Origin of the sequence: Lacrimispora sp. (genome assembly GCF_046972725.1) — a bacterium.
Taxonomy (GTDB): domain Bacteria; phylum Bacillota; class Clostridia; order Lachnospirales; family Lachnospiraceae; genus Lacrimispora.
This window is the reverse complement of record NZ_JBKVXF010000001.1, coordinates 173014-230684: the sequence shown is the minus strand read 5'-3', so window position 1 is coordinate 230684 and position 57671 is coordinate 173014. Positions and strand designations below refer to the sequence as shown.

Here is a 57671-nt window from a genome sequence, read left to right as displayed (position 1 = left end):
CGTCCGAGAAAAGACACAAGCACCTCTCCAAGAACAACATCTTTGGGGAGTTTTAAGGCAAAAGCCGCTTTTTCCTTTGATTCCTCCAACATATCTTCTCTGCCTTTCTCTTTTTATTACTTTATACTATATGCAAAGAGGATATGGAAAATTCTACAGCACTGCAAAACCAGAAAAAACCCCTGGTTATGCCTAGGCCAAACCAGAGGTTTATCTTTTAACAATTAGTTATATTTACGTTTTCTTGCAGCTTCAGACTTTTTCTTACGTCTTACGCTTGGCTTTTCGTAATGCTCTCTCTTACGAATTTCCTGCTGGATACCTGCTTTCGCACAGTTTCTTTTGAATCTGCGTAAAGCGCTATCTAAGCTCTCGTTGTCTTTAACGATTACATTTGACATAGCTCACACCTAACCTCCCTCCAGTTGTGTACTTGTGCATAATACAACTGTTTGGGTATTTTATAGCACTGATATGATTATAGCATAATTCTGCCATTCGTCAAGAAAAACTTTCATAATTTTTCGTATTTCAACAACAATTATTTCACCTGTTCCGCAACCACTTCTGCAACTTTTAAAAGGCATGCATCAACACCAGCCGGATTCTTGCCGCCTGCCTGAGCCATGTTCGGTCGTCCACCGCCGCCGCCGCCCACAAGGGCCGCAATGGCTTTGAGCAGGTTGCCTGCATGAGCCCCTTTTTTCTGAGCTTCATCGGTTACAGCAGCCATAAGATTGACTTTCTCCCCCTGAATGGATGCAATCACAATGACACCTTCTCCAATTTTATCCTTCAGCTGGTCGCCAAGATTGCGAAGCCCGTTCATATCCACATCCATTACCTTTGTTGCGAGAACCTTTACTCCGTTAACCTCCTGAATCTGGTCCGTAACGTTGCCAAGGGAATCTTTTGCAAGCTTACTTTTTAATTTCTCATTCTCAGAATGAAGCGTTTTGATTTCTTCTAACAGAGACTCAATCTTTGCGGTAAGGGAAGAAGGCGTCGTCTTTGCTGCTTTGGCAGCTTCATGGAATTCTCTTTCCATCTCTTCATAATAACGCTTGAGTCCGTCACCGGTTAACGCTTCAATTCTGCGGACTCCGGCAGCTATTCCTGTCTCGGAAAGAATTTTAAAGGATCCGATTACGCCGGTATTTGAAATATGGGTTCCGCCGCAAAGCTCTGTAGAAAAATCTCCCATCTTCACAACACGTACCGTATCTCCGTATTTTTCGCCAAATAATGCCATAGCGCCGGATTTCTTTGCCTCTTCTAAAGACATGACTTCCGTATTAACAGGAAGGGACTCTTTGATTTTATCATTCACAAGAGTTTCTACCTGACGGATCTCTTCCGGTGTAAGAGCTGAAAAATGAGTAAAGTCAAAACGCAGCCGGTCTCCGTCAACAAGAGATCCTGCCTGTTCTACATGATTGCCTAAAACAGTCCTTAACGCTTTTTGGAGAAGATGAGTGGCACTGTGGTTCTTTCCGGTATTCTGGCGGTTGTTCTCACAAACTTTTAAAGTAACTGTATCGCCGGTCTGAAGCATCCCCTTTACCATCTTTCCCACATGACCGATCTTGCCGCCCTGCAGATGAATGGTATCCTCTACCTTAAACTCACCATTCTCACTGACAATTGTGCCGATATCTCCCTGCTGTCCGCCCATCGTGCCGTAAAATACAGTCTTCTTGGTGATAACAGTGCCGATCTCACCATCAGTAAGAGCCTCCACGATCTCAGTATCCGTGGTAAGCACTGTAATTTCAGAATCACAGATTAATTTATCATAACCAATGAATTCTGTAGAAACAGCCGGATCTATGGACTGGTAGACCGTAACATCCGCACCCATATAATTGGTTGTCTTTCTGGCATTCCTTGCAGTTTCCCGCTGCACCTGCATGGCAGTCTTAAAGCCCTCTTCATCAACCTTGAAGTTCTTTTCAGCAAGAATTTCCAGGGTCAGATCAAGTGGGAATCCATAGGTGTCATATAACTTAAAAGCTTCCTCTCCGGAGAGAACGGTCTCGTTCTTCTTTCTCATATCTTCTTCTAACTCAGTCAGGATAGCAAGTCCCTGGTCAATCGTCTTATTGAACTTATCTTCCTCCTGGGTGAGAACCTTTAAGATCATGGCTTTCTTTTCTTCCAGTTCCGGATATCCATCTTTTGACAGTTCAATTACCGTCTGGGACAGTTCCGCAAGAAACTTACCTTCTACTCCCAAGAGTCTGCCATGGCGGGCGGCTCTGCGGAGCAGGCGGCGGAGGACGTAGCCTCTTCCTTCGTTTGAGGGCATAATGCCGTCAGAAATCATGAATGTACAGGAACGGACGTGGTCTGTGATCAGGCGAAGGGATACATCCACATCAGAATCCTTTTTATATTGGGTGTGTGCCAGCTCTGCCACACGGTTTAACAGTGCCTTTATGGTATCAACATCAAAGATGGAATCAACTTCCTGAACAACTACTGCCAGACGTTCCAGTCCCATACCGGTATCGATGTTTTTCTGTGTCAGTTCTTCATAGTTGCCATGGCCGTCATTTTCAAACTGAGTAAATACGTTGTTCCATACCTCCATATAACGGTCACAGTCACAGCCTACCGTGCAATCAGGCTTCCCGCAGCCATATTTTTCACCGCGGTCATAATAAATCTCGGAACAAGGCCCGCATGGACCTGCACCGTGTTCCCAAAAGTTATCTTCCTTGCCCATACGGAAAATACGTTCCGGTGCAATTCCGATTTTTTTATTCCAGATATCAAATGCTTCATCATCTTCCAAATAGACTGATGGATACAGCCTGTCCGCTTCCAGTCCAATCACTTCCGTTAAAAATTCCCAGGACCAGCGGATTGCTTCGTCTTTAAAATAATCCCCAAAGGAAAAATTACCGAGCATCTCAAAGAATGTGCCGTGGCGTGCTGTTTTGCCGACGTTCTCAATATCTCCTGTCCGGATGCACTTTTGACAGGTAGTCACCCTTTTTCTGGGTGGAATCTCCTGTCCGGTAAAATACGGCTTTAGGGGAGCCATTCCTGAGTTGATCAACAACAAGCTATTATCATTATGAGGAACCAGGGAGAAGCTTTTCATAGCCAGATGTCCCTTACTCTCAAAAAATTCAAGGAACATTCTCCTCAGTTCATTCACACCATAGTTCTTCACGTTACTGTCCTCCGTTTGTTTATTGTCTATTCTGACAAAGTGCCGGCACTGGCGGCATTCTTGCAATTTATCTTACTATCCTATCATATGGAATTTTATTTATCAAGATGTTCCAATGGAAATTTTTGCATCTCAATAAAGAAGTACGGCAAAAGCCGTACTTTATGGGTTACTTTCCTCAGAGAGAACATCTGCATATTCCTTTACCAGATCATAGGCTCTTGCTCTTGTGGACTCTGCAAGAGAAGCCGTATATTCCAGACCTTCCAGAGTCCCTCCGCTGTATTTTTTAGCCGCTTCCTCTGCTTTGGCATCCCTGCTTTTCATCCAGTCCTGCTGGGAGGCTTCCAGAGACTTTTTACCGTCATCGGAAAGCTTCTGGGCTATGGTTTCATAAATGGTGTTCTGCTCCAGATTCCATAGCTTTAATTCTTTATCTGCGAGGGCTTTCATGGAGTAGGTATTGGAATCTGCTGACTCTTCCCGGATTTTCCTGATTTGTTCATCCAGGTTTTCCAAGTGTTTTTGATAATAGGCCGCCCCTTTTGAAGGTGCTGGTGCATTGGATAACTTATATTTTTTTTCAGGTGCCTTGGGAGACATTACGGTTTCCTGCGCAGACTCTTCTACCGGGATTTCTGAAGCCGCCTGAGCAACCTGGGGGGCCCCATCTGCTGGTTCTGGGCTGTCAGCACTCTTCACCTGCATCTGCGCATCTGCTGCAGAGACTGTCTGCTCTGTGTTGCTGCTTCCTGCTTCCGTCACACTCCCTGCCGCTTTTTTTGGCATTGCCTTTTCTTCAGGAAGTTTGGTCTGTCCGCCTGTTGCTCTACTTTCTGCCGAAAACAATTTCTGTTCTTTGCTGTGATACTGCCCCTCCTCTGAGTCAGAAGGCAGTTCAGAGCTGGAAAGTATCTGATCATTATAAGAATCAGAAGTACTTTCTCTGCTGCTTATAAAACTGGTGGTCGCTAAAGTCATAAGCACTCCAATCACCAGTATCATTCCTATGACAATCCATATTCCTCTGCTTCTATTCATGAACGATCATCCTAATCTGATTTGATGAAGCTACCATATCACAAATAAAAAAGAAAGAAAATAGGAATTCGCATTTAGTAAGACATCGTAAGAGATATGTAAGTATTTGACATCCCATACGTTTGATGTTACAGGCCCTCATCGACTAAAAGATTCTCTCCATCAGCAGCACTTGTTGCCAGCAGATCGCACCGCTCATTCTGAGGGTGACCGGCATGTCCTTTTACCCAATGAAATGTCACCTGATGGGGTTCCTTGGCCTTTAATAACCTCTTCCACAGATCGATATTCTTTACCGGACCGCTTTTCCCCCTTTTCCAGTTGTTTTTGATCCAGTTATCAATCCAGTGCTGGTTAAATGCATCAATCACATATTTGGAATCAGAATAGAGTTCCACCTGGCATGGTCTTGTCAATGCCTCCAGACCTGCTATGGCTGCCATTAACTCCATTCGGTTATTGGTCGTCTTTACATACCCTGCTGAAATGGTTTTTTCATGGAGCTGCCCTTTGGAATCCGTAAATTGTAAAACCGCACCGTAGCCACCCGGTCCATCGGGGTTTCCTCTTGCAGCTCCGTCAGTAAATAATAGTACCTTTGTCACGTTCTCTTGTTCTCCTTATCTATCCCATTTATCACATAATGAATTAATTTGATCTGCAAATTTGGCAAGATCCTTGTTGGCACCGCCCTCATTATGGCGTATCACCTGCAAAAGCCTTTCTCCGGCGGAAAAAAGTCTTCCATAAACACCTGCCGGCTTCTTTTGAGGTTCCAATGCTCTGGCAGCTTCGATTCCTTCTGTTTTTTCAAGCCATCTTCCCCTTGAAAGGTCATACAGGGATCCTGAAAATGGAGCAGTTACCTGAAATCCATATTCATTTTCAAGAAGCTGTTCAAAAGAATCGCAAACCCGATTGTCACCGTGAACCAGAAATACTTCCCGTGGTTTTTCTTCAAATGCATTCAACCAGCCAATCAATCCTTCCATATCTGCATGGGAACTCATCCCGTCCATTCGTTCAATGCAGGCCTCAACCTGAATGGTCTCACCAAATAACCTGACTTCACCTGCACCGTCAATCAGACTTCTTCCAAACGTTCCAATGGACTGGTAGCCTGTAAAGACAACGGTGCACTCAGGCCTCCATAAATTATGTTTCAAATGATGCCGGATACGGCCAGCATCGCACATTCCCGCCGCTGATATAATTACCTTTGGCTTTGGATTAGAATTAATATATTTGGACTCTTCGCTGGTAACAGAAAGCTTAAGCCCCGGAAAAGAGATAGGGTTAATGCCTCTTAACACCAGCTCTTTTGTCTCGTTATCATAGCAGTCCACCAGATTATCTTTAAATACCTGGGTAGCCTCTACTGCAAGAGGACTGTCAACGTAAACTTCAAATCCGTCATGTCCTGTGACCCGCCCCTCCTCCTTCATACGGCGGAAAATATAAAGCAGCTCCTGGGTTCTCCCTACTGCAAACGCAGGAATTACCACATTGCCGCCTCTGTCCAGAGTTCTCTGGACAATTTGGGAAAGCACCGAAACATGATCGGGGATTGCCCCGTGCAACCGGTCCCCATACGTACATTCCATCACCACATAATCGGCCTCTTTAATATACTGAGGGTCGCGGATAAGAGGCTTGTTCCGATTGCCGATGTCACCAGAAAATACAATTTTTACAGAGCGCCCATCTTCGTTGATCCAGATTTCAATAGAAGCGGAACCAAGGAGGTGACCTACATCAATAAAACGAATGCTTAAACCATCGTCTAACTCTGCTTTTTCGTCATAAGCATAGGAACGAAACAGCTTAAGCACTCCTGTCACATCATTGATTCCATATAAGGGCTCTTCCTCGGGAAGCCCTGCCCTCCTTGCCTTGCGGTTTTTCCACTCCGTTTCAGCCTCCTGGATATGTGCACTGTCTTTTAGCATGATGCCGCACAAATCTGCGGTCGCCACAGTGGAGATCACCTGTCCCCGGAAGCCTCTGGCATAGATAAAGGGGAGCATACCTGCATGGTCAATATGCGCATGGGTTAAAAGAACATAATCAACCTCCGCATAGCTTACTGGCAGATCCGCATTCTGAAACCGATCAATTCCCTGCTCCATACCGCAGTCCACAAGGATTTTTAAACCTGCCGCTTCCAGATAATGACAGCTTCCGGTAACCTCATGGGCTGCGCCAATGAACATCAATTTCATATGAGCCCTCCATCTGTATCTTTTTTTTGTATTATACCATTAATTTAGATAATAATGCAAATCATACCGCCATTACTATCATTAATAATTTTTTGGAGGGTATCCTGAAGCTTTAACTGACAGTCTTCCGTAAGCTGAGACACTTTTGCCTGTATGCCGTCTTCTACAATCTGCTCGATGGATTTTCCGAAGATATTGGTATTCCAGATTCCTTCTTCACTGTCCCTTGCATTTTCTTTAATATAAGCGATCAAATCCTCTGCCTGCTGTTCACTTCCTACGATCGGAGCAATTTCCGTCTGGATGTGGGCTTTGATCAGATTAATGGACGGAGCTTCCGCACGCATTTTTACTCCGTATTTGTTCCCATGTTTAATTACTTCCGGTTCGTCTAACATGATTTCAGACCGTTCCGGCGTCACTACGCCATACCCTTTTAATCTTACCTGGCTCATGGCCTGGTTCACCTTTTCATACTCGGCTTTCATCTTGGCAAGCTCACTCAATGTCTGCATGAGCTGATATTCTCCCTCGATGGGAAGGCCAACGTAGTCGCTTAAAATCTGATAATAATAACTGTCATCTACATCCATGCCTACTGCCACACTGCCGTCTGCCATATTCATATTCTGTACTTTGATGGAACGAATGCTTTCGGCAGCGCCGTCGTATAAGTCAGAAGCAACATCCTTCATATGGGTTACTTTCTTCACCATATTCTTGGCAGCATCAATCACCTGAGCTTTCAGCCAGTGAGTTGCAGGAAGAATTTCGAGCCATTTGGGAATGAAGAAATCCATTTCAGTCACAGGAAATTCTTTTAATACCCGTTCCATAATGTTATTGACATCCTCTTTCTTTAATTGCTCACAGTTTACCGGCAGAACGGTTACGCCGTATTTCTGGTTCATTTCCTTTGAAAGTGCTGTGGTCTCATCGGAGTATGGTTTTGCAGAATTAAGAAGAATGATAAACGGTTTCCCCAGATTTTTCAACTCCTGGACGGTGCGTTCCTCAGCTGCTATGTAATTGGCACGTTTCAGTTCACCGATGGAACCATCTGTAGAAATGACGACTCCAATGGTAGAATGGTCGTTGATAACTTTTCTGGTTCCGATTTCCGCAGCTTTGGTAAATGGAATCTCATAATCAAACCAGGGCGTTTTTACAAGGCGTTCCTCGTCATTTTCAATATGTCCGGCGGCTCCGTCTACCATAAAGCCAACGCAGTCAATCAAACGGACCTTTGCTTCAATTTCTTCTCCCAGACGAATGGTAGCTGCTTCCTTGGGAATGAATTTAGGCTCTGTAGTCATAATGGTTTTACCTGCCGCACTTTGGGGCAGTTCGTCCCTTGTCTGATTTTTCTGGTGTTCATCTTCCATGCCCGGCAAAACCATTAATTCCATGAAACGCTTAATAAAAGTTGATTTACCAGTTCTTACGGGTCCAACCACTCCGATGTAGATTTCACCGTTGGTTCGGGCTTTAATATCATTGTATACGTTATAATTGTCCATAAAGATTCCCCCTTCTGTGCTGTTACACTATATGCGGAGGAGAAAAGATTATTCCCTTTTATTTTCAATCATGGCTCTGATCAATTTTCCTTTTGTCTGTATAAAACGGTATTTTTCTTTTGAGATATAGCCTTCATAAAGTGCCTCTTTTAATTCTCCCTCATTCAGTGTAAGAATCCTTCCATCAGATGTTTTTACCACTTCCAGATGCAGCAGTGTATAGGACACATCATGGTCCCCGCAGGCACTTAAGTTTCTTATTATATAGTAATGTTCTCTAATAACTGTTCCTGCATCATCGAAGACAGTTTTTATATACCAGTCATGTCCCTCCGGAAAAAACATTTCATAACCGGAACCGGTAGTTTTCCACCGGATGGGCGGTGTTTCTTCATCAAGAGAAAAAACAAATTCCGTCTGTTCTTTAGGAACCCTCACCATCAGTCCCTGTTGTCCCTTAAAGGAGCATTGAAAGGCATTTGCTGCAAATCCCTGGTAAAGGCCTGATTCTTCCTCATACCGGATCCGATAATGATCGCTGCCATCCAGACCCGTGAAACTTCTTGAAAGTCTTTGATGGGCTTTTGCAATGATTTCATTCAGTTGGTCAAACAACCCATCCTCGGTCAATCCCTTGAAAGGTAAAAATTGAATTCCCGCAAACATGGACAAAGGAATTTCATCTTCTTTATAAAGAAAAGTTCTTCCGTTTAAGGAGAGAACGGAAAGCACCGCCTGATACACAGATTCATAATCTGCCGTTCCAAACGTTACCGCGAATTTATCTCCGGCAATTCGGTATAGCCTGGCACCATCCCCCATGTGCTTTTCAATTCTCTGAAGCGCCTTTAAGGCCGCAGTCTCTCCGGAGGCTCTGCCATAGCAGGTCTTTATAAAGCGAATGCTGATAATATCAAAGCAAGCCACAATACACCCTTCCCGGCCTTTCAGTTCGTCCATAAGCGGAGATAGGTCAAATCGTCTGCGGAACACTTTACACACATCATAATAAAATTCCTGCCGGGGAAACAGTTGATAAAAATGCCGGTGTTTCCGGTACACACCTGGTGTTTCTTCCCAAATCTTATTGAACGCTCTGGTAAAAACCTCCTGAGATCCAAATCCAAAATCATATGCCACAGTACAAACGGTCTTACTGGTACTGATTAATTCTCCGGCAGCTTCTGTAATTTTTCTTCTATTCACATAATCCATCATTCCAAATTGGAATACTTTTCGGAACAGATATTTTAAATTGGATACGGAATAATTGCATGAGCCAGCAATATCTTCTGCTGTAATGGCATCTTTTAAATGCTTTTCCACGTAATGAATTGCATCATTTAATATGTAGAAACTTTCCATGTCATTCTCCTGATGGATCCGATGTATATAATCTTCGCACAATTTCATCAATTTCCGGCTTTTTTATTATAATATCCGTCACTTCATAAGAGGCTGATATTCTATTTAAAAGCATGTTAATGGATACCTTAGAGGCCGATATCTGATACGTATGGCAAAAAGGCTGATCCACTGTCATACTGATACCCGGTATTGATAATATCTCCCGGCATTGGGAAAAGGTAACTACTACATAATACTGTCCCGTCCCCTGGGCTTTGAATTCATCTATGGACTTGTCAAGCATTAATTTTCCATGATCAATCATTAGGATCCTGTCACAGATTTCTTCAATATCAACCATATCATGGGTCGTTAATAAAACGGTAGTCCTTTTTTCTCTGTTCAGCTGCCGGATAAACTTACGGATCTTATCTTTTACCACCACATCAAGTCCAATGGTCGGTTCATCTAAATAAAGAATGGCCGGGTCATGAAGAAGGGCAACCGCTAATTCTGCCCTCATCTTCTGCCCCAGACTGAGCTGCCGTACCGGTTTTTTTAAAAAAGGCTGCATCTCCAGCATTTCTACAAACATGTCCACGTTTTTTCTAAAGGCTTTTATTTCCACTTTATACATTCTTTGATACAGCTCAAAGGTATCTTCCATGGGCAGATCCCAGTTTAACTGTGAGCGCTGTCCAAACACGACTCCAATATTCCCGGCATTCTGTTTTCTTTTTTCCCACGGCACAATTCCTCCGGTAAGAATGTTCCCGGACGAAGGTACCAGTATTCCGGATAGCATTTTTATGGTGGTGGATTTACCTGCTCCATTGGGGCCGATATAGCCAACCAGCTCTCCTTTCTCAATGGAAAAGGAAAGGTCATCCACTGCTTTTTTTATATCATAATCCCTTTTTAGTAAAGTATAAAGGGCATCTTTAACCCCTTTTGGCCTTCTAAAGCTTTTAAATTCCCTTGTTATGTGATTAACCTCTATGTATGCCATGGATTTTTCTCTCCAATCAATCGATTTTAAGAACCTGTGCTTTGATACGCATGAAGTCCCTTAAGCCAGAATAGATATGCTCCGGTGAAAGCACAAAGGCCAACCAGAGGCGTTAAATACTGAAACCAGGGGGCAAACATCCCTTCCTCCCTATTAAGAAAATATTGTACCGGATAAAAATTAATAAATCCATAAGGAAGCAGAACGGTCAGAAATGCCTGGATTCCCCTATTATAGATGGACAGCGGGTATTTTAGAAACTCTGTCAGATTTTTATAAAACAGGCGGTAAAGACCATCACTCTTATAAAACCAGAAGGCAGGCACCGTAGTAACCATAAACCCCGAAGCCTGTATCAGCGATGCACCCAAAATATCAAAAAACATCCAGATCATTCCAGACAGAGTTAAGGAAATTTCCAACCTTTCTATACAGAAGACAATGATCCCAAGAGCAATCACATAATTACTGGTATAACCGGCACTGATTCTCGTGCATACAAGATACACAAAAGTATTCACCGGCTTTGTCAAGATGCCATCAAGCTCTCCCTGTCGAATAATTCCTGGCAGATTACCAAACCCGCCCATACAAAAAGTACCTGCAATGGAATAGGATAACACCTCAAATCCATACAAAAGAAGAACTTCATAGATTCCCCACCCTCCAATCGTGTGAAACTTTTTAAGAAGTACTAAAAGCATGATAAAACCGGTGGACCAGCCAAGGATCTTTGCAACCATACGCATAAAATACTGTCCCCGGTACTCCAGCTGTGTAAAAAAGGCGATCTTGGCAAAAGCAGTATACAAACTTAGCATGTTTTTAACCTCCCTGAATTTCAATGCTGTTTTTTATACATTTCCATAGACGGTTTTCCAGCAAGGACAGGACCAACAGCCACAGAATCTGCAGAAAAAGAATCCATACAATTTCTTTTCCCTTCGCCTGTCCCAGCCACACCATAACAGGTTCAAAAACGACAAAACGGAAGGGAAGCATATGGCTGACGTTTCTAAGCCATTCCGGATAAAACCAGAGAGGAATTTCAATGCCGGAAAATAAAACAAACAATGCATCCGTAATCATCCGTGTATAGGTCCCGTCTTTCATCCAAAAAACAAGGAGTCCAATGGTATATTGAATATAAAACATTATTACCACCCCTAAAACCAGGCATAAAAGAGAGGGAACAGCAGTTTTCACTTGCAAAAGAGGCAGTTTCCAGATTAGCCATGAAAAAACCGCAATAAATATACCCTCAAATAAAAAATGAAACAGATTTTCACCAATTTGTTGAAAAAAACAATACCATTTCAGAGAAACAGGACGAATCAGGTCTACGGCTATCATTCCTGATCTCACCCGCTCAGAAAGATTTGCTGCCACACGGGAATTGGTCAAAATTAAAATCAGTGACGCTGCTACAGAATAGGAAGCCAGCGAACGATAATCTGCCATATCTTTCGTTCCTGCCTGAATAAGTGCCTTCCAGATACATATTTTTATATATATCCTCAGCCAGTCCCCTATGATCTGGAACAGCAGATTCCATTTAAACTGTATTTGCTGTTTAAAGCTGCATTTTACCAGTGCCCAATACATTGCTATCTCCCCTGTCCGTAAAACTGTTTTGTTTGTTATTTTACCATAGATAGGTAAACTATTCTTGATTATATGGACAAAAAATCAAATTTGTACAACAAAAAATCCCTGTACCTTGCAGTAAAGTTTTTAACAAACTGCAAGGTACAGGGAACTGAATATTCCAATTTAAATCCAGATAGTTTTTATTCACTTAAATAAGCCTTCTTCACAGAGTCGTTATTCATAAGTTCCTTGGCATCACCGCTTAATACAATATCTCCTGTTTCCAGAACATAAGCGCGGTTTGCAATGGACAAGGCCTTTTTCGCATTCTGTTCCACCAATAATACCGTTGTTCCTGACTTATTGATTTCCTGAATAATATCAAAGATCTCACTTACGTAAATCGGAGAAAGTCCCATAGACGGTTCATCCAGCACAATTACTTTCGGATGGCTCATCAGTGCCCGTCCCATAGCTAACATCTGCTGTTCTCCGCCGCTCAAGGTTCCTGCCGGCTGGTTCTTTCGTTCCAGAAGCCTTGGAAAACGCTTGTAGATCATCTGCAGAGTTTCTTCGATTTCATTTTTATCCCGTCTTGTATAAGCACCGAGTTTTAAATTCTCGTAAACACTTAACGCCGCAAACACACGGCGTCCCTCCGGAACATGAGCCATTCCCATCCCGACAATTTTATCTCCACGTATCTTTGTAATATCGTGTCCGTCAAACTGAATGGTACCGGAAGCCGCTTTTAAAAGGCCGGTGATGGTATGGAGAGTCGTTGTCTTTCCTGCGCCGTTGGCACCGATCAAAGCAACAATCTCACCTTCGTTCACTTCAAAGGAAATATCTTTAAGCGCCTTAATAACGCCGTAATATACTTCCAGATTTTTCACTTCAAGTATTGCCATGTCTTAAGCCTCCTTATTCTCCCAAATATGCCTTGATGACTTCCGGGTCATTTAACACATCTGCTGTTTTTCCCTGCGTAAGAACCTGGCCGAAATTCAGAACCGTCAGCCGCTCGCAGATGCCGGAGACAAGCTTCATATCATGTTCAATCAACAAAATCGTCATTTCAAAATTATCCCGGACAAAGCGGATGGTATCCATAAGCTCCGTGGTTTCATTGGGATTCATTCCTGCCGCAGGCTCATCAAGAAGCAAAAGCTTGGGTCCGGTGGCAAGAGCGCGGGCAATTTCCAGCTTTCTCTGCTTTCCATATGGAAGATTGGAGGCAAGAATGTCTTTTTCCTTATCCAGATCAAAGACTTTCAAAAGCTCAATGGCTTTTTCATCCATCTCCTTTTCCACTTTATAATAATTCGGCAAGCGGAGAATGCCCGCTAATGTGGAATAAGTATTCTGATTATGAAGTCCGGTTTTTACATTATCCAGTACCGTCAATTCCTTAAATAAACGGATATTCTGAAACGTTCTGGCAATTCCGGACCTGTTGATATCCACCGTTTTTTTACCTGTAATATTTTCCCCATCCAGAAAAATGGTTCCGGCGTTGGGTTTGTATACACCGGTCAAAAGGTTAAAGATGGTAGTCTTACCTGCTCCATTAGGACCAATGAGACCATATAACTGACCTTTTTCAATGGTAATACTGAAATTATCTACGGCACGCAATCCACCGAAGGAGATTCCAAGATTTTTAATTTCCAGCAAAGCCATGGTTACACCCTCTCTCTTTCTGTCCTGTTCTTATGAAAATAACGCTTTCTGAAGTCAATGAGCTTGGGACTCCAGTTGAATATCATCATGACAATGAGAACGATGGCGTAAATAAGCATACGATAGGTATTCAAACCTCTTAGCAATTCCGGAAGCAAGGTGAGAATCACTGCAGCGATCATGGACCCACGGATATTACCAATACCGCCAAGAACAACAAACACAAGGATCATAATGGACTGGTTATAACCGAAATTCTTCTGGGTTGCAGTAAGAGATGATAAGTTATGGGAATACAGGACTCCCGCAACTCCTGCCAGTGAAGCAGATATGGTAAATGCCATCAGTTTATATTTTGTGATGTTAATACCAATGGATTCTGCCGCAATACGGTTATCACGAACAGACATAATTGCACGCCCGGACCTGGAGTGAATCAGATTAAGGACAATAAATAAAGTGACCAGAATCAGAATCACACCAATCAGAAAGGTAGAGTCCTTTGGAGTTCCGGTAATTCCCTGAGCACCGTTCAGGATTACGGAACCATCCTCGTCAAGGTTCAGTGCCATGGCATTTTTCATAGAAAAATGAAGGCCGCTGGAATCTTTCCCGATATAGATAACATTCACAACATTTTTAATAATTTCACCAAACGCCAGAGTAACGATAGCCAGATAATCGCCCCGCAGCCTTAATACCGGAATTCCTACAATAATGCCAGCGGCTGCAGCGGCTGCAGCTCCAATAAGGATTGCAAGAAAAAAGCGAACACCTGTATTTGGTATGATCTCAAGCATGGAAATGGAAAACAGGGAACTGGAAAATGCGCCTACACACATAAAACCGGCATGTCCCAGACTAAGCTCTCCAAGAATTCCCACAGTTAAATTTAATGAAATTGCCATGATTGAATAAATACACAGCGGAACCAGCAGCCCTTTCATCAGACTGCTTACCTGACCTGTATTTAAAAGGATCTGTACAATAATAAACGCTGCAATCACGATTCCATAAGTGATGATATTACTTTTTAAAGTTTTACTCAGACGAAAACCTGTTTTTATACTCTTTTCCATATGTTCCACCTATACTTTCTCGCTGATCTTCTTGCCTAATATTCCAGTCGGCTTTACAAGAAGAACAACAATAAGAACTGCAAATACGATGGCATCAGACAGCTGGGAAGAGATATACGCTTTGCTCAGATTTTCAATGACTCCCAGCAAAAGTCCTCCGATTAAAGCTCCCGGTATTGAACCGATTCCACCGAATACAGCGGCTACGAATGCCTTAATTCCCGGCATGGATCCGGTATAAGGTGTTAAAGTCGGGTATGCAGAACACAAAAGCGCACCTGCAATGGCTGCCAGTGCGGAGCCTATTGCAAAAGTAAGTGCAATGGTACCGTCCACATTAATTCCCATTAACTGTGCTGCCCCTTTATCTTCTGATACTGCTAACATGGCCTGGCCGGCTCTCGTTTTTTTAATAAAGGCGGTCAAGCCGATCATAATCACGACACAGCTGATGATTGTTACAATTGTCTCACCGGAAATGGTCATTTTTCCATCCGCCAGTTTCAGTGCCGGAATCGTAACGACTGATGTAAAGGACTTCGGATTGGAACCAAAAACAAGCAGTGCGATGTTTTGAAGCAGGTAGCTCACACCGATTGCTGTAATCAGAACTGCAAGGGGACTTGCCATACGCAAAGGGCGATAAGCGACACCCTCAATGACCACGCCCAATACAGTACATAAGATAACCGCAAGGAGAACGCCGGCAACCGGGCCTAAGCCCATCGTGCTGACGACAGTGAACACCACGTATCCCCCAATCATAATTACATCGCCATGAGCAAAATTCAGCATCTTGGCAATGCCATATACCATGGTATATCCTAAAGCAATGATTGCATAAACACTGCCCAGGCTTAAACCATTAATAAAATAGGATATGAAACTCATCATACCAACGCACCTCATTCGTCGTTTATTTTAAAAAAGAGGGTCGTCCCTTGGACGACCCTCCATTGGGTCATTTACCAAATGATATTCATTTCGTAATTACATTGCCGTATAAACACCATTTACAATCTTAACTGCCTTAGGAGCTTTCTCCGGTTCTCCGTCAGCTGTCCATGTCATATTTTCACCGGTCAAACCATTGATGGTGATTTCTGTCATGGATTTCTTTAAAGCATCACAGATCGCAGATGCATCCATATCCGGTGTTAAAGCAGATTTCTCAGCAGCCGCTTTGATTGCATAAATAGCATCATAAGCATCAGCTGCGAACTGGTTTGGTGTTTCTTTGTATTTTTCTTTGTAGGAAGCTACAAACTTCTGAGTCAGCTCATCTTCTGCATCAGCTGCAAATGGTGTCAGAAGCATAACATTCTCAGCTAAAGATGTATCGAAATTTTCAACATTTAATAATCCGTCAAGTCCGTCACAGCCAAAGAATGTGGTCTCAAAGCCCATCTGTTTTGCCTGAGCAAGAATGAGTGCTGCCTGAGAATAATAAATTGGAAGGAATACCAGCTCAGCACCGGAATCCTGTGCTTTCTGAAGCTGTACGGAGAAGTTGGTGTTGTTATCAGCTGTAAAAGCTTCATCAGCAACTACTTCAATTCCCTGGCCTTCTGCTTCAGAAATAAATTTATCATGGATACCTGTAGAATAAACGTCAGAACTGTCATAAATTACAGCAACTTTGGTCGCCAGTTTGTTTTCTCCGATATACTGTGCAGATGCAGCACCCTGATTCGGGTCAGAGAAGCATACACGGAACTGATTTTCAAATTTTGTACAGTCTACAGCAGATCCGGAAGGAGTCAGCTGGAACATATTATCATTGCTGGACTCTGCACCGACTGCAATACATGGAGCAGATGTAACTGTACCAACCAGCATCTGCATTCCCCAGTCTTTTAAGGTATTATAAGCATTGACCGCTTTCTCTGTATCCCCTTCATCATCCTGGAAATTATAATCGATCTGAGCACCGTTGATTCCGCCGGCTGCATTGATCTCGTTGATTGCCAGTTCCGCACCGTTCATAACTGCCTGTCCGTAAATTGCCGTGCTTCCGGTGATCGGGCCAATACCGCCAATCTTAAAGAAACCTTCACCAGATGCCTCTGTCTTTTCTCCTGATGCCGTTGACTCAGCAGCGGATGTAGACGGGTCTGAAGCCGTTTTACCGCAAGCAGTCAATGATGCTGTCATAGCTACTGCCATGGTAACGCTCAATAACTTCTTCATAGATTTTTTCATAATCCATTCCTCCTCATGAAATGTTTTAATATATACAGCACCTCTGACTATATATACATAGTCTTTATAATAGAATGGCTTTAAAAAAATGTCAACTGCTTTTGTTTTAAATATAAAAAAAATCAGTATCCCCTTATTTTTCCCAAGGGAGGTCAGAACTCTCGATGGTTTTATCCCGAAGCATCAGATCCTTTACTGCATCAGAAGCGGATTTTCCATTGAATAAAACTTCATTTACCTGTTCTACAATGGGCATGGAAACATCATATTTCTTTGATAATGCAAGGGCTGCTTTTGCGGAATAAACGCCCTCCACCACCATCTTGACTTCCTGGGCCGCCTCTTCCATGGTCTTACCCTGGCCGATCAAAATACCGGCTCTCCGGTTCCTGCTGTGCATACTGGCACAGGTGACAATTAAATCACCGATTCCGGAAAGCCCGCAAAAAGTCTGGAACTTACCGCCCATGGCAGTCCCAAGCCTGGAAATCTCTGTGATTCCTCTCGTGATCAGGGCAGCTTTTGTATTGTCTCCATATCCAAGTCCGTCGGCAATACCCGCAGCAAGAGCAATAACATTTTTAAGAGAACCGCCGATTTCAATTCCCTGGATATCCGGGCTTGTGTAAACGCGGAAAACCTCATTCATAAATATTCCCTGAATGTATTCAGCTGTCTTTCTGGTACGGGCACCTGCAACACAGGTGGTAGGCAGGCCTTTGCTCACCTCTTCCGCATGGCTGGGACCGGATAATACAGCAACATCTGCCATCGGAAGTTCTTCCTCTAAAATCTCAGAAAGCGTCATAAGGGTGGTCTCTTCAATCCCTTTTGCAACATTGACCACCACCTGGCCATACCTGCAAAACGGACGCATCTTCTGTGCCGTAGGCCGAACATAAATGGACGGGACTGCTGTTACCAGCATGTCTTGTCCTGTCATGGCTTCCTTAAGACTGTCTGTAAAGATCATGTCATCTGGAAGAACCAGTTCCGGCAGTGTATGATGCCTTCGGGTGGTCTTCATCTCAGCGATCTCATCGGGAAGCGCCGACCATACCGTCACCTCGTTCCTATTATTATATAGAAGAGATGCCAAAGCAATACCCCAACTCCCTGATCCGATTATTCCAATTTTTGCCATATCCTTCACCTCATTTTATTTTTTTCCAAAGCTCATAGAGATTTTATTCTCTGTACCACGGACAAGACGACCGATATTGGCCCGATGACGCCAGAATGCCAATCCACTTATAACTGCTGTCATTATGTAAAATTCCGGCAGCAATTTCCTGTCCAGTCCGTATGCCCCCATCCCTGCAAACAGGAGCAGCCAGGCAAATAGTATGACAGCAACCACCAAAGATCCCAGGGAAACGTATCTGGTGATTCCAACGATCAGTATAAATGCAATGATACACAAAAGCGTCATTCTTAAATCTAAGGCTACAATCAGGCCGGCAGTTGCCGCAATCCCCTTTCCGCCTTTAAAATTTAAGTAAAAAGGGTAATTATGGCCTAAAATCACTCCTAAGCCAGTATACAAAATCATAAGGTATTCCATCTCCGGCCTGTCATGGAATATGGCGCGGACCAACAGACAGGGCAGCAATGACTTTAAAAAATCTCCAAAAAATACAATTGCTCCTGCCTTTGCCCCCATAACCCGCAGGGCATTGGTGGTACCGGTATTTCCGCTTCCGTAATTGCGGATATCGATCTCATGGGTTTTTCCATAAAAATAGCCGGACTGAATTAAACCGAGCAGATAACCGGCCACAAGACAGATGATTCTTTCCATACTACTGTTCCTTTCCGCTTCTTTCTCTGTAAATAAATTTCAGGGACGTTCCCTTAAAGCCAAACGCATCACGGATCCTGTTTTCAAGGTATCTTGTATAGGAGAAATGCGTCAGTTCTTTATCATTGACAAAGATTACAAAAGTAGGAGGTTTTACGGCGACCTGAGTAATATAGTAGAGCCTCAGACGCTTGCCTTTATCAGACGGCGGCTGCTGGAGAGCCACAGCTTCTGTCATGATCTCATTCAATACTCCGGTAGCGACCCTGAGTGTCTGGTTTTCCCTTACCATATCAATCAGTTCAAAAAGCTTATTCATTCTCTGGCCGGTTTTCGCAGAGATAAATGCAAACTCTGCATAAGGCATAAAGGACAGCGTATTCTTGATTTTATTGGTATATTCATAAATAGTCTTGTCATTTTTTTCGATGGCATCCCATTTATTAACTGCTACAATGATCCCTTTTCCCCGCTCGTGGGCAATGCCGGCAATCTTGGCATCCTGTTCTGTTACACCTTCCTCTGCATCAATCACCACAACCACCACATCCGCACGTTCAACGGCTGTAACCGTTCTGATAATACTGTAACGCTCCAGTTCTTCTTTGATCTTGCTTTTCCGCCTTAAACCGGCAGTATCAATAAATACATATTCCGTACCGTCATGAATGATCTCCGTATCCACCGCATCTCTTGTGGTTCCTGCGATATTTGATACAATGACACGGTTTTCTCCTAAAAGCTGGTTTATGATCGAGGACTTTCCTACATTCGGCTTTCCTACAATGGCAATTCTTGGACGGTCATCTTCCTCCTCGCCCTCCTCAGCTGCACCAAAATACTTGATCACTTCATCCAGAAGTTCTCCAAGCCCAAGTCTGGAGGCTGCAGATACGGGAACAGGATCACCAATTCCTAAATTGTAAAACTCATACACATCGTTGCCGAATTTCTGAAAACTGTCTACTTTATTCACTGCAAGAACCACAGGTTTTTTTGACTTCCTTAATATATCTGCAACTTTGGAATCGGAATCCACCAGTCCCTGACGTACATCCACAATGAAAACGATGACATCTGCGGTGGCAATGGCAATTTCAGCCTGTTCTCTCATTTGTGACAGAATGATATCCTTGCTGTCCGGCTCAATACCCCCTGTATCAATCAGCGTAAAATTCCGGTCAAGCCAGGTACAGTCGGCATAAATACGGTCTCTGGTAACTCCTGGCGTATCCTTAACAATAGAAATGGTATCGCCGGCTAAAACATTAAACAGCGTAGACTTTCCTACATTCGGGCGGCCTACGATGGCAACTACTGGTTTACTCATATATTATCTCCTTTAATTCATATCCCTCATAAGAAGCATCATTTTCTTTTACCGGCCCTAAAACTGCCTGTACAAAATCCTGACCGCTTGATTTTACAATATCTACCTGTACTTGTAAAGCATTTTGTACATCGGTTCTTGTTACGTCATCAAGAAAAACCTCTTCCCCGCTGCGGAACATACACTCAGGAAGCAGAAGTCTGCTGCCAAGCCTCTTCCCTTTCAGCTGACTGATCAGGTCCTGACCGGTGATCAGTCCGGCAACCGTAATCTGCTCTCCGAAAAACACATTGGTAATCGAATAAACATGGACGGTCCGGCCGGGAAACTTTTTCATGATTCTATTTGCATGTTCCTCAATATAGGGCGCTGCCAGCTTGCCTGTTGCAATGGATATTTCCTCTGACTTACTGTCTCCTTCCAGCTTTGCAAGAGCAGCAAGTACTTCCTCCTCCAGAAGCCGGATCATTCCAACCCCATTTTCCAACTGTATATAACCGTCATACTGTTTTCCCTCCGGCAGCGGCAGCTCCGCCAAAATATAAAACTCATCACTTGCATGGATAAAATGACTGCCGTGAGTCTTATAAAGCTTTGTCTGCCACCGTTCTACGATTTCCAGAACACTTCTTGCATCTTCTTTATTTAATGCCTCCAGGGGGTACAATCCCTCCCGGTACTTGGAAACGCCTACCGGCACAATAGATACACTTTCCATGTACGGAAGATACTCAGACAAATCCTTTATGGTCCGCTCCAGCTCTTTCCCGTCATTGACGCCTTTGCAGAGCACGATCTGCCCGTTCATGTGAATTCCAGCTTCATAAAGCTGACGAATCTTTTGCAGCGCTTCTCCGGCAAAACGGTTATGAAGCATCTTGCATCTTAACGCCGGATTGGTGGTATGCACGGATATATTAATGGGCGCCAGTTTAAATTCTATGATTCGTTTGATATCATGATCGCTCATATTGGTAAGAGTTACATAATTTCCCTGTAAAAAGGAAAGTCTGGAATCATCATCCTTAAAATAGAGAGTTTCCCTCATTCCAGGAGGCATCTGATCAATAAAACAGAAAATACAGTTGTTCCGGCAGGAGCGGTATTCACTCATCAGACCGTTTTCAAAGGTTATCCCCAGGTCCTCATATTCATTTTCTATTTCAAGCTCCCATTCTTCGCCGTTCTTTTTTCTCACGACCATTAAAATGGATTCGCTGTTTATATAATATTCATAATCAAAAATGTCTTCCAGCACCTTGCCGTCTATGGATAAAACAGCATCTCCCGGCTCCAGTTCCAGCTGTTCCGCAATGGAACCTGGATCAACACTTTTAATAATATGTCCTCTTTCGCTCATCTTATTTTACCTTTCTGTAACTATCTAATATATCATAACAAGATTGTTTCTCTTTGTAAAGGAAGCGTTCTTTGTTTTTTTCACAAAAATTTAGCAAAGACTATTGACGCATTCTGTCATTCAATGGTATAAAAAGGGGTAGATTAGAGAACAGGCAGTTTTACAGCTGGCTGTTCATTCATTATGGAGGAATCTTTGTCATGGCAAATGATTATGTATTTAAAGACCAGCTGCCTGTTGCGCCCTTAAAGATTGCAGCACTGGAAAGCTGCAGGGAACTGGCTGAAAAAGTAAATGACCACATTGTTGGTTTCCGCAGAAATGATATTGAGGAATTAAAGCGCAGACAGGCGGATCTCCACTACCGCGGATACGATGTCAATTCCTATCTTCTTGACTGTGAATGCCCTCGCTTTGGAAGCGGAGAGGCGAAAGGGATTATCAAAGAATCTGTCCGGGGTACAGATACCTTTGCAATGGTGGATGTTACCAACTACAGCATTCCCTATACGGTTAATGGCTACACCAACCATATGTCACCAGATGATCATTTCCAGGATTTAAAGCGAATTCTCGGTGCCTGCTGTGCGACTTCCCACAGGGTAAGTGTTATCATGCCTTTCTTATATGAAAGCCGTCAGCATAAAAGAACGAAAAGAGAATCCTTAGATTGTGCTATGGCATTAAAGGAGCTGATTCATATGGGCGTCAGCAATATCATTACCTTTGACGCTCACGACCCAAGAGTCCAGAATGCCATTCCCTTAAGCGGATTTGATAATTTCATGCCAACCTATCAGTTTATCAAGGCAGTACTCAGGCAGTACCCGGATTTAAAGATCGACAAAGAGAACATGATGGTTATCAGTCCTGATGAAGGTGCCATGGACCGCGCCGTGTACCTCGCCAACAACTTAAGCGTTGATATGGGTATGTTCTATAAAAGAAGAGATTACTCCAAAGTAATAGACGGACGCAATCCAATCGTTGCCCACGAATTTCTGGGCTCCTCCGTGGAAGGCAAGACAGTTTTGATCGTAGATGATATGATCTCCTCCGGGGAAAGCATGCTGGATACTGCCAAGGAATTAAAGGAACGCAAGGCCGATCGGGTGATTGTATGCTGTACCTTTGGACTCTTTACCAATGGCCTGGACAAGTTTGATGATTATTATAAAAATGGTTATATTGACCGGGTGGTTACAACCAACTTAAATTACCGTCCCAAGGAATTATTTGAAAGGGAATGGTATGTGGAGGCTGATATCAGCAAATATATCGCTGCAATCGTGAATTCATTAAATCACGATGTACCGATCAGTACGGCTCTTAATTCCACAGAAAAAATACAGAATCTTTTAAAAAAATACAGGGCTTAAGGGCCTGGGAATATTGGCTGCAGTTTATGAGAACGTAAAAACACTCATTGGCTGCAGTCATTTTCATTTAACCGGCCCTTTTCTTCTGATAATGATAGAAATGCGGCAAGATTTCCTCTCTCATTGCCTGTTGTCCTGTGGGAGAACAGATAATCAGAGTTGCAATGTGTACAAATATCTGTAATCTGTATATGTTCCTTTCTCAGCCCGGCTTTTAAAAGTATGATTTCATTTGCCTTCCAAAGATCCAGTAAATACTTTCCGTTCTCCTTTTCAGTTAAAATCTCCTGCCAATATTTTTCTTCAAAGCTCTTTTTAAATTCTTCTGCCACTTCACTTCCCACTTCATAGCATGCTCCGCAGATACTTGGCCCAATGCAGGCAATCAAATCTTCTGCTTTGGTTCCAAAGGACTCTTCCATCCTTTTTACGGTTACTTCCCCCATGTGTTTTACGGTCCCCCGCCATCCGGAATGACTGAGCCCAATCGCTTTATGGACAGGATCCAGAAAATAAAGAGGAACACAATCCGCGTAAAACGTGACGAGAGTAATTCCCGGAACATTGGTGATTAATCCGTCCACGTCCTTGTATTCCCGTTCCTTCGTAATTCCCTTACCTGCATCAGACTCCGTTACCCGTCTGACATTCGTGGTGTGCGTCTGATAGGACAACACCATTTTCTCTGCATCTACCCCCAGGGCTTTTGCCATGCGCCGGTAGTTTTCACGAACGTGCCCGGGATTGTCTCCCCGGGTAAAAGTAAAGTTCATGGTAGCAAACTTTCCCTGGCTGACGCCTCCCATTTTTGTGGAGAATCCATGTTTTACAAGACCGGTTTCCTCCAAAATAGGAAAGGAGAGATACGGCACTTCTTCCACCGTTTTAAATCTAAGGATTTTACTGTCTCCTGCCCGTTTCCATATATCCTTCATCCGTTTACCTCCATTAAAATGCATCTTTAATCAGTCTGATTTCCTTACCCAGAATAGCCACCACATCAAAGCGGCAGGCGATATCTTCATCAAGCTGGTGGCGATATAAATATCCCCTGGCACCATTCCGGATCCTCGTCTGTTTTCTTTTATCCACAGCTTCCGCCGGATCTCCTTTTGATAAATTATTCCGGTACTTCACCTCAACAAAAACCAGTTCTCTTCCATCCTTTGCAATGATATCAACTTCCCCAAGTCTATCCCGGTAATTGCGTTCCAATATTATATAGCCAGAGTTCTGCAAATAAGAAGCTGCCATATTCTCATATTCATTCCCTATCTCTCTGGTGCTCTTCAAGGTTTTCCGCCTCTCCTTAATTAATTTACAAAATTTTTTATAAAGCTCCGTCTATGGATGGGACAGGGCCCAAGCTCCTTTAATGCACGGATATGCGCTGCCGTCCCATAACCCTTATGTTTGGCAAAGCCATATTGGGGAAATAATGTATCGTACTCTTCCATCATATGATCCCTTGTAACTTTTGCCATAATGCTTGCTGCTGCAATGGATACGCTTTTTCCATCTCCTTTGATGATTGGAACCTGTTCTATGGAGATTCCAGGTATGGTAACCGCATCATTTAACAAAACGTGGGGCTGTGTGCCTAACCTTTCAATTGCCTGCCTCATGGCCTCATAAGTGGCCTGCAGAATATTAATTTCATCAATTCTGTCAGGCCCGATCACACCAACTGCAAAAGCGGTTGCTTTTTCCTGAATCTCCAAAAATAACGCTTCCCGCTTTTTTTCTGACAGCTTTTTAGAATCATTTAAGTATAGTATTTCACAATTTCTCGGCAGTATAACTGCACCAGCCACGACAGGACCTGCCAACGGTCCTCTTCCGGCTTCATCGATTCCGCAGATCATTACATGCTCCTGATACTGATATTCATATTCCTTCATCTTCTCCAGGCGTGCCTGCTCTGACCTCAGTTTTTCTTCTGTTAATTTTCTCATTTTTTCTGCTTCTGCTCCTTGATGAAAAAACAGGGCTGCTCATAAAGAGCCGCCCATGTATTTTTATTTTACTCTTTGGAAGGGGTTTCCAAGGTCATTTTGCCAAGTTTCCCGCTTCTGAAATCATCAATCAACAAATTGGAAGCCTTAATAATATCCAGCTCTCCGCCTTTTGCGAGACAGGACCTGGCTCTTGCCACCTCTTCCAATACATGAAACTCATCTTGCGTTTCTATGCTATACCGTTCCTTAAGTACCTTGGGATAATATTTTACGAGAAAACGGATGAGCTCCATTGCAAGTTCATCTTTATTTAATATCTCATCATTAATAGATCCGATTAAAGCCAGCTTAACCCCTACCTGCTGATCTTCAAATCTTGGCCAGAGAATTCCAGGAGTATCAAGCAGCTCCAGACTCTTATTGAGGCGGATCCACTGGTTGCCTTTGGTCACTCCGGGCTTATTCCCTGTCTTTGCACATGCTTTACCGGCAAAGGAGTTAATAAATGTGGATTTTCCTACGTTTGGAATCCCTACTACCATGGCCCGTACCGGACGGTTTAAAATCCCCCGTCTTCGATCCCTCTCAATCTTTTCTTTACAGGCTATCTGTACCACATTATTGATCTGTTTCAGACCGGAACCACTTTTTGAATTCACCTTTACCACGTGGCAGCCCTGGGCTTCAAAATATTCAGTCCATGCACCGTTTAAACGTTCATCAGAAAGATCGGATTTATTTAACAGGACCATCCGCGCTTTCCCTGCTCCCAAATCATCTATATCCGGATTCCGGCTGCTTAAGGGAACTCTCGCATCTACCAGTTCTATAATCAAATCAATTAATTTGATATCTTCTTTCATAGCCCTCTTGGCTTTTGTCATGTGACCTGGATACCATTGTATATTCATACCATTCCTCTATTTCGAACGAATTATTTCCATCTTTACAAAAGGCAGAATCCGAAACCAGACTTTTCCCTGGATCTGACTGCCGCTTACATTGCCGATATTGGAAAACCTGCTGTCTTCACTGCTGTCTCTGTTGTCACCCAACAAAAAATATTCATCTTCCCCCAGCTTTACAGGCTTTTCCGCCAGTCCAGCCAGAGATACCCGGCTAAGTCCTGCCGGTTCTTTCAGCTTCTCACCATCAATATAGATCTCATCATTTTTAATCTGCACCGTTTCACCTGGCAGACCAATGACACGCTTTACATTCATCTTCTGGTCTTCTCTTTGAAACACAACCACATCAAAACGGCCGGGATGACCGAAATCATATGCCAGCCGGTCCATCAAAACCACATCCTCTGAGGTGAGGAGCGGTGCCATGGAATGACCGGCGATTACAATCTGAGTGCCAAAAGCATAGACCAGAAACCATGCAAATGCAATCACAACTACAATATCAACAATCCAGTTGACAACATGGCGGAGCTTATTATTATCTTCACTATGATAAAAATCCATCTCAAACACCCCACCTACTAAAGAAAGGGACAATTTGCATTGTCCCCTCACCTGTTCCGGAATTATCTAACTAATTCTTTAACCTTAGCAGCCTTACCGATTCTGTCTCTTAAGTAATTCAGTTTTGCTCTTCTTACTTTACCCTTTCTAACAACTTCGATGTTGTCTACAGAAGGGGAATGTAATGGCCAGGTCTTCTCAACGCCGATACCGTTAGAATTCTTTCTTACGGTAAATGTTTCTCTTGCGCCGCCGTTCTGTCTTTTGATGACAGTTCCTTCAAAAATCTGGATTCTTTCGCGGGTTCCCTCTTTGATCTTGTTGTATACCTTAACGGTATCGCCAACGTGGAATTCCGGTACGGACTGCTTTAACTGAGCTGCTTCGATATTCTTAATAATTTCGTTCATTGTGTGAACCTCCTTGATTTTATTTGATGTTCTTAATACTTCATACTGGAATCCGTAACAGAGGAGCATCGCCTTTTCATCACAACATTTTGTATTTTATCATAAAGGACTATGGAATGCAAGTCCTTTCTATCTTAAATTATTCCCTGTTTTCCTGCTCTTTTTCAAGCTTTTTTAAATATTCTGCTTCTTTTTTTGACAGGGCTGCTCCCGATAAAAGATCGGGTCTTCTCTCCAAGGTTCGTTTGATGGACTGCTCCCGCCTCCAGGCATCAATGTTCTTGTGATGTCCTGACAAAAGGACCTCCGGAACACGCAGTCCTCTGTATTCTTCCGGTCTGGTGTACTGGGGATATTCCAGAAGGTTATCATGAAAGGATTCAAACTCTGCAGAGGAATCGTTATTTAAGACTCCCGGAATCAATCTTGAGATACAGTCGATCATCACCATGGCAGGAAGCTCCCCTCCGGTCAGAACATAATCGCCAATGGATAAGTAATCGGTAGCGATCAGTTCCAAAGCTCTTTCATCGATTCCTTCATAATGACCGCACAAAAACACCAGATCCTCTTCCTGTGCAAGCTCCTCTGCAATTTTCTGATTAAATACCCGCCCCTGGGGAGTCATGTATATCACACGGGGCTTCTTGCTGAGTTTTTCACAAAGGTCATCATAAGCATCGCAGATCGGCATGGGCTGCATCACCATTCCAGCTCCGCCTCCATAGGGATAATCATCCACATGGCGGTGCTTGTCCGTGGAATATTCCCGGATATCAATGGCCTCAATGGAAAGTAAGCCTTTTTCCGCTGCTCTCCCTATAATACTGGTATGGAGCCCGTTTAAGACCATTTCAGGAAAAAGCGTTAATATGTGATAATTCATCCGTTACACTCCTAATCTTAATCCAGAAGACCATCCATAATGTGGACAGTAACCGTCTTCTCCTCCATGTCCACCTTAAGCACACATTCCCGGATTGCAGGAAGCAAAACTTCCTTTCCACCGGTTGTCTTCACTTCGTACACATCATTGGCACCTGTCTTTATCACATCAGTCAGAGTGCCGAATTCATTCCCGTCTTCTGTTATCACCCGAAGGCCGATCAGATCAACGATAAAATTTTCATCCGGTCCAAGCGCTACGGCCTGGTCTCTCGTGATCAGCAGGTCTTTGCCCTTGTATTTTTCTATTTCATTTATGGAATCAAATCCTTTAAATTTAAGGATTACCATATTTTTAAAGAATTTCACTCCCTGAATCTCTAAATCCATCTGTTCCCGTCCGGTATCCAGGATCACTTTTTTCAAATCATTAAAACGGCCTGCGTCGTCTGTCGTTGGATAAACCTTTACTTCTCCTTTTACCCCATGGGTAGAGGAAATTATACCGACTCTCAACAAATTTTCCATCTGTCTCTCCATATCATACAAAAGAAGACCGTCTTCCCGACAGGCAGGCGGTCTTTTTCAAGTTACTGAATCTCTACAGTAACCTTTTTGTCTTCTTTGGAAGCTGCTGCTTTTATAACGGAACGAATTGCTTTTGCAATTCTGCCCTGTTTGCCAATAACCTTACCCATATCGGAAGGTGCAACCGTAAGCTCAAGAATAATTTCATCATTCTTTACAGTCTCAGTAACAGCAACCTGATTTGGATAATCAACCAGTGCTTTTGCAATTACTTCTACTAATTCCTTCATATGCTTCACCTCTCACTACTGGATACCGGCGATCTTTAAAAGCTTGCTTACAACTTCTGTTGGCTGAGCACCTGTTGCTAACCACTTTTTAGCGTTCTCTTCGTTGAATTTGATTACGCTTGGTTCTGTGTTAGGATCATAGTAACCAATTTCTTCGATAAATCTGCCATCTCTCGGAGATCTGGAATCTGCAACTACAATTCTATAAAAAGGAGCCTTTTTCTGACCCATTCTTTTTAATCTCATCTTTACTGCCATTTTATAATTCACCTCCTTAAACCTTAGATTTTAAAACTATATATAGCGAACGCAGAAATCTGCCTTGCTAACATCAAATTAAATTAAAACGGTAATTTCAGCTTGCTCAGCAATCCGCCTCCATGGCGTTTGCCGCCTCCCATCAAACCGGGAAGCTGTTTCATCATCTTCTTCATCTGATCAAACTGTTTGACGATACGATTGACTTCACTGATATCCACGCCGGCACCTTTTGCCACCCGCTGCTTTCTGGAGGCATTCTTCATAAGCTCCGGATTGGTCCGTTCTTTGTTTGTCATGGAAAGAATAATCGCTTCCACACGATCCATGGCTTTTTCATCAATATCCATATCTTTCAATTGATTCATGCCTGGCATCATGCTCATAATGCTCGCCATTCCGCCCATGTTCTTGACCTGGCTCATCTGTTCCAGAAAATCATTATAATCAAATTCTGCTTTTCGGAGCTTTTGGGATAACTCTTTAGCCTTCTCTTCATCAACCTGGGTTTCCGCTTTCTCAATGAGAGAAAGAATATCTCCCATGCCTAGGATTCTGGAAGCCATGCGATCCGGATAAAACTGCTCCAGATCAGAAAGCTTTTCTCCCATGCCTACATAAAGAACCGGCTTTCCGGTAACTGCCCGGATTGAAAGCGCCGCACCGCCCCTGGTATCACCATCAAGTTTGGTGACTATAACGCCATCGATGCCTACCTTTTCATTAAACATTCCGGCAACATTCACAGCGTCCTGTCCAGTCATCGCATCAACAACCAGGATTGTCTGATCGACCTCTATCACGTCTTTGATCTCAATCAGCTCGTTCATCATGTCTTCATCAATATGAAGGCGTCCGGCGGTATCGAGAATCACCACATTCTGATCATTCTTTGCGGCAGATGCAATGGCCGCTTTTGCAATGTCGGCAGGCTTATGATTTTCTCCCATGGCAAATACCGGCACACCTTGCTTCTCTCCATTTACCTGCAGCTGTTTAATAGCGGCAGGACGGTAAACGTCACATGCGACCAGAAGCGGCTTTCTTCCTTTTGCTTTTAACTTCCCGGCAATCTTGGCAGAGGTCGTTGTTTTACCCGCACCCTGAAGACCTGCCATTAAAAGAACAGTCATTTCGCTGGCTGGCTTTAACCGGATTTCTGTTGTCTCAGAACCCATCAAGTTTATCAGTTCTTCATTTACAATCTTTATTACCATCTGTCCTGGAGTCAGACTGTTCTGAACATCCTGTCCGATGGCCCGCTCCTGTACAGCATTAATGAACTGTTTTACAACCTTAAAGTTTACATCGGCTTCCAACAAAGCCATTTTGACCTCTTTAAGCGCTGTTTTTACATCGGCTTCAGACAAACGCCCTTTGCCTCTTAAATTTTTAAAAACATTTTGTAATTTGTCGGATAAGCTCTCAAAAGCCATCTAACGCCCTCCTAATGAGCTTCCAGCTCGATGATTTCGCCCGATATCTCTTCGATGCGATGGATCAGATCCATGTTCCTGCTGACAGAAAGTTCTTTCGTCAGGCTCTGAATTTCTCTGGCCAGTTTTTTTGTCTGTTCAAACTTCTCCATAAGATGAAGTTTTTCTTCGTAACCTTCCAGAATCTTATCACACCGCTTGATCAGGTCATGTACCCCCTGGCGGCTGATTCCCTGTTCCTCTGCAATCTCACTTAAAGACAGGTCGTAAAAAACCACATCTTCATATACGTGTCTCTGATGCTCCGTTAAGAGAGCACCGTAGAAGTCATACAGCAGTCCTTGTCTTGCAATCTTTTCCATATCATCACCTGTGATATCATACAATACTTTCCCTATGGTGTCAAGTGTTTTTTCTTTACACCCCTTGAACCGATTGACTGGTTCTGTCCTGATGCGAAGAATCGGAAAGAAACTTTATCATAATATAGTAAAGTTTCCTGCTGTGAACAATATAGCTTCCATGAGTTTCTCCCGGAAGAATACGAAGTTCACTGTTCCTGATCTTAGAGGCAATATAACGGGTATGTTTCTCCCGGACCATATCCTTTTCTCCTGCCAGAATCAGTGTTGGTACCGAAATATTCCTTAGTTCTTTTCCGGTAATATTTGGTTCCTTTTGTATTATCTGTCTCCGGTGATCACCAGTCACGATTTCCGTAATGGCAAAGATCTTAAGCCACCAGTTTTTTATACCGTGAGGATAGGAATTGGCTCCGCAAAGCACCAGCTTTTTAAAAAGTCCGGGATATCGGATTCCCAAAAGAAGGCCAATGATTCCGCCATCGCTGAAGCCGCAAAAATACGGGTCTTGAAGCTTCAGCGTTCTTGCAAATTCTGCTACATCGGTTGCCATTTCCTCGTATCCGATAGATTTTACAACCATGCTTTTTCCGTGACTTCTGGAATCCAGTAAATATATGGTGTAATCCTTTTTCAGCATCTGTGCCGTTTCATGAAAAATACGGTGATCCTGTGCATTCCCATGAACGAGGATAATGGCAGGACCGCATCCAATCCTCTTATAAAACAGTGTGACTCCATTTACCTTAATATACACGAAACGGCTCCTTATCTGGCCGGTACGATCTCAATCCAGTAACCGTCCGGGTCACTGATAAAATAAATACCCATGGAAGGATTCTCGAAGCAGATAACCCCCATCTCCTCATGCTTTTTATGGATTTCATCAAATTCATCTACATGGAAAGCCAGATGGAATTCACATTCTCCCAGATTATAAGGCTCTTTTCTGTCTGTCAGATAAGTAAGTTCCAATGTAAAATCACTGATTCCGTCTCCAAGATATACCAGCTTAAAGGAGCCGTCATCTGCTACCTTTTCCCGCACAGGAGTAAGTCCCAGAGCGTCTTTATAAAATTTCAGGCTTTTTTCCAGATCCAGAACATTGAAATTAAAATGGTTGAATTTAATCATAATCTTATTCTCCTTTTCTTCTTTTAAATAAGGGCTGCTGCAAAATGGAGATCGGATATCCTTCTATCTGCATTCTGCAACAGCCCTGTAACAGGACTATTTCGTTGGCACCAGTGCCTTCATGCCACCCATATACGGCTGCAGCGCATCTGGAATCTTAACGGTTCCGTCTGCCTGTAAATTGTTCTCTAAGAAAGCAATCAGCATTCTTGGAGGTGCAACTACCGTGTTATTTAACGTATGAGCAAAATACTTTGTTCCATCTTCTGCTGATACCCTGATTTTCAGTCTTCTTGCCTGAGCTTCCCCTAAATTGGAGCAGCTTCCTACTTCAAAGTACTTTTTCTGTCTTGGAGACCAGGCTTCTACATCCACAGACTTCACCTTTAAATCTGCAAGATCGCCGGAGCAGCATTCCAGAGTTCTTACGGGAATATCCAGGGAACGGAATAAATCAACCGTATTCTGCCATAACTTTTCATACCATTCCATGCTTTCTTCCGGTTTGCAGACAACGATCATCTCCTGCTTTTCAAACTGGTGAATGCGGTATACGCCTCTTTCTTCCAGACCATGAGCGCCCTTCTCCTTACGAAAGCATGGAGAATAGCTGGTGAGGGTCTGGGGAAGTTTCGCTTCCGGAAGGATGGTATCAATGAATTTTCCAATCATGGAATGTTCACTTGTTCCGATTAAATATAAGTCCTCGCCCTCGATCTTATACATCATGGCATCCATCTCAGCAAAACTCATTACACCTGTCACAACTTCACTGCGGATCATAAACGGCGGAATGCAGTAAGTGAACCCACGGCCGATCATAAAATCTCTTGCATAAGAAATAACAGAAGAATGAAGTCTTGCGATGTCTCCCATCAGATAATAAAAACCGTTTCCAGCAACCTTTCTGGCACTGTCAAGGTCAATTCCATCAAAGCTTTCCATAATGTCCGTGTGATAGGGAATATCAAATTCAGGAACTACCGGTTCTCCGTAGCGCTGAACTTCCACGTTTTCACTGTCATCCTTTCCAATCGGAACACTTGGATCAATGATATTTGGAATGGTCATCATGATTTTTTTGATTCTTTCCTCTAAATCACGTTCCTTCTCCTCCAGAGCAGCAAGATGTTCAGAAGCATCCGTAACTTTCTTTTTCATCTCCTCTGCTTCTTCTTTCTTTCCCTGTCCCATTAAGGCCCCGATCTGTTTGGAAAGTTTGTTGCGCTCTGCTCTTAAGGCATCCCCTTCCTGCTTTGCCGCACGGTTCTGCCCATCAAGTTCGATGACTTCATCTACTAACGGCAGCTTGCTATCCTGAAACTTTTTTTTAATGTTTTCCTTTACAACTTCAGGATTTTCTCTTACAAACTTCAAATCTAACATGGTATTCCTCCTGGTTTCTTATTAAATATTCTTTTGCGGAAACACATCCACATAACAATCTGCCGTTGATTATACTACAAAAAAAGGGCAAAGAAAAGCCCTTTTCCTAAATTCCCCTTCTGCAAATTCATTCCTATCACCGAATAAGCAATGAAAGCAATTCTTCAAAACATACCCCGTTTTCCTTTGGTATATGAAGTTCGTCTGATTTTATAATACAGCGTTTCACAAAATCAGCTGCCTTTTTTACCCCAGCCTTCAAAGGAACTCCCTTTACCGCCTGTGCAGCAACAATACTGGAAAATACATCTCCGGTTCCATGGCGTTCACTGCCTGCCCTAAATGAACGGAGAAAATGTACGGTTCCATCTTTCTCAAGGACAACATTTGTTACATAACTGCCTTCTGTTACCCCGGTAATCACCACTTCTTCCGGCCCCATCTGTTGTATTTCAGATGCCATCCGGATCAGATCTGCCCGTTTCCAGCCTTCTTTGTGATACTCCCAGCCAGTCAGAATGCATGCTTCCGTTAAATTTGGAGTCACAATATCTCCATATCCAACAAGCTCCTTCATCCGGCTGCACATCATTGGAGTATAGGTCTGATATACCTTTCCATGATCTCCCATAATGGGATCTATGATCACCTTTGTTTCCGGCGCAGAGAATTCCTTTATCATATCGATAACAATCTGTATTTGTGCTTCCGATCCTAAAAAACCGCTGTAGATGCCATCAAAGGTAAGGTCCAGCTTTTTCCACTGTTCAATGTATTTTGGCATCTTTTCCGTATAGTCATCAAAAAAGTAAGTCGGAAAACCGGTATGATTGGATAATATTGAAGTAGGTACCGGGCAGCACTGTATTTTTAAAGCAGAAACAATCGGCATGACTACGGTCAGGGAACAGCGGCCATACCCGGAAAGATCGTTAATGACAGCAATTTTCTTCTGTTGTTTTTCTGTTGTCATAAAAACTCCTAATGAATTTTTGAAAATAATCCGGACTTAACCAGAGCATTCCGAAGCGGTATGTAAATAACAACGGAAACTATGGTGGAAGTCACCGCATTGATTAAAGTTGCAGCTGCATTCCATACCAGGGAAACTTCTGCAGCAGGTTTTCCAAGAATAAAAAGCTTATAATAATAACCGGTCAAAGGATCGAAAACCACATTAAACAAAAGTCCTCCAGCCGCAGCCAGAATGGTCCACATCAGGATATGATTTTTATCTGAGGATTCCCCGATTCTTCCTATACGATGTGCCAGAAAACCGGTAATCAGACCAATACATAATTTTAAAATAAAGGTCTTCGGTGCATAAATAACATAGACCGGATCAAAAAGATCTCCGATTGTCATACCGACAGCACCGCCTAACCCTCCGTAAAACCCGCCTAAGAGCAAAGCGCCCAAAACACACACCGCATTGCCCAGATGAATGGATGTGGCATCTCCTCCAGGAAGTGTTATTTTAAACTGTAAAAACGTGAACACTACATAGGACATTGCCGCAAAAAGTCCGGTGAGTGCAATCTTGTAAATTCTGTTACTGGCTTTATTCATCATTAGTTCCTCCCTTTGTGCATTTGTTGATCCCTATCTTATCACGCAGGTGGAACGATATAAATATCCAGTTTTAATATATTAAACCATGCCAGTTCAATCGCGGGATTCCACACAGATCAGGGTTCCGGAATCAAATTCCACTTTGCCTGATAAATCTGTCAGTTCATTGCTGATACAAAGGCTGGTTCCAATGGTAATATCCTTTTTAAAAAGAGGGTACTTAAATCCGGTAAGAGTTATGCCTTTTACTTCTTCGCTTAAAGGAAGAAAGGAAATGTATTTTCCATAAATCTTATCTGCTTCAAATGTACGGCTCTTCTCTATAACAGTAATCCAGTTTCTTTCATCTACAATCGATGCCTCCACCCCTTTTTTCAGGCATGGGTAAAGGAGATGCAGATTCCCAAGAAAATGATCCTGTCTTCCCCCGGTTGCTCCCAATATAATCAACTTTGTACAGCCAAGCCTGATTGCTGTATTTAAGGCCAGCTCCGTATCTGTCTCATCTTTTTCCGGATTGTGGATTTCCCATGTGATACTTTCTTTTCTGCTTTTGTAATTACGGAGAACCGATTGTTCCACCGAATCAAAATCACCGACAATTGCATCCGGTGTCAGATTTAAGTTAAAAACGGCATTTAAACCTCTGTCCACTGCAATCACCACATCATATCGTCTTTTCTCCAAAAAACGTTCTGCAAACCCATGATCCAGGGGGCCTCCTGCTACAATGATTCCTGTGATGTCTTTCTTCACCGCTCATATTCCTCGAATATTTTCAAAAACTCTTTGGTGTTGGCAACAGCATCTCCCTTAAAAACGGCAGAACCTGCTACAAATACGTTTGCGCCTGCTTCAATCAGTTCCCGCAGATTTGTACAGGTTACGCCGCCGTCAACCTGGATATCGGTGTCAAGCCCCCGTTCCCTGCACATGGTTCTTAAAGCCTTAATCTTTGAAAGGGTATATGGAATGAATTTCTGCCCTCCAAACCCGGGATTTACTGACATAATAAGTACCATGTCCACTTCCGGCAGAATACAGTCAAGGACGGATAGAGGAGTGGCCGGATTTAAAGCGATTCCAACTTTTAAGCCCGCTTCCCTGATTTGATTGACCGTTCGGTCCAGATGGACACAGGCTTCTGCATGGACACAGATCAAGTCAGCTCCTGCTGCTTTGATATCATTTACATATCTTCCCGGCTCCTCAACCATCATATGAACATCAAATACCCGGTCCGTACAGCTTCTCAAACTGCTGATCACCGGCATGCCAAATGATATGCTGGGAACAAATGCTCCATCCATTACATCCAGATGAATATACTGTGCTCCGGCCTTTGCAACATCTGCCACCTGCTGTCCGAGTATTTTAAAATCTGCAGCCAATATTGAAGGGGCTAGCTTTAACATATTAATATCTCCTTTTCTCTTTCAGTTCCTGATAGAAAAGCCGGTAATTCTCATAACGATTCCGGCTGATTTTTCCTTCCTCTACCGCATCTTTCACACCGCAGTCTCTTTCTCCGATGTGGACACACCCGAGAAAACGGCAGTTTTCCTCATAGGATTCAAACTCCGGAAAATAATCCTTCAAGCGGCCGCATTCCATATCTTCAATATACATGGAGCTAAACCCTGGCGTATCCATCATATACGTGTTTCGCCCCATCTCAAAAAGCTCTGAATGTCTGGTTGTATGCTTTCCTCTTTGTATCCGTTCGCTGATGGTTCCGGTCTCCATCTCCGCCTGAGGATGCAAAAGGTTGGTAAGAGAAGACTTTCCAACACCGGAAGGGCCTGCAAGGACGGTGGTCTTTCCCTGTATTAAAGCCTTTATTTCTTCTATCCCCTGATTTTCGCGGGTGCTGGTAAAATATACCGGATATCCAGCGGTTTCATAAATCCGTTTCAGTTCCAGCTTTTTTTCGCCGCCTGTTAGATCAATTTTATTAAAACAGACATTGACAGGAACCTCCTGAACCTCCATCATAACAAGGAAGCGGTCCAGAAGGTTTAAATTAGGCTCAGGATGGGTTATGGAAAACAGCACCAGAGCCTGATCAACATTAGCAACAGACGGGCGGATGAGTGCATTCTTACGAGGAAGGATTTCATCAATATTTCCTTTCTTTTCCACTTCATCCAGTATGGTAATATCCACATCATCCCCTACCAGAGGCTTTAGATGCCTGTTACGGAAAACTCCTTTTGCCTTGCACTCGTAAAGATTTCCGTCTGTTGCGTGTACATAATAAAATCCTGCAATTCCTTTTAATATTTTTCCTGTCATATATAATCCCTTACGATTGTGGTACCGGAACAAATGTGATGGAATAAGAATTAATCACATCTCCTGTCTCCACATTTACGATTTCTACGGTTCCGCTTGTGACACCGTAAGCTCCTTCCATATTTTTAAATGATACGGGAAGCATCTGATCCCCGGTCATGGTAACCGGTCCCATAAGTTCCCTTATCTCATCTTTTCCGTTCACCGACTGCCGAAGCTGTATTTTAAGGGTCAGCTGGGTGCTTCCGGAACCTGGTCCGATGATGTTCTGCAAGGAATAGGATTTGTCAATGGAAGCCAGATATTTATATTTTGCCTGCTGAGCAGTTCCGCTGCTGACAACGAAATTCACCGCAGTACCCGCTTCTACCTGAGTGCCTGCTGGCGTGGACTGGCTGATGACATTCCCTCTTGCCACAGTTTCAGAGGAGGCCTCTGTAACCGTACCTTCCACCAGGCCCACATCAGCAAGGAGCTCCCCTGCAAGTTCCTGGGTCTGGCCTGTAATATTGGGTACGACCACAGGGTTTGTAAGCGCCGGACCGCTGCTGGATACAATGGTTACCGTATCGCCTTCCTTTGCTTCGACCGGACTGTAACTGATGACATAGCCATTTGATACGCTGTCACTGTTTTTTTGTTCCACCTTTACTTCCAGTCCCTTTGCTTCCAGCGTTGATTTTGCTGTTGCCGCATCCATCTTTTCAAGTCCTAACTTTGTTAGATCAATGGTAACATGCTCCGGACCTTTGCTGATCACAACATATACAGCGGAATACTTGTCGACCACGGTCCCTGCAGACGGATCCTGAGAAACAATATCCCCTTCTGCAACAGTTTCAGAAAACACATAATTACTGGTCTTCATATACAGGCCGCCGCTGTCCTTTAACTTCTGCGATGCTATATCTGCAGCCAGGCCAAGGACATCAGGCATCCTTACGCTCTTATCACTCAGAGTCTCTTCTGCAGTTACCTCTGCCGTTGATTCCGTTGTCTTTGAGGAACCGAAGCGGAACAATCCGCCTATTTTGGCAAAAACAACAATCAGTACAATGACAATAATTACTGCAACTACAATCCCAGCGGCAGTCAGAAGCTTTTCGATCTTCGGGTTAATATCTTCCTCGGAGTCTTCTCTTTTTGTTCTGTTTCCTGGTGGCAGGGATTCCTGTACCCGCTCTGGACGGCGTTCATTCCTTTGTTCCTTTTTACGGTTTCCATGAATGCCTGCAGGCTGGTCTGACTGAACCTTTCTGCCGGAACGGATCTGCTCAAGCTCCGGCTTGCCAATGATAACCGTCTGGGAATCGTCTACCTGAGGATTATGCTGGACAAAATCCCCATCAGGATCTACCAGTGCATGACGCAAATCCGCAATCACCTCAACCATGCTTGCGTATCGGTATTCCGGTTTTTTCTCAGTACTTTTTAAAATAATATTCTCAAGCCCTATGGGAATGTCTTCATTATAATAACTGGGCGGAGTAATGGGGGTTTCCAAATGTGCCAGGGCTACAGTAACCGTGTTATCTCCCTGAAAAGGAACTCTGCCAGCCACCATCTCATACATGGTAATACCAAGAGAATAAATATCACTTCTTACATCGCTGTACCCCCCTCTTGCCTGTTCCGGAGATATGTAATGGACAGAACCTACCGCGGTTGCACTAAGTGTCTGGGAAGATGCAGCCCTTGCTATACCAAAGTCTGCAACTTTTACTTTACCGTCTCTGGCAATAATAATATTCTGGGGCTTGATATCCCGGTGTATAATGCCCTGTTCATGTGCCGCAGCAATTCCCTGAGCCACCTGCATGGCAACACCAATTGCTTCTTTCACATCAAGGCAGCCTTTTTTTGATATATAATTTTTCAGCGTAATTCCTTCAATCAGTTCCATTACGATGTAATGGAGATTTTCCTCATCGACAACATCATATATATTTACAATATTGGGGTGGGAAAGGCGGGCAGCGGCCTGAGCCTCCATCTTAAATTTACTGACGAATCCACTGTCTGAACTGAATTCTTCTTTTAATAATTTTATAGCAACAAGGCGGTTTAATTTATGGCACAGGGCCTTAAACACATCTGACATGCCGCCGGAACCTATCTTTTCCAGTATCTCATATCTGTTCTGTAAAAATGTGCCAGGTCTTAGAATCATAAGCTTTCCTCCCCGCCAACTTCCGGTTCAATCAAAACAACTGCAATGTTGTCTTTTCCGCCATTGTCATTGGCTACTGTTATCAATTTCTCTGCCTTTTCCTTTAGTTCCAGTTCTGAGCAGATAATTTCTTCCATCTCAGCGTCCTCCAGCATATTGCTGAGTCCATCGGAACACATAAGTATATAATCTCCCGGTTCCAGGCTGACTTCAAAAAAATCGATCTCCAGCTTATCTTCCGTACCAACTGCTCTTGTAATAATATTCTTTTTTTCCTGGTAATCCCTGCTCCCCCGTTCCATCTGGCCTAAGGAAACCAGTTCTTCCACATAGGAGTGATCCTTTGTAATCTGCTTCAGCTGATTCCTGATCAGATACAGCCGGCTGTCCCCTACATTTGCCACATACAGAGAGGAATCCTCAATCACTGCAGCTACCAGGGTTGTTCCCATACCGTTTAATTCTGCCTTTTGTCTGGATTCCAGATAAAGCATACCGTTGACCGTTTCAATACCTCCACGCAAAAGGGGTATGATTTCAGTTTCTTCGGCCTGTTTTAAGTATTCCACCAAATGTTCAGAAATATATCTGGAAGCGTAATCTCCGGCCTGATGACCGCCCATTCCGTCTGCAACTATAAAAAGGTTGGGCAGTTTACCGACTGCATCGGCAGAGGCATAGACATAATCCTGATTGGCCGTACGGACTCTTCCGATATCGGTCATAGCGCAAGCCTTCATCGTTTCTTTCTCCCTCTTTACTCCTTATTGATAAAACTTTTTCTTAGCTGTCCACAGGCACCGTTAATATCCCGTCCCATCTCTCTTCTTATAGTAACATTAATTCCGTTTTTTTCAAGATAATTTTTAAAGTCCAGGATGGCCTTTTTGTCCGATTGCACATAATCACGCTCTTTGATTGGATTTACCGGTATGAGATTTACATGGCCATGCAATCCTTTTAAAAGGGCAGAAAGGGCAGCGGCTTCTTTTAGATTATCATTGACCCCGCTTACCAGACTGTATTCAAACGTAAGTCTTCTTCCTGTTTTTTCAAAATATTCCTGGCAGGCGGGCAATACCTCCGCAAGAGAATAACGGTTGGCTATGGGCATCAGGCTTCTTCGCACCTGGTCATTGGGGGCATGAAGAGAAAGTGCCAGCGTAATTTGCAGATCTTCCTCTGCCAGTTTGCGGATTTCAGGAACGAGGCCGCAGGTTGACACCGTAATATTTCGCTGACTGATGTTTAAACCGTTTTCATCCGTAAGAAGGCGGATAAAATCAATTAGATTGTCATAGTTATCCATAGGCTCTCCGGAACCCATGACCACAACATTAGAAACTCTTTCCCCCGTAGCTTTCTGAATCCGGTAAATCTGATCCAGCATCTCTGAAGCAGTTAAATTCCGTTCCAGTCCATCAAGGGTCGAAGCGCAGAAACGGCAGCCCATACGGCAGCCCACCTGGGATGAGATACATACGGAATTTCCGTGGTTGTATTTCATCAGAACACTTTCAATAATATTTCCATCGGAAAGTCCGAATAGATACTTTCTCGTTCCGTCTATTTTTGAAATTTTTTCCTCTACGACCACAAGGGATGTAAATGCTGCTGACTGCAGCAATTTTTCTTTCAGAGATTTTGGAAGATTGGTCATTTCATCGTAATCAGAAGCAAGTTTTTTGTGCATCCACTCATAAAGCTGTTTCGCACGGAAGGGTTTTTCCCCAATTGACACCATATAGGAAATCAGTTTCTCCAGATCCAGAGATTTTATATCTGTTTTTACCATTTTATTTTACCTTTTTATAAATGCCGAAAGAAAGAACCCGTCACAAGGGTGGATTCCCGGCAATAACTGAATATATCCGTGTTTCATCGTATCAGATGTCAGCTGATCTCCCAGCTTTCCGGTTAAATCAATACTGTCAAAAGGAAACTGTTCAAGAAACCACTTAACATTTTCCTCATTTTCTGTTTTATTGATTGTACATGTACTGAAAACCAGTCTGCCTCCCGGTTTTACATAGGACTGGACTACAGAAAGTATCTCTCTTTGAAGAGAGGACAAAGAGACAATGTCTTCTGGCCTGAGCCGGTATTTGATATCTGGTTTTCTGCCAATAATTCCCAGACCGGAACAGGGCAAATCGGCTATCACAATGTCCGCCTTTTCTATGGATTCCTGATCTGAAACCAAAGCGTCCTGAACCTTTGTACGGATGTTTTTAAAACCGCACCGGGCGATATTTTCATCGATAAGGCTTACCTTATATTGGGATAAGTCCCGTACCTCCACCATTCCGGTGCCATGAAGCTTATCTGCTATATGAATGCTTTTTCCACCCGGTGCACCGCAGACATCGATGACATAATCGCCTTCTTTTGGTTCTGCTGCTTCTCCCACAAAGGTGGAGCTTAAATCCTGAACCTGAATGAAACCATGGTTAAAAGCGTCAAGCCCTTCCAGGTAATCATAGTTTTCCAGATACAGCACGCCTTCTGAAATACCGGACTCTGTTACTGTTACTCCCTGTCCCTGCAGGCTTTTTATAATTTCTTCTTTGGAAGCCCTGGCAAAATTACAGCGTACCGTTGTCTTACTGTTCTTTAAAAAGGACTCCATGATAGTCACGGCTGTCTCTTCTCCATAGGTTTCTTTCCACATGGAGATGATCCAGTCTGGCATGGAATAACGAACGGAATCATTGGGCCAGCTTAAACGTTCTTTATTTCTTGAAATATTGCGCAGAACTCCATTGACAAAACCCTTTAAGCCGGTAAACTTTCTTTTTACAGCAAGTTTCACGGCCTCATTGCAAACCGCAGAATCAGGAACGCGGTCCATGTATAAAAGCTGATAGACCGACATCCGCAAAATGGTGCGGATGACGGGCTTCATTTTCTTAACCTTGGTATTGGAAAAAGAATCAATGACATAATCAATCTGGAGTAAATATTCTACGGTTCCCTCTGTGATTCTGGAAATAAATGCCCGTTCCGGTTTATCCAGATACTGATATTTATTCAGCGCCTGACGCAGGATGATATGGCTGTATCCCGACCGTTCCAGTATTTCGGTCAGAATATCAAGGGCAATTTCCCTGCTGTCTGTCTCTTTAGTCATCGTTTCTTCTTCCTCCAACTCCTCCAAACAGGAATACAAGTCTTGCAAGCTGCAGAACAGTTGCTGCCAAAGCTGCCACATAAGTAAGTGCTGCTGCTCCAAGTACCTTTTTGGTATGTCCCAGTTCTTCTGTTCCTAAAATCCCCACCTGCCCCAGCAAGGTTATCGCTCTCCTTGAGGCATTAAATTCTACCGGAAGTGTTACAAGCTGGAAAACGACAGCTAAAGAAAACAAAATCAGGCCTACATTCACAAGAGGTGAGCCAACTCCGCCGATGAAAAAGCCCAGTAGAATAATAGGGAAAGCCGCCTGGGAGCCGATATTGGCCACAGGTACAATCGCCCCTCTAAGCTTTAAAGGAACATATCCCCTATTATCCTGCATGGCATGGCCGCACTCATGAGCTGCAACACCAATGGCTGCAACAGATGTGGAACCATATACAGAATCTGACAAATTAACGGTTTTGCTTCTTGGATCATAATGATCTGTCAGCTGACCGCTGACCGGGCGAACCTGAACATCATAGATTCCCTGAGAATTCAACAGCCGTTTTGCCGCCTCGGCTCCTGTCATACCGGACATGCTTCTGACTTTTGAATATTTATTGTAAGTGCTGCTAACCCTGGCAGATGCTGCCATAGACAAAACTGCTCCGATAATTACAAAAATCAGGGTAGGGTCAAAATAATACCCCATCATTCCTCCATAAAACATAATCAGACACTCCTTTCAAAAACAGTACCTTCCGCAATGGAATATCCCCGCAGAAATGCACCGATATCCATTCGTTTTTTTCCCTGTAACTGCAATTCAAGGACGGATAGGCTGCCTTTTCCTGTCTTTACGATCAAGTGGTCCCGTCCGGCTTCCACCACCTGTCCGCAAGTTCCTTCATACTCTTTATCAATCACCGATGCTTCCCAGATCTTTATCACCCTGCCGTTCCAGCCGGTATAAGCGCTGGGCCATGGATTAAGTCCCCGGATCAGACGTTCAATGGCCTGAGCATCCATAGACCAGTCAATGTCTCCCATGGATTTTTTTATCATTCCCACATAGCAGGATTTGGTGTCATCCTGCGGGATACGGACTGCGGTCCCATCTTCTAATTTCTTTAAGGTCTTTATGATCAGCGCGCCTCCCAATTGACTTAATCTGTCATGAAGGCTTCCGCCTGTTTCTTTTGGATCCAGAATAATTGTCTCCTGATCCAGCATATCTCCGGTGTCCAGGGCTTCCGCCATCACCATTGTTGTAATACCGCTTTCCTTTTCTCCATTGATCACTGCATACTGGATCGGGGATGCTCCCCGGTACTTTGGCAGAAGAGAGGCATGAATGTTCACGCAGCCATATTTGGGGATATCCAGAATGCTCTTAGGAAGTAATTGCCCAAAAGCAGCCACCACCATAACATCCGGCGCCAGATCTGACAGAATTTTAACAAATTCCGGATCTCTTGCCTTTACCGGCTGATAAACCGGAATCTGAAACTTAAGCGCCTGTTCCTTAACCGGAGGCATCTGAATTTCTTTTCCTCTTCCTTTTGGCTTATCCGGCTGGGTGACAACTGCAACCACATCATGTCCGGCCTCAACCAACGCCTTTAACGCAGGTACGGAAAAATCAGGCGTTCCCATATAAACAATGCGCATAGTTACTCCTCAACCTCCATATCTTCCTCAGCCTCAGAAACATCCTCCAGCTCACCTTCTATTTTATCCACATACAGATCACCGTTTAAATGATCACACTCGTGGCATATGGCTCTGGCAAGAAGCTCCTCGCCTTCCAGCTCAAAAGGCTTCATCTCAATGTCATAGGCTCTTACTTTTACGTAATTAGGTCTGGTTACGGTACCTGACTTTCCAGGCACGCTCAGACAGCCTTCCGGCCCTGTCTGGCTTCCGGAAGTCTCTAAAATCTCCGGATTAATGAGCACATACTGATTGCCGTCATCCACATCAATAACCACAATTTGTTTTAAAACTCCAACCTGTGGTGCAGCAAGACCGACTCCGTTAGCTTCGTACATGGTTTCAAACATATCTTCTACCAGCTCTATAATCCTCGGTGTAATTTCTTTTACCGGTTTGCAGTGTTTTCTTAAAATTTCATCTCCAATGGTTCTAATCTTTCTAATAGCCATCTTCTATTATCCTCTCATTTATGAAAAATCATATTGTATCATGATCTGATCAAACATTTCCGGATGATTTTCTGAAAAACCATCGATCTGATCTCTGATTTTTATTAGTATATCATAGTTTTCATGTTTCAAGTATAAAATTTTTCTATATATATCATTAATTTTGTATACGGAAGCCTCTACCGGCCCAATTGCCTGAATCATTTCCAGTTCCGCCTGGGGCGCGATAAATGCAGCCGCTGCATCGGATCCTCTGGTTAAAAGTTCCTCCTGTCTGGAAGCAAACTGAACCGTTAAAAGTACGTTTGCCGGAGGATATTTCATCAAACGGCGAAAAGCCATCTCCTGGTTGTAAAAGGATTCATAATCCTGGCTTGCTGCAGTCACGATTCCATAATGCTCCGGGCTGTAGGTCTGAATGATTACGTCTCCATGCTTAAAATCCCTGCCGGCACGCCCTGCCGCCTGAGTCAAAAGCTGAAAGGTACGCTCTGCGGAGCGGTAATCGGGAGTATTCAGGGATAAATCCGCTGCCAGTACGCCTACTAAGGTTACATTTGGAAAATCATGGCCTTTTACGATCATCTGTGTGCCGATCAGAATGTCAGCGTCTCCTTCTGAAAAAGCAGTGAGAATTTCTTCGTGTCCGCCTTTTTTCTTTGTCGTGTCCAGATCCATACGGAGCACTCTGGCAGATGGAAACATCTTTTTCGTCATCAGCTCAATCTTTTGCGTCCCCACGCCAAAATTAGCAATGTAAGGAGAGCCGCATGCCGGGCACCGGTCAGGCATCGGCACCGAATGGCCGCAGTAATGGCAGACCAGACGGTTGCCGTTATGAAGAGTCAGAGTTACATCGCAGTGAGGGCAGCGTATGGCTTCGCCGCAGGAACGGCAGGAAACAAAATTGGCATACCCCCTCCGGTTGATAAAGAGCATGATCTGCTCCTTTTTTGCCAGCCGGTCTTCCATAAGGGTCTTTAAGGCCTTGCTGAAAACAGATTTGTTTCCTTCTTTCAATTCCTGCCGTAAATCCACCACCGAAACCGTGGCAAGCTGACTGTCCTTTTTCGCCCGTTCGGTGAGATGAAAAAGCCTGTATTCTCCTCTCAGAGCCTTTGTATATGCCTCAAGGGATGGAGTCGCTGAGCCTAAAACCAGGGAGGCATTCTGCATGGAAGCTCTCTTTTCTGCCACTTCTCTTGCATGATATCTGGGTACCACTTCACTTTTATAAGCCCCTTCGTGCTCCTCGTCTATAAGAATCAGCCCAAGACGGGAAAAGGGGGTGAAAAGAGCGGATCTGGGACCTATCATAATATCGATATCTCCATTTCTGGCCCTCTCAAACTGATCGTAGCGCTCTCCCGCCGACAGCCTGGAATTGATGATGGAAACGCGTTTTCCAAATCTTCCATAAAAACGCATCACCGTCTGATAAGTCAGGGCAATTTCAGGAATCAGAACAATGACCTGTTTTCCGTCTTCAATGACCCTCTCAATCAATTCCATGTAGACTTCTGTTTTACCGCTTCCTGTGACTCCGTGAATCAGATAAGTCTTTCGGATATGGGCCGAATAATCTCTGCAAAAGTCATCCACTATGGCCTGCTGGCCTTTATTCAGCAAAACCCTGGGCTTCTCACCGGATTCCATATTTATGGGATTGCGGTATATTTCCTCCGATTCAAGGCTTACATATCCCTTTTCTATCACCGGTTTTAATGTAGCGGAGGAAAGATTCATCTGATTGACCGCAATATCGTAGGGGATCAGAGGGGTTTCCAGAAATGCCTGAAAAAGCCGGACTCTTGCCTTATAATTCTTTTTTTCCGCTTCTTTCAAAGCAGCCATAAGGTCGGTCTTTTGAAGCAGACAGCGCAGCACTCTTTTTTCTTTTGGCTTTATTTTCTGTTTTACCGGGAGCACCGTTTTAAGAGCCTGGTTCATGGTGGAACCGTACTGTTCCTTTAGCCACCACGCAAGCGAAATAAGCAGGGATTCCGCTGTCACACTGTCTGTCACAATCCCTGCTATCTCCTTGATTTTATCTCTGTCATAATCCGCATGTGGAGTAATGCCGACCACATACCCTTTGCGCATGGCATTTCCCTTTCCAAAAGGAATCAGAACCAGAGAACCCACAACTACGTCTTCATACAAACGTTCCGGTATCCGGTAATCAAAGGTCCGGTCAACTTTTTCGTGGGAAATATCTATGATAATCCGGGCATATCGTTCTGCCATACCTTCACCTGTTTCTATATTATATCTCTGGAGTGTCAAACCAGGTGAAACTGATCTGCCACCTGACTAAGTTTCATGCTGTTGGAGCCTTTAAAAAGGACGCTGTCCCCTTCCTTTAGCTCTTCTTTTAAGTAAACAACAAGTGCCTCCTGCTCCATAAATTCTTTTACTAAAATCCCCTTTGCTTTTTCCTTTACCGCTCTTGCAATTTCACCTGCAAGTTCTCCAAGGGTCACCACTTCGTAAACAGGATGCTCTGCAATATATTCTCCGATTTCATAGTGATACCTGGGAGCATCTTCTCCCAGTTCTTTCATATCTGCCAATACTGCGATCCGCCTTTTGGCTTTTGTCAAGGACCCCAGCACTTCCAGTCCGGCTTTCATGGAAACCGGACTGGCGTTGTAGGTATCATCAATAATCGTCAAACCGTTATGAGTATAAATCTGCTGGCGGTTTTTGAAACCGGTGAACTCTGAAAGCCGTTTTGCTGCTGCTGCCATTGGAATGCCGCATTCTGCTGCAACAGCCAGCGACACCATTGCATTCAATACATTATGGCTGCCCATAACCGCCAGTCTTACAGGAACTCTCTGATTTTTGCAAACTGCAGTAAATGCCGGAAAGCCTTCCTCCAGGTGAATATCTTCTGCCCGGTAATCGGAATTTTCACCCGTACCGTAATATATGGTCCGGCAGCCATCTTTGGCTTTTGTTTCCCGTAACAGATCATCGTCTCCATTAAGAAACAGGATTCCCCCCTGCGTCAGTCCATCCTGGATTGTCAGCTTCTCTTTGTAAATATTTTCTCTGGATCCAAGCTGTTCGATATGAGTAACCCCGATATTTGTAATAACTGCCATCTGAATGTTGGCAATTTTTGCAATAACTGTTAATTCCCCTGGTTCGCTCATCCCAAGTTCAATGACGCCAATCTCGTCATTTGGTGTGATTTCAGAGATTGTAATGGGAACCCCTACCTGACTGTTTTGATTGCCTGGAGTTTTGTAGACTTTGAAACCGGCAGCCAACGCACAGGCGACCATTTCCCTTGTGGTTGTCTTTCCTACGCTTCCGGTAATCCCCACTAAGGGCAGGGTAAGACGGTTTCTATAATAACTTCCAATAGACTGAAGCGCTGTTTTTGTATCCTTCACACGAATCCACGGCTTTTCAGAATCCATGGAATCGTGCTCGCTGGTTAAAACCGCTGCCGCACCATTCTCAAATGCCTGTTCAATAAAACGGTGCGCATCCACTTTTTCCCCAATCAAAGGGACAAATAGAGAATGTTCCTCCTGGTTCCTTGAATCAATGCTTATATGTTCCAGAACCGTATGTTCACTTCCGCAAAGAAGTTCTCCTCCTGTCGCTGAAAGAATTTCCCTAACCGTCATATTTACCATTGTTTCCTCCGTTTCTTATACGCCTCCGCGTACCATCCTTCCATCTGCCGCGGAAATGCCGAAAGCACATTTTCAGCTTCCGGCATCTTCTTTTTTCATCCAGGTATTTATTTACTCAGGCTTTCTGCCACCCTTAAGACCTCTTCACGATCCGAAAAATGATGGCGGACTCCATTGATCTCCTGATAATCTTCATGGCCTTTTCCGATAATCGCAATCATATCACCTGGTTCTGCATGGGTTATGCTGTATTCAATCGCTTCTCTGCGGTCCGGAATCTCAATGAAATTCCCTCCGGTCTTTTCAATGCTTCCACGAATGTCTGCAATAATATCCTCGGTCTTTTCAAACCTGGAGTTATCTGCAGTAATGATCGTAAAATCTGCCAGACGGCCTGCACTTTCCCCCATGGAGTAACGGCGGTCCCTGGAACGGTTTCCTCCGCATCCAAACACGCATACCAGGCGTTTTGGCTTATAATCCCTGAGTGTGGTGAGAAGACTTTCCATGCTGATTGCATTATGGGCATAATCTACGATCACCGTACACCGTTCAGAGGTATATACGATCTCCATACGGCCGTTTACGCTTAAATGCTCCAGTCCACGGCAGATTCTTTCTTTGGGAAGATCAAAAAAGCTCAAAACACTGACGGCTGCCAGCGCATTGGCAACATTGAACCGCCCGGGAATGTTGACCCTTACCGAAAGCTCGAAACGGCCTTTTACATCAAATTCCAATCCAACGAAATCAGGCTGGGATACATAGTGGATATTTTCCGCCTTAAAGTCCGTTCCTTCTTTATCCATGGAAAAAGAGTAAAGATCACAGGAAGCATCCTTTATCACCTCAGCCCAATGGGAATCATCCCGATTCATGATCCCCGTCTTTGAGCATTGAAAAATACGGGATTTATAAGAAAGATATTCCTCAAAATCATCGTGTTCATCCGGGCCGATATGGTCAGGGGAAATATTGGTAAACAATCCGTAATCAAAGGTGATTCCATCTACCCGGTGCATTTTAAATGCCTGGGAAGATACCTCCATTACCATATATTCGCATCCTGCATCTGACATATTGCGGAAGGCTTCATGAAGTTCATAGGACTCCGGAGTCGTATTCTTAGTAGGAGTAACGGTCTGGCCAATGACGATACCAGTGGTTCCGATCATTCCTACCTTTTTTCCGCAGGATTCTAAGATTGTCTTGATCATATGAGTGGTTGTGGTTTTCCCTTTGGTTCCAGTGACCCCAATGGTTACCATCTTCTTAGCCGGATAATCAAATCTGGCGGCAGACAAGAGAGCCAGCGCTTCTCTTGCATTATGTACAAGGACAGCAGTTACACCATCCGGAACCGGCACCTTTCGTTCTACCACCAGGACTTTGACGCCAGCCTCAGCCACGGAAGGAATAAATTCATGAGAATCCACCTTCGTTCCCTTCATGCAAATGAACACGGCACCTTCCCTGGCTTTTCTGGAGTCATAAATCACTTCCTCCACTTCAACATCAAGGCTTCCCTGTATTACTTCATATCTCAAGTCCTTAAGCCATTCTTTAAACTTCATAGAAACCTCCAAATCAGAATAATCCAGTGATTACTCCCTCTTTATTTATATCAATATTGTCTGCGGCCGGTTTTTTTGGCAGACCTGGCATTGTCATGATCGCTCCCGTCATTACCACAACAAACCCTGCACCAGCGGAGACAAAAGCATCCCGTACGGTTATTTCAAATCCTTCGGGACGTCCAAGCTTCGTCTGGTCATCCGACAGAGAGTATTGAGTCTTTGCCATACATACAGGCAGATGCCCAAATCCCATATCCTCAAACTTTTTAAGTGCTCTTGAAGCTGCAGGAGTATAAGTCACACCGCCTGCACCATAGATTTCCCTGGCAATGGTTTCCACTTTTTCTTTTAATCCCAGCTCATCCGGGTAAAGGGGTGCAAAATTGCTTTCTTTATGTTCCAGAGTATACAGAACCTTTTCAGCCAGTTCCATACCTCCCCTGCCGCCTTTTTCCCAAACCTCTGATAAAGCAAACTCACAATTCCTTTTTTCACAGAATGTTTTTACAAATTCATATTCTGCTGCTGTATCCGTAAGAAAGGAATTTAAGGTAACAATGACGGGAACTCCGTATTTCTGCATGTTCTCAATGTGTTTTTCCAGATTGGAAATTCCCAGCTCCAGCGCTGAAAGATTTTCCGCATTCAACTGGTCTTTTGCAACTCCGCCATTATATTTCAAGGCCCGAATGGTTGCTACAAGAACAATTGCATCTGGCTTCAATCCTGCCATCCGGCATTTGATATCCATGAATTTTTCCGCTCCCAAATCTGCTCCGAATCCGGCTTCCGTCACTACAATATCCGCCAGCTTTAAGGCAGTCTTTGTAGCGCGGACACTATTGCAGCCGTGCGCGATGTTGGCAAAGGGACCGCCATGAACGATGGCACCGGTATGCTCCAATGTCTGGATCAGATTGGGCTTTAAAGCGTCCTTTAACAATGCCGCCATAGCCCCCACCGCATGTAGCTGCGCCGCTGTCACAGGTTCTCCATCATAATTATATGCAACTATGATCCTTCCTAGGCGTTCTTTTAAATCATCCATATCATCAGCCAGGCAAAGAATTGCCATGATCTCCGATGCCACGGTAATTACAAAATGGTCTTCTCTTACAAATCCTTCTGCTTTTGATCCGAGGCCGACTACGATATTGCGGAGTGCACGGTCATTCATGTCCAGACAACGCTTCCAAAGGATCTGACGGGTATCGATCCGCAAAGCATTGCCCTGATGAATATGGTTATCCATTAAGGCTGCCAAAAGATTGTTGGCAGACGTAATGGCATGAAAATCTCCGGTAAAATGAAGATTCAAATCCTCCATGGGAACCACCTGAGCATAACCGCCTCCGGCAGCTCCCCCCTTGATTCCAAAACACGGTCCAAGAGAAGGTTCCCGAAGTGCGATCATGGCCTTTTTCCCCATAGCTCCGAATGCTTCTCCCAAGCCTACGGTTGTAGTGGTCTTTCCTTCGCCTGCAGGCGTGGGATTGATTGCCGTCACCAGCACCAGTTTTCCGTCTTTTCTGTCTTTTACCTGCTGCCAAAGGTCATCAGACAGTTTTGCCTTATATTTCCCGTAAAGCTCCAGCTCCTCCTCCGTAATTCCGTAAGAACCAGCCACATCTTTTATAGGTACCATCCTGGCTTCCTGTGCGATTTCGATATCTGTCTTCATCTGTATGTTCCTCCCTTATATGTAATGATATCGTTTCCTGTCAAAACCCCTGTTCCAACATTTCTTCAAACTCTTCCGTACTCATAAGCACTTTCCGGGGCTTTGTTCCTTCCTCTTCTCCTACCACACCTGCTTCTGCCAGCTGGTCCATAATCCGGGCAGCCCGGTTAAAGCCTATTTTAAACATTCTCTGTAACATACCGATAGAGGCTTTGTCTTTATCAATGATAAATTTCCCTGCCTGGACAAAATACTCGTCCCGGTCATTACCTCCCCCCTTCATCTCACCGCCGGAAGGCGCAGAAGCAATCATACTTTCCACTTCCTTATCATAGTCCGGCGTCAGCCCCTGTTCCGTCAGGAAATCCACAACCCTTGAGACCTCCGTATCGGATACAAATGCGCCCTGCACGCGCATTGGCTTCGGGTATCCAGCCGGATAAAACAGCATATCTCCCTTTCCTAACAGCTTTTCTGCTCCGTTCATATCGATAATGGTTCTGGAATCCACCCCGGAAGAAACAGCAAAAGCCACTCTGGAAGGCACATTGGCCTTAATAAGTCCGGTAATAACGTTTACAGACGGCCGCTGGGTCGCTATAACCAGATGTATTCCCGCTGCTCTTGCCAGCTGTGCAAGACGGCAGATGGAATCCTCCACTTCTCCTGGTGCCACCATCATCAAGTCCGCAAGCTCATCGATAATAATAATAATCTGAGGCATCTTTTTGGGCTTATTTTCATCGTCAATGTCTTTGATACTTTCCACTTTGGCGTTATACCCTTTAATTTCCCGCACATTATACTGGGCAAACTTGTTATAACGGTCGGTCATCTCCGCCACCGCCCAGTTCAGTGCACCAGAAGCTTTTTTCGGGTCTGTAACTACCGGAAGAAGCAAATGGGGAATTCCATTATATACACTTAGCTCAACCACCTTTGGATCCACCATAATCAGCTTTACATCTTCCGGGTCTGCCTTATAGATGATGCTCATGATCAGGGTATTGATACAGACAGATTTACCGGAACCGGTAGCTCCTGCAATCAAAAGGTGGGGCATCTTGGCAATATCCGTAACAACAACCTGTCCGCCAATATCCTTGCCCACCGCAAATGCTATTTTTGAGGAATGATTTCTGAAATTATCTGCTTCCAGTATATCCCGCAGATACACCACGTTATTTTCCTTATTGGGAACCTCAATTCCCACAGCTGACTTCCCTGGTATAGGGGCTTCGATCCGAATATCTGCAGCCGCCAGGCTTAACTTAATATCATCTGCCAGACTAACGATCTTACTGACCTTTACTCCCTGTTCCGGGTGAAGTTCGTATCTGGTCACGGAAGGACCGCAGCTGATATTGGTCACAGTAACCCCCACACCAAAATTCTGCAAAGTCTTTTGCAGCTTAATGGCTGTTTCTTTGTATTCCCGGTCAGAAAACACCGCTGCTTTTCCTTTTTTTAACAGCGTAAGAGGCGGAAACTGATATTCCTTTTTCACAACCTCCTGTTTTTGCTTAATCTCCTGGGTAACGCTTAGATCTCCTTCTTCGGCTGCTTCTTCCCGCTTCTTAACCAGCTTTTTCTGTAACGCCTCTGTATCAGTCTCAATGACTTTCCCCGAAGCGGTTACCACCTGCTTAGGCTCTTCCGGAATTGTGAAGGTGTCCTGGTCCACTTCCGGATAGAAATCTTCTTCGATAACTTCCATCTCTCTCAGGGTCCGGTTCTCTTTCTTCATATATATAGAAGATTCTTCCAGTTCCGCCATCATTGGCTCACCCTTCCAGTCAGGCTCAAACGGTACAGAATCTTCTTCTTCCTCCTGAACCGGCGAAATACTGCCTCGGAATTCATCTGCTGGATTGGGTCTGGTCATCTCTTTTGCAGGAACCGCAGATAACCGGCTGGCCTGAATATCAATATCGTCAGACCTATCATCAGCCATTACCGGGATGGTTCCTTCTGTAATCTCTGCTTCAAAGTCCACAGGTTCCGGTCTGGTATAATCTTCCGGCTGATTATCAAAAAGGTTGGTGGCATCTAAATTGACGCCGCGAAGCTTTTGCTCCTCCCGAAGTCTCCTTCGTTCTTCCTGGCGTTTTTCATGGATTTCTCTGTGGAAATCCATATTTTCTCTGGCATGCCGATAGGCCTTTCCGCTTCCCTTTTTCACCACATTCACAAAAGACTTTTCCGTGATGCAGACTGCGGAAATGATAAGAAGGACGATAATCACCAGATAGGCGCCAACGATGCCGATCACAGCTGTAAGTCCTTCTGCAAGAAGCCCTCCGATCAAGCCGCCGCCTCTGCCGCTTGCGGACGATTCCAAATAAATATCAATCAGAGTCATTCCCTCACCTGTATTTAAGCCAAACACAAGCTGCAGAAAGCCGCACAAAGAAACCAGCGCCAGTATAAAAGACGCCAGCTTAAATGCGGCTCTCGGATTCCCCTGATTGGACAGGTAGAACGCCGTTCCTGCAAACAGCATCACCGGTGCGATATATCCGATTCCTCCAAATATGCCAAGCTGTACGCTGCGCAGAAAATCACCAACCACACCGCACAGGCCGAAATTACTTAAAAACAGTATAGCTGCCGCAGCAAATGACATCATAATAACTACTTCTGAGTGGATAAATTCCGGTTCTGGAAGGACTACTTTTTTTCTGGAACTGCTATTTCCGGTTCTTACGCTTTTCCCTTTTGTCCCTCTTGTCCCTTTTTTTTCTGTTGTCTTCTTCTTTATAGTCTCAGGCACAATACTTCCCCCTTCTATCCATTGGTAACAGTATACAAAAAAATCGGGAGAATTGCAATGATTAACAGGAAGCAGTTTCCATCAGATCATATAATTTTCTAAGAGCGTCCTTAATTCCGCCCACCTCATCAATCAGTCCTTCTTTTACGGTTTCTTCTCCTACCAGCACAGTCCCAAGATCCCTGGTCAGCATTTCCGTATTCAACATAAGCCGTTTTAACTGGTCATAAGCAATCTTTGCATGACTGGAAACAAAACTTAAGATCCGGTCCTGAATCATTTCAAAATATTCATAAGTCTGGGAAGCTCCGATCACCATTCCTGTCATTCTCACCGGATGAACCATCATGGTTCCCGTCGGCACAATAAAGGAATAATCGGTACAAACAGCCAAAGGAACTCCAATGGAATGGCTTCCTCCAAGAACCAGCGAAACGGTAGGAATGCTCAAGGAAGCAATCATCTCTGCAATGGCAAGACCTGCATCCACATCTCCGCCTGAGGTATTTAATAAGATCAGAAGTCCTTCCACAGAGTCATCATCTTCAATTTCAGCAAGCTTTGGCAATATATGATCATATTTGGTGGCTTTGCTGTTGCTGGATAGATTTTCATGTCCCTCAATTTCTCCAATAATTGAAAGCAAATGAATTTTCCGCTTGTGAGCATTGTCATCAAGAGTCATCTGTCCGTATTCTTCCAGTTTCTCATCCTCTTTTTGCTCAATATCCTTTTCTGTCTTCTTTTCGTCAAGGTTTTCCTGATTACCTCCGTTTGCCGGCACATTATCTTTTTGTCTTTCTTCCTGTATTTCTCCTTGTTCGTTGTTATTGTTTTGGTACTCTCTCACCTTAAGAATCCTCCTGTTTACTCTATATTTGGTCGTTTCCTTATGATGTGGAGAAAACTTATAAAATATGCCTGAAAATATAAAACCTCAACTGCATAATTTTTAAGCCAATCCATATGGCTGGACACTAACAATATTTTAATTGTGATTATAACAGGCTATTGACTTTGATACTTTTCCATGTTAAACTATCAAACAATAAAAAAGCCAGTCACATTCGATTGCCAATGAAGGCAGCGACGGACACATTTGCATGCGCTGCTTTTGCATAAAAGAATCCATGCCTTAGGGCTGCGGCTTAATTTGAAAAAAGGAGAGCATCCCATGAACAAATTTTTCATTGCACAAACTTTTGGCAAATCTTCCAATTACACGGATATACCAAACAATCTGTTTAAGGAACATGATGTAAAAAAAGGACTTCGCAACGAAGACGGAACAGGGGTCATCGTAGGGCTGACCCGTGTTTCAGACGTAGTCGGTTATGAATTCTCAGAAGGAAAAAAAATCAACGTTCCCGGAAAACTGTATTACCGCGGAATTGAGATCAGCGATCTGGTAAACGGCAAAGGGAACGGGCGCTATGGTTATGAAGAAACTGCCTTCCTTCTGCTTTTTGGTTATCTCCCATCAGATAAAGAACTAAAAGAATTTACAGCCATTCTGCAAAAGCATTACCTTCTTCCAAATGAATTTTTCGAGAGGAATATGCTTCGAACGCCTTCCTGCAATTTAATGAACAGCCTTCAAAAAAGCATTCTGGCTCTTTATGATTATGACAATGACCCGGATAATACAGAACCGTATCAGACCCTGTTAAAAGGGATTAATATTCTGGCAAAACTTCCAACTCTTGCAGTATATGCATATCAAAGCAAAATTCATTACTACGACAGGGAAAGTCTGGTCATACATTATCCAAAGCCAGAGTACTCCATCGCAGAGAATATCTTATATTTGCTCCGGCATGACGGTATTTTTACCGAACAGGAAGCCAACCTTCTTGATGTCATGCTGATGATCCACGGTGATCATGGCGGCGGAAATAACTCAACCTTTACCAATGTAGTGATCTCTTCCACCGGAACCGATATCTACTCCGCAATCTCAGGATCCATCGGTTCCTTAAAGGGACCAAAGCATGGCGGAGCTAACATCCGTTGCAGCGAGATGATTTCAGCCATTGAAAAAGAAATCGGATTAAAGGCAACCGAAGGTCAGATGAAGAAAGTGATCGAACGGATTCTTGCGAAAGATTTCTACGATAATTCCGGCCTTGTATACGGTCTTGGACACGCGGTTTATACCGTGTCTGATCCCCGGGCAGATCTTTTAAAAGTCTGCTGCGAGAGACTGGCAAAACAGAAAGACCGGGTTGAGGAATATGAATTCCTGTCCAGATTTGAAGCTGTTGCCAAAGCCTGTCTGGCCGGAAATGGGAAAACGCTGTCCAATAACGTGGACTTTTACAGCGGATTCGCTTATAACATGCTGCAAATCCCGGAGGATATGTATACGCCTCTGTTTGTCTGTGCACGTATGGCAGGCTGGCTGGCCCATAATATAGAAAATAAAATGTATGACGGAAGAATTATGCGTCCGGCAACAAAATACGTGGGTAAAACAAATCCCTACATAAAAAGAGAGGAACGATAGCTATGGTAAAATTATATGAAGGCGGAGCTTACCTTGTAAATGGAACCGAACTCATTCCGGAAAAAGAAATTTCCAAAGTTACTGCCCTGACAGGAAAAGAAGTAAATAAAGAAGAAGCCAAAAAAGGCACTATCTCCTATTCTATTTTAGAGGCACATAATACCTCAGGCAATATGGAACATTTAAAACTGCGTTTTGATTCCATGGCCTCTCACGATATCACATTCGTTGGAATTATCCAGACCGCCAGAGCTTCCGGGCTCAGGGAATTTCCGATTCCCTACGTTATGACCAATTGCCATAATTCCCTGTGTGCAGTTGGCGGTACGATCAACGAGGATGATCATGTATTCGGACTTTCTGCAGCCAAAAAATACGGCGGTATTTTCGTACCTCCCCATATTGCAGTCATTCACCAGTACATGCGCGAAATGATGGCAGGATGCGGACGCATGATCCTCGGTTCAGACAGCCATACCCGTTATGGTGCTCTTGGAACCATGGCAGTGGGGGAAGGCGGCGGTGAATTAGTAAAGCAGCTGCTTTGTGATACCTATGATGTGGATTACCCAGGTGTTGTGGCAATTTATCTGACCGGCAAACCATCTCCGGCTGTAGGCCCTCATGATGTGGCCCTGGCCATCATCGGCAAAGTGTTTAAAAGCGGATTTGTTAAAAACAAAATCATGGAATTCGTAGGCCCTGGCGTATCTTCCATGGACACTGATTACAGAAACGGTGTAGATGTTATGACCACAGAAACCACCTGTCTTTCTTCCATATGGAGAACCGATGAGGATACAAAGGAATACTTATCCCTTCACGGCAGAGGAGAGGACTATAAAGAGTTAAATCCAGCAGATATTGCTTATTATGACGGCGTTGTTACCGTTGATTTAAGCACTATCAAACCTATGATCGCTCTGCCCTTCCATCCAAGCAATACTTATGAAATTGATGAACTGAGCAGCAACCTGGAGGATATTCTTCGGAGTGTGGAGAAGGAGGCTGAACAGCTAGTGGGAAAATCCAATGCCAGCCTTTCTCTGACTGATAAAATTATTGATGGAAAACTGATGGTTCAGCAGGGCGTCATCGCGGGCTGCGCCGGAGGCAACTACACCAACGTCATGATGGCTGCCCATATTTTAGAAGGCAAAAACTGCGGCAACGATGTATTTAATTTATCTGTCTATCCTTCTTCTCAGCCAGTATACATGGATCTGGTCAAGAAGGGCGCCATCACCGAGCTGATGGCAGCCGGCGCCACCATCCGCACTGCGTTCTGCGGTCCTTGC

General features: G+C 43.9%; 56 protein-coding genes (2 of these 56 only partly in view). 3 read left to right on the top strand and 53 right to left on the bottom strand.

The window, feature by feature from the left end; translation table 11 throughout:
• From ACLTWA_RS01120 to ACLTWA_RS01025, 20 genes are all read right to left on the bottom strand, one after another.
• Positions 1-92 carry the 5' portion of a YabP/YqfC family sporulation protein gene (locus tag ACLTWA_RS01120; protein ID WP_412325714.1) on the bottom strand. It extends 175 nt beyond the left edge of the window, so 92 of the gene's 267 nt are visible here — the first part of the coding sequence; the start codon lies at positions 90-92; its stop codon lies off the left edge, out of view.
• A 132-nt stretch (positions 93-224) separates the two neighbouring features.
• Positions 225-401 (bottom strand): 30S ribosomal protein S21, encoded by a 177-nt coding sequence (rpsU, locus tag ACLTWA_RS01115; protein WP_003504099.1) that lies wholly within the window; start codon positions 399-401, stop codon positions 225-227.
• Positions 402-541: 140 nt separating this feature from the next.
• Positions 542-3148 carry an alanine--tRNA ligase gene (gene alaS / locus ACLTWA_RS01110; RefSeq protein WP_412327153.1) on the bottom strand — a complete coding sequence of 869 codons (2607 nt, stop codon included), beginning with the start codon at positions 3146-3148 and terminating at the stop codon, positions 542-544.
• A gap of 195 nt (positions 3149-3343) precedes the next feature.
• Positions 3344-4222 carry a lysozyme inhibitor LprI family protein gene (locus ACLTWA_RS01105; RefSeq protein ID WP_412325713.1) on the bottom strand — a complete coding sequence of 293 codons (879 nt, stop codon included), beginning with the start codon at positions 4220-4222 and terminating at the stop codon, positions 3344-3346.
• A gap of 128 nt (positions 4223-4350) precedes the next feature.
• Positions 4351-4827: a ribonuclease HI gene (gene rnhA / locus ACLTWA_RS01100; RefSeq protein WP_412325712.1), complete on the bottom strand. Its 477-nt coding sequence runs from the start codon at positions 4825-4827 to the stop codon at positions 4351-4353.
• 15 nt (positions 4828-4842) lie between these two features.
• Positions 4843-6444, bottom strand: a complete 1602-nt coding sequence (locus ACLTWA_RS01095) for an MBL fold metallo-hydrolase RNA specificity domain-containing protein (protein ID WP_412325711.1) — start codon at positions 6442-6444, stop codon at positions 4843-4845.
• A gap of 44 nt (positions 6445-6488) precedes the next feature.
• Positions 6489-7964 (bottom strand): stage IV sporulation protein A, encoded by a 1476-nt coding sequence (gene spoIVA, locus ACLTWA_RS01090; RefSeq protein ID WP_412325710.1) that lies wholly within the window; start codon positions 7962-7964, stop codon positions 6489-6491.
• 48 nt (positions 7965-8012) lie between these two features.
• The gene (locus ACLTWA_RS01085; RefSeq protein ID WP_412325709.1) at positions 8013-9329 is read right to left on the bottom strand and encodes a helix-turn-helix domain-containing protein; all 1317 of its coding nucleotides are present in this window, start codon (positions 9327-9329) and stop codon (positions 8013-8015) included.
• Between the two features lies 1 nt (position 9330).
• The gene (locus tag ACLTWA_RS01080; protein WP_412325708.1) at positions 9331-10320 is read right to left on the bottom strand and encodes an ATP-binding cassette domain-containing protein; all 990 of its coding nucleotides are present in this window, start codon (positions 10318-10320) and stop codon (positions 9331-9333) included.
• Positions 10321-10346: 26 nt separating this feature from the next.
• Positions 10347-11141: an ABC transporter permease gene (locus tag ACLTWA_RS01075; RefSeq protein ID WP_412325707.1), complete on the bottom strand. Its 795-nt coding sequence runs from the start codon at positions 11139-11141 to the stop codon at positions 10347-10349.
• Positions 11142-11145: 4 nt separating this feature from the next.
• The gene (locus tag ACLTWA_RS01070; RefSeq protein ID WP_412325706.1) at positions 11146-11925 is read right to left on the bottom strand and encodes an ABC transporter permease; all 780 of its coding nucleotides are present in this window, start codon (positions 11923-11925) and stop codon (positions 11146-11148) included.
• A 185-nt stretch (positions 11926-12110) separates the two neighbouring features.
• On the bottom strand, positions 12111-12821 hold the full coding sequence (locus ACLTWA_RS01065; protein ID WP_412325705.1) for an ABC transporter ATP-binding protein: 711 nt from the start codon (positions 12819-12821) through the stop codon (positions 12111-12113).
• A gap of 13 nt (positions 12822-12834) precedes the next feature.
• On the bottom strand, positions 12835-13593 hold the full coding sequence (locus ACLTWA_RS01060; protein ID WP_412325704.1) for an ABC transporter ATP-binding protein: 759 nt from the start codon (positions 13591-13593) through the stop codon (positions 12835-12837).
• 2 nt (positions 13594-13595) lie between these two features.
• Positions 13596-14672 (bottom strand): branched-chain amino acid ABC transporter permease, encoded by a 1077-nt coding sequence (locus tag ACLTWA_RS01055; RefSeq protein ID WP_412325703.1) that lies wholly within the window; start codon positions 14670-14672, stop codon positions 13596-13598.
• Between the two features lie 9 nt (positions 14673-14681).
• Positions 14682-15563 carry a branched-chain amino acid ABC transporter permease gene (locus ACLTWA_RS01050; protein WP_412327152.1) on the bottom strand — a complete coding sequence of 294 codons (882 nt, stop codon included), beginning with the start codon at positions 15561-15563 and terminating at the stop codon, positions 14682-14684.
• 99 nt (positions 15564-15662) lie between these two features.
• Positions 15663-16874 carry an ABC transporter substrate-binding protein gene (locus ACLTWA_RS01045; RefSeq protein WP_412325702.1) on the bottom strand — a complete coding sequence of 404 codons (1212 nt, stop codon included), beginning with the start codon at positions 16872-16874 and terminating at the stop codon, positions 15663-15665.
• Positions 16875-17007: 133 nt separating this feature from the next.
• Positions 17008-18018, bottom strand: a complete 1011-nt coding sequence (locus tag ACLTWA_RS01040) for an NAD(P)H-dependent glycerol-3-phosphate dehydrogenase (protein ID WP_412325701.1) — start codon at positions 18016-18018, stop codon at positions 17008-17010.
• Between the two features lie 15 nt (positions 18019-18033).
• Positions 18034-18675, bottom strand: coding sequence for a glycerol-3-phosphate 1-O-acyltransferase PlsY (plsY, locus tag ACLTWA_RS01035; RefSeq protein WP_412325700.1), 642 nt, complete (start codon positions 18673-18675; stop codon positions 18034-18036).
• A gap of 1 nt (position 18676) precedes the next feature.
• Entirely contained in the window at positions 18677-20005 is a 1329-nt protein-coding gene (gene der, locus ACLTWA_RS01030; protein WP_412325699.1) for a ribosome biogenesis GTPase Der, read from the bottom strand.
• The gene (locus tag ACLTWA_RS01025; protein WP_412325698.1) at positions 19998-21365 is read right to left on the bottom strand and encodes a DUF512 domain-containing protein; all 1368 of its coding nucleotides are present in this window, start codon (positions 21363-21365) and stop codon (positions 19998-20000) included. The genes der and ACLTWA_RS01025 overlap by 8 nt, the downstream gene beginning before the upstream one ends.
• Positions 21366-21565: 200 nt before the next feature.
• Here ACLTWA_RS01025 and ACLTWA_RS01020 point away from each other — a divergent pair, with 200 nt between their 5' ends.
• Positions 21566-22744, top strand: a complete 1179-nt coding sequence (locus ACLTWA_RS01020; RefSeq protein WP_412325697.1) for a ribose-phosphate pyrophosphokinase — start codon at positions 21566-21568, stop codon at positions 22742-22744.
• A gap of 44 nt (positions 22745-22788) precedes the next feature.
• Here the strand turns inward: ACLTWA_RS01020 and pgeF are convergent, their stop codons facing one another.
• The 33 genes from pgeF to ACLTWA_RS00855 all read right to left on the bottom strand — a co-directional run bounded on the left by pgeF (position 22789) and on the right by ACLTWA_RS00855 (position 54651).
• Entirely contained in the window at positions 22789-23679 is an 891-nt protein-coding gene (gene pgeF / locus ACLTWA_RS01015; protein ID WP_412325696.1) for a peptidoglycan editing factor PgeF, read from the bottom strand.
• A gap of 13 nt (positions 23680-23692) precedes the next feature.
• Complete coding sequence (locus ACLTWA_RS01010) at positions 23693-24037, bottom strand: YraN family protein (RefSeq protein ID WP_412325695.1); 345 nt, start codon at positions 24035-24037, stop codon at positions 23693-23695.
• 20 nt (positions 24038-24057) lie between these two features.
• Positions 24058-24699, bottom strand: coding sequence for a ribonuclease HII (locus ACLTWA_RS01005; protein WP_412325694.1), 642 nt, complete (start codon positions 24697-24699; stop codon positions 24058-24060).
• 68 nt (positions 24700-24767) lie between these two features.
• Positions 24768-25613, bottom strand: a complete 846-nt coding sequence (gene ylqF, locus ACLTWA_RS01000; RefSeq protein WP_412325693.1) for a ribosome biogenesis GTPase YlqF — start codon at positions 25611-25613, stop codon at positions 24768-24770.
• A 9-nt stretch (positions 25614-25622) separates the two neighbouring features.
• On the bottom strand, positions 25623-26174 hold the full coding sequence (lepB, locus tag ACLTWA_RS00995; RefSeq protein WP_412325692.1) for a signal peptidase I: 552 nt from the start codon (positions 26172-26174) through the stop codon (positions 25623-25625).
• Between the two features lie 62 nt (positions 26175-26236).
• Positions 26237-26584, bottom strand: coding sequence for a 50S ribosomal protein L19 (rplS, locus tag ACLTWA_RS00990; RefSeq protein WP_412325691.1), 348 nt, complete (start codon positions 26582-26584; stop codon positions 26237-26239).
• Positions 26585-26723: 139 nt separating this feature from the next.
• A complete protein-coding gene (gene trmD / locus ACLTWA_RS00985; protein WP_412325690.1) occupies positions 26724-27470 on the bottom strand; it encodes a tRNA (guanosine(37)-N1)-methyltransferase TrmD in 747 nt (248 codons plus the stop codon).
• 17 nt (positions 27471-27487) lie between these two features.
• Positions 27488-27997 carry a ribosome maturation factor RimM gene (gene rimM / locus ACLTWA_RS00980; protein ID WP_412325689.1) on the bottom strand — a complete coding sequence of 170 codons (510 nt, stop codon included), beginning with the start codon at positions 27995-27997 and terminating at the stop codon, positions 27488-27490.
• Positions 27998-28059: 62 nt separating this feature from the next.
• On the bottom strand, positions 28060-28287 hold the full coding sequence (locus tag ACLTWA_RS00975) for a KH domain-containing protein (RefSeq protein ID WP_412325688.1): 228 nt from the start codon (positions 28285-28287) through the stop codon (positions 28060-28062).
• Positions 28288-28302: 15 nt separating this feature from the next.
• Entirely contained in the window at positions 28303-28545 is a 243-nt protein-coding gene (rpsP, locus tag ACLTWA_RS00970) for a 30S ribosomal protein S16 (protein WP_412325687.1), read from the bottom strand.
• 83 nt (positions 28546-28628) lie between these two features.
• Positions 28629-29981 carry a signal recognition particle protein gene (ffh, locus tag ACLTWA_RS00965; protein WP_412325686.1) on the bottom strand — a complete coding sequence of 451 codons (1353 nt, stop codon included), beginning with the start codon at positions 29979-29981 and terminating at the stop codon, positions 28629-28631.
• An 11-nt stretch (positions 29982-29992) separates the two neighbouring features.
• Positions 29993-30343, bottom strand: a complete 351-nt coding sequence (ylxM, locus tag ACLTWA_RS00960) for a YlxM family DNA-binding protein (RefSeq protein WP_412325685.1) — start codon at positions 30341-30343, stop codon at positions 29993-29995.
• 55 nt (positions 30344-30398) lie between these two features.
• Positions 30399-31100 carry an alpha/beta fold hydrolase gene (locus tag ACLTWA_RS00955; RefSeq protein WP_412325684.1) on the bottom strand — a complete coding sequence of 234 codons (702 nt, stop codon included), beginning with the start codon at positions 31098-31100 and terminating at the stop codon, positions 30399-30401.
• A gap of 11 nt (positions 31101-31111) precedes the next feature.
• Positions 31112-31477 (bottom strand): VOC family protein, encoded by a 366-nt coding sequence (locus tag ACLTWA_RS00950; protein WP_412325683.1) that lies wholly within the window; start codon positions 31475-31477, stop codon positions 31112-31114.
• 96 nt (positions 31478-31573) lie between these two features.
• Positions 31574-32863 carry a serine--tRNA ligase gene (gene serS / locus ACLTWA_RS00945; protein WP_412325682.1) on the bottom strand — a complete coding sequence of 430 codons (1290 nt, stop codon included), beginning with the start codon at positions 32861-32863 and terminating at the stop codon, positions 31574-31576.
• Between the two features lie 136 nt (positions 32864-32999).
• Positions 33000-33836: a pyridoxamine kinase gene (locus ACLTWA_RS00940; protein ID WP_412325681.1), complete on the bottom strand. Its 837-nt coding sequence runs from the start codon at positions 33834-33836 to the stop codon at positions 33000-33002.
• 8 nt (positions 33837-33844) lie between these two features.
• Positions 33845-34432, bottom strand: a complete 588-nt coding sequence (locus tag ACLTWA_RS00935) for an ECF transporter S component (protein WP_412327151.1) — start codon at positions 34430-34432, stop codon at positions 33845-33847.
• A gap of 96 nt (positions 34433-34528) precedes the next feature.
• A complete protein-coding gene (locus ACLTWA_RS00930; protein WP_412325680.1) occupies positions 34529-35191 on the bottom strand; it encodes a thiamine diphosphokinase in 663 nt (220 codons plus the stop codon).
• Positions 35188-35850: a ribulose-phosphate 3-epimerase gene (gene rpe / locus ACLTWA_RS00925; protein ID WP_412325679.1), complete on the bottom strand. Its 663-nt coding sequence runs from the start codon at positions 35848-35850 to the stop codon at positions 35188-35190. The genes ACLTWA_RS00930 and rpe overlap by 4 nt, the downstream gene beginning before the upstream one ends.
• A 1-nt stretch (position 35851) precedes the next feature.
• Positions 35852-36730: a ribosome small subunit-dependent GTPase A gene (gene rsgA, locus ACLTWA_RS00920; RefSeq protein WP_412325678.1), complete on the bottom strand. Its 879-nt coding sequence runs from the start codon at positions 36728-36730 to the stop codon at positions 35852-35854.
• A gap of 10 nt (positions 36731-36740) precedes the next feature.
• A complete protein-coding gene (pknB, locus tag ACLTWA_RS00915; RefSeq protein WP_412325677.1) occupies positions 36741-38900 on the bottom strand; it encodes a Stk1 family PASTA domain-containing Ser/Thr kinase in 2160 nt (719 codons plus the stop codon).
• Positions 38897-39640, bottom strand: coding sequence for a Stp1/IreP family PP2C-type Ser/Thr phosphatase (locus ACLTWA_RS00910; protein WP_412325676.1), 744 nt, complete (start codon positions 39638-39640; stop codon positions 38897-38899). The genes pknB and ACLTWA_RS00910 overlap by 4 nt, the downstream gene beginning before the upstream one ends.
• 17 nt (positions 39641-39657) lie before the next feature.
• On the bottom strand, positions 39658-40695 hold the full coding sequence (rlmN, locus tag ACLTWA_RS00905) for a 23S rRNA (adenine(2503)-C(2))-methyltransferase RlmN (protein ID WP_412325675.1): 1038 nt from the start codon (positions 40693-40695) through the stop codon (positions 39658-39660).
• Positions 40696-40701: 6 nt separating this feature from the next.
• A complete protein-coding gene (rsmB, locus tag ACLTWA_RS00900) occupies positions 40702-42030 on the bottom strand; it encodes a 16S rRNA (cytosine(967)-C(5))-methyltransferase RsmB (RefSeq protein WP_412325674.1) in 1329 nt (442 codons plus the stop codon).
• A complete protein-coding gene (locus ACLTWA_RS00895) occupies positions 42023-42748 on the bottom strand; it encodes a zinc metallopeptidase (RefSeq protein ID WP_412325673.1) in 726 nt (241 codons plus the stop codon). The genes rsmB and ACLTWA_RS00895 overlap by 8 nt, the downstream gene beginning before the upstream one ends.
• Positions 42749-42750: 2 nt before the next feature.
• Positions 42751-43689, bottom strand: a complete 939-nt coding sequence (gene fmt, locus ACLTWA_RS00890) for a methionyl-tRNA formyltransferase (protein WP_412325672.1) — start codon at positions 43687-43689, stop codon at positions 42751-42753.
• 2 nt (positions 43690-43691) lie between these two features.
• On the bottom strand, positions 43692-44183 hold the full coding sequence (def, locus tag ACLTWA_RS00885) for a peptide deformylase (RefSeq protein WP_412325671.1): 492 nt from the start codon (positions 44181-44183) through the stop codon (positions 43692-43694).
• An 18-nt stretch (positions 44184-44201) separates the two neighbouring features.
• Entirely contained in the window at positions 44202-46430 is a 2229-nt protein-coding gene (gene priA, locus ACLTWA_RS00880; RefSeq protein ID WP_412325670.1) for a primosomal protein N', read from the bottom strand.
• A 35-nt stretch (positions 46431-46465) separates the two neighbouring features.
• On the bottom strand, positions 46466-47836 hold the full coding sequence (locus tag ACLTWA_RS00875; RefSeq protein WP_412325669.1) for a UDP-N-acetylmuramoyl-tripeptide--D-alanyl-D-alanine ligase: 1371 nt from the start codon (positions 47834-47836) through the stop codon (positions 46466-46468).
• 107 nt (positions 47837-47943) lie between these two features.
• Positions 47944-49410 carry a UDP-N-acetylmuramoyl-L-alanyl-D-glutamate--2,6-diaminopimelate ligase gene (locus ACLTWA_RS00870; protein WP_412325668.1) on the bottom strand — a complete coding sequence of 489 codons (1467 nt, stop codon included), beginning with the start codon at positions 49408-49410 and terminating at the stop codon, positions 47944-47946.
• A gap of 13 nt (positions 49411-49423) precedes the next feature.
• Positions 49424-51094, bottom strand: coding sequence for a formate--tetrahydrofolate ligase (locus tag ACLTWA_RS00865; RefSeq protein WP_412325667.1), 1671 nt, complete (start codon positions 51092-51094; stop codon positions 49424-49426).
• 40 nt (positions 51095-51134) lie between these two features.
• Positions 51135-53867 carry a DNA translocase FtsK 4TM domain-containing protein gene (locus ACLTWA_RS00860; RefSeq protein ID WP_412325666.1) on the bottom strand — a complete coding sequence of 911 codons (2733 nt, stop codon included), beginning with the start codon at positions 53865-53867 and terminating at the stop codon, positions 51135-51137.
• A 61-nt stretch (positions 53868-53928) separates the two neighbouring features.
• A complete protein-coding gene (locus ACLTWA_RS00855; RefSeq protein WP_412327150.1) occupies positions 53929-54651 on the bottom strand; it encodes a ClpP family protease in 723 nt (240 codons plus the stop codon).
• Positions 54652-55041: 390 nt separating this feature from the next.
• Between ACLTWA_RS00855 and ACLTWA_RS00850 the strand changes: the two genes are divergently transcribed.
• On the top strand, positions 55042-56373 hold the full coding sequence (locus tag ACLTWA_RS00850) for a citrate synthase (protein ID WP_412325665.1): 1332 nt from the start codon (positions 55042-55044) through the stop codon (positions 56371-56373).
• A gap of 2 nt (positions 56374-56375) precedes the next feature.
• Positions 56376-57671 carry the 5' portion of a hydratase gene (locus ACLTWA_RS00845; protein ID WP_412325664.1) on the top strand. Its footprint extends 1014 nt past the window's final position, so only the first 1296 of its 2310 coding nucleotides appear in the window; its start codon is at positions 56376-56378; its stop codon lies beyond the right edge, outside the window.

Bases quoted from the DNA above. Each gene is read 5' to 3' on its own strand.
- rpsU (WP_003504099.1), bottom strand. From the start codon at position 401: ATGTCAAATGTAATCGTTAAAGACAACGAGAGCTTAGATAGCGCTTTA.
- alaS (WP_412327153.1), bottom strand. From the start codon at position 3,148: ATGTTCCTTGAATTTTTTGAGAGTAAGGGACATCTGGCTATGAAAAGC.
- ACLTWA_RS01105 (WP_412325713.1), bottom strand. From the start codon at position 4,222: ATGAATAGAAGCAGAGGAATATGGATTGTCATAGGAATGATACTGGTG.
- ACLTWA_RS01095 (WP_412325711.1), bottom strand. From the start codon at position 6,444: ATGAAATTGATGTTCATTGGCGCAGCCCATGAGGTTACCGGAAGCTGT.
- spoIVA (WP_412325710.1), bottom strand. From the start codon at position 7,964: ATGGACAATTATAACGTATACAATGATATTAAAGCCCGAACCAACGGT.
- ACLTWA_RS01085 (WP_412325709.1), bottom strand. From the start codon at position 9,329: ATGGAAAGTTTCTACATATTAAATGATGCAATTCATTACGTGGAAAAG.
- ACLTWA_RS01080 (WP_412325708.1), bottom strand. From the start codon at position 10,320: ATGGCATACATAGAGGTTAATCACATAACAAGGGAATTTAAAAGCTTT.
- ACLTWA_RS01075 (WP_412325707.1), bottom strand. From the start codon at position 11,141: ATGCTAAGTTTGTATACTGCTTTTGCCAAGATCGCCTTTTTTACACAG.
- ACLTWA_RS01070 (WP_412325706.1), bottom strand. From the start codon at position 11,925: ATGTATTGGGCACTGGTAAAATGCAGCTTTAAACAGCAAATACAGTTT.
- ACLTWA_RS01065 (WP_412325705.1), bottom strand. From the start codon at position 12,821: ATGGCAATACTTGAAGTGAAAAATCTGGAAGTATATTACGGCGTTATT.
- ACLTWA_RS01060 (WP_412325704.1), bottom strand. From the start codon at position 13,593: ATGGCTTTGCTGGAAATTAAAAATCTTGGAATCTCCTTCGGTGGATTG.
- ACLTWA_RS01055 (WP_412325703.1), bottom strand. From the start codon at position 14,672: ATGGAAAAGAGTATAAAAACAGGTTTTCGTCTGAGTAAAACTTTAAAA.
- ACLTWA_RS01050 (WP_412327152.1), bottom strand. From the start codon at position 15,563: ATGAGTTTCATATCCTATTTTATTAATGGTTTAAGCCTGGGCAGTGTT.
- ACLTWA_RS01045 (WP_412325702.1), bottom strand. From the start codon at position 16,874: ATGAAAAAATCTATGAAGAAGTTATTGAGCGTTACCATGGCAGTAGCT.
- ACLTWA_RS01040 (WP_412325701.1), bottom strand. From the start codon at position 18,018: ATGGCAAAAATTGGAATAATCGGATCAGGGAGTTGGGGTATTGCTTTG.
- plsY (WP_412325700.1), bottom strand. From the start codon at position 18,675: ATGGAAAGAATCATCTGTCTTGTGGCCGGTTATCTGCTCGGTTTAATT.
- der (WP_412325699.1), bottom strand. From the start codon at position 20,005: ATGAGTAAACCAGTAGTTGCCATCGTAGGCCGCCCGAATGTAGGAAAG.
- ACLTWA_RS01025 (WP_412325698.1), bottom strand. From the start codon at position 21,365: ATGAGCGAAAGAGGACATATTATTAAAAGTGTTGATCCAGGTTCCATT.
- ACLTWA_RS01020 (WP_412325697.1), top strand. From the start codon at position 21,566: ATGGCAAATGATTATGTATTTAAAGACCAGCTGCCTGTTGCGCCCTTA.
- pgeF (WP_412325696.1), bottom strand. From the start codon at position 23,679: ATGAAGGATATATGGAAACGGGCAGGAGACAGTAAAATCCTTAGATTT.
- ACLTWA_RS01005 (WP_412325694.1), bottom strand. From the start codon at position 24,699: ATGAGAAAATTAACAGAAGAAAAACTGAGGTCAGAGCAGGCACGCCTG.
- ylqF (WP_412325693.1), bottom strand. From the start codon at position 25,613: ATGAATATACAATGGTATCCAGGTCACATGACAAAAGCCAAGAGGGCT.
- lepB (WP_412325692.1), bottom strand. From the start codon at position 26,174: ATGGATTTTTATCATAGTGAAGATAATAATAAGCTCCGCCATGTTGTC.
- rplS (WP_412325691.1), bottom strand. From the start codon at position 26,584: ATGAACGAAATTATTAAGAATATCGAAGCAGCTCAGTTAAAGCAGTCC.
- trmD (WP_412325690.1), bottom strand. From the start codon at position 27,470: ATGAATTATCACATATTAACGCTTTTTCCTGAAATGGTCTTAAACGGG.
- rimM (WP_412325689.1), bottom strand. From the start codon at position 27,997: ATGGAAAATTTGTTGAGAGTCGGTATAATTTCCTCTACCCATGGGGTA.
- ACLTWA_RS00975 (WP_412325688.1), bottom strand. From the start codon at position 28,287: ATGAAGGAATTAGTAGAAGTAATTGCAAAAGCACTGGTTGATTATCCA.
- rpsP (WP_412325687.1), bottom strand. From the start codon at position 28,545: ATGGCAGTAAAGATGAGATTAAAAAGAATGGGTCAGAAAAAGGCTCCT.
- ffh (WP_412325686.1), bottom strand. From the start codon at position 29,981: ATGGCTTTTGAGAGCTTATCCGACAAATTACAAAATGTTTTTAAAAAT.
- ylxM (WP_412325685.1), bottom strand. From the start codon at position 30,343: ATGGAAAAGATTGCAAGACAAGGACTGCTGTATGACTTCTACGGTGCT.
- ACLTWA_RS00950 (WP_412325683.1), bottom strand. From the start codon at position 31,477: ATGATTAAATTCAACCATTTTAATTTCAATGTTCTGGATCTGGAAAAA.
- serS (WP_412325682.1), bottom strand. From the start codon at position 32,863: ATGTTAGATTTGAAGTTTGTAAGAGAAAATCCTGAAGTTGTAAAGGAA.
- ACLTWA_RS00940 (WP_412325681.1), bottom strand. From the start codon at position 33,836: ATGACAACAGAAAAACAACAGAAGAAAATTGCTGTCATTAACGATCTT.
- ACLTWA_RS00935 (WP_412327151.1), bottom strand. From the start codon at position 34,432: ATGAATAAAGCCAGTAACAGAATTTACAAGATTGCACTCACCGGACTT.
- rpe (WP_412325679.1), bottom strand. From the start codon at position 35,850: ATGTTAAAGCTAGCCCCTTCAATATTGGCTGCAGATTTTAAAATACTC.
- rsgA (WP_412325678.1), bottom strand. From the start codon at position 36,730: ATGACAGGAAAAATATTAAAAGGAATTGCAGGATTTTATTATGTACAC.
- pknB (WP_412325677.1), bottom strand. From the start codon at position 38,900: ATGATTCTAAGACCTGGCACATTTTTACAGAACAGATATGAGATACTG.
- ACLTWA_RS00910 (WP_412325676.1), bottom strand. From the start codon at position 39,640: ATGAAGGCTTGCGCTATGACCGATATCGGAAGAGTCCGTACGGCCAAT.
- rlmN (WP_412325675.1), bottom strand. From the start codon at position 40,695: ATGGTAAAAACAGATATAAAATCTCTGGATCTGGAGAAACTGATTTCC.
- rsmB (WP_412325674.1), bottom strand. From the start codon at position 42,030: ATGACTAAAGAGACAGACAGCAGGGAAATTGCCCTTGATATTCTGACC.
- ACLTWA_RS00895 (WP_412325673.1), bottom strand. From the start codon at position 42,748: ATGTTTTATGGAGGAATGATGGGGTATTATTTTGACCCTACCCTGATT.
- fmt (WP_412325672.1), bottom strand. From the start codon at position 43,689: ATGCGCATTGTTTATATGGGAACGCCTGATTTTTCCGTACCTGCGTTA.
- def (WP_412325671.1), bottom strand. From the start codon at position 44,183: ATGGCTATTAGAAAGATTAGAACCATTGGAGATGAAATTTTAAGAAAA.
- priA (WP_412325670.1), bottom strand. From the start codon at position 46,430: ATGGCAGAACGATATGCCCGGATTATCATAGATATTTCCCACGAAAAA.
- ACLTWA_RS00875 (WP_412325669.1), bottom strand. From the start codon at position 47,836: ATGGTAAATATGACGGTTAGGGAAATTCTTTCAGCGACAGGAGGAGAA.
- ACLTWA_RS00870 (WP_412325668.1), bottom strand. From the start codon at position 49,410: ATGAAGTTTAAAGAATGGCTTAAGGACTTGAGATATGAAGTAATACAG.
- ACLTWA_RS00865 (WP_412325667.1), bottom strand. From the start codon at position 51,094: ATGAAGACAGATATCGAAATCGCACAGGAAGCCAGGATGGTACCTATA.
- ACLTWA_RS00850 (WP_412325665.1), top strand. From the start codon at position 55,042: ATGAACAAATTTTTCATTGCACAAACTTTTGGCAAATCTTCCAATTAC.